Source organism: Actinoplanes sp. NPDC051861 (assembly GCF_040681145.1).
In the GTDB taxonomy this organism is placed as follows: domain Bacteria; phylum Actinomycetota; class Actinomycetes; order Mycobacteriales; family Micromonosporaceae; genus Actinoplanes.
Genome location: NZ_JBFAYE010000035.1, coordinates 1 through 56,357 on the forward strand (window position 1 = coordinate 1; position 56,357 = coordinate 56,357).

Consider the following 56,357-nt stretch of genomic DNA (forward strand, 5'->3'; position numbering starts at 1 on the left):
GAACCCGCCAGCATCCGCCACCAGACACCAGCCATGATCCGCCTGCACGCCTTCCCACAACCCGCAAGATCAACTTAAGCTACGCGGCATTGGGCGCGATCCCAGCGACCTCATCGAGGTGGGCCAGCCGGATGTTGGAGAGTCCGAGATGACGGATCAGGCCCTCCGAACGCATTTCGGCGAGTGCTCCAAAACGGTCAGCAATCGCGGCCGCGTCGCCGCTGACTCGCAGATTGACCAGGTCCAGCGCGTCCACGCCGAGTCGACGCAGATTCTCCTCGACCTGAAAGCGCAGCTCAGCCGGTGTCGTCGCGCCGCCCCAGCCGCCATCCGGGCGACGACCGGGTCCGACCTTGGTTCCGATCAAAAGCTTTTGGGGGTACGGGTAAAGCGCCTCCCTGATCAACTCAGGCGCATACCGCACCGGGCCCGGTTCGCCGTCGAGGATGCCGCCCGGTGAGAAGTAGAAGGCCGCAGTGTCGATGTGGTCGACTCCCAGCTCCACGGCACGGCGCAGAACCCGGACCGCCGTCGTCGTGTCGGACCGCACGGTGAGCCGCATCGAGCCGAAGCCCATGCGGTTGACGGTCTTGTCGCCGAGCTGCCAGGTTCCCGCCGCTGAGGATCGCACCCGGCAAGAGTAGGCACCACAGGACAGGTCTCTCGGCCCTCCCCGGCCCGCCCGCACCGAGGAAGAGTGGTTGCCGGAGGTTCCGATGCGGGTCACCGTCACCGATCTGATCAACCTGGCCGCCGAGAGTCCGGAGACGCCGATCCACGTCGCCGCCGTGGCCGTTCTGGAGGGTCGGCCGGATTTGGCCGAGGCACGGGCCCGGGTTGCCGCCCGGGTCGCCGAGGCACCACGACTACGCCAGGTCCTCCGATTCCCCGGCCCGGCCCGGGGGCGACTGTTCAGGACGGACCACCCCGGCCCGGCCTGGAGGCGGCTGTTCGGAACGAACCACCCCGGCCCGGCCCGGGGGCGGCTGTTCAGGACAGACCACCCCGGCCCGATCTGGAGGCGGCCGTTCTGGACCGACCACCCCGGGTTCCGGGCCGAGCGGCACGTCGAGATCGCCGAGGTACCGGCGCCCGGCGACGAGGGTGCGCTGCTGCGCCTCACCGAGCGGCTGATCGAGCCGATGCTGGACCGGTCACAGCCGCTGTGGCGTCTCTGGCTGGTGCCACTGCCGGAGGGCCGAAGTGCGCTGATCTTCCTGCTGCATCACGTCGTCGCGGACGGGCAGGCGGCGCTCGGGCTGGTCAGCCGGCTGCTCGGCGACGACATCGCGCCGGCACGGGTGCCTTCCTCGATGCGGGGCGGTCAGGGTTCGCGCTTGCCCGGCGTACGCATGCTGCTCTTCGGACCAAAAACCTCGCTGAACGTGCCGGTGAGCGCAACCCGCCGCCTGGCCCTGATCCGGCTGGATCTCGCGGCTGTGAAGGCCGTGGCGCACCTGCATGGCGCCACCGTGAACGACGTCGTCCTGGCCCTGGTCACCGGCGGCCTCCGCGCCCTGGTCCGCTCGCGCGGCGAACCTCTCGAAAGCCTGCGGCTGACCGCCTCGGTCGCCGTCTCCCTGCGTCCTCCCGGCTCGAACCCGGTGATCGGCAACCGGGTCGGCGCCGTGCTCGTCCGCCTGCCCGTGACCGAAACCCGCCCCTCAGCTCGGCTGGCCCAGGTCGCGCAGACCACCGCGCGGGCCAAACGGGAACAGTCCGCCACCGCCGCCACCGGCATCCTGACGCTGATGGCGCGGCTCGGCACGGCTCGCTGGTGCGCCCGCCACCAGCGCGTCACCACCGTCGTCGAGAGTGACCTGATCGGACCGCCCGAGCCGATCCGGCTCCTGGGCGTACCCGTCCGCGCCCTCATCCCGGTCGGCAACCTCGCCGGAAACGTCGGGCTGTCGTTCGTGGCGCTCTCCTATGCGGGACGGCTCACCGTGACCGTCCACGCCGACGCGGCCGGCTTCCCCGACCTGCCGGTCCTGCTCGACGGCATGCGGCGGGAGGCTGCGGCCTTGGACCTGCCGGTTACCGTGGTCCCGTGATCGACTTCGCGAACGGCTCCGTCTTCAAGCTCAACCCGTGCGACCCGAACGAGGTGGTTCCGCAGGTGGCGCCGTTCCTGGTCCAGGGCGAGCGCGTGATCTTCGCCTTCAAGACGGTCCGCGATTTCGTCGTCTTCACCGACAAGCGCCTGATCGCCGCGAACGTGCAGGGGCTGACCGGGTCGAAGACGGATTTCACGACGCTGCCATACAACCGGATCCAGGCGTTCTCGGTGGAGACCGCGGGAAGCTTCGACCGCGATTCCGAGCTGGATCTGTGGTTCAGCGGGCTGGGTAACGTGCGGCTCGAGTTCAAGCGGAACGTCGATATTCGCCAGTTGAGCCAGCTGATCGCGACTTACGTGCTCTGACCCCTCCTTCCCTCAGTCGACAGACCCGGGTGCGGCGATCCACCGAGTCGGCTGGCCGGTGACTCTTGCCACCTGCGTGAAGTCTCGGTCGAAATGCAGAATCGTCATCCTGTGCTGCTCGGCGGTGGCGGCGATCAGCAGGTCGACCGGGCCGGCGGACCGGTGCGCGCCCAGGTCCGTCAGACTCCGCTGCACCTCGGCGGCGCGCTCGAAGCCCTGGTCGGGGACGAGGACCCAGCAGTAACTCGCCCGCAGCGTGCGTTCCCACTCGTCTCTTTCTTCCCTGGAGCGTGCGCACCGGAAGATCTCGAGTTCGGTGAGGGGACAGATGCCGAGCACTCCGTGATAGACCGGCTCGGCCCAGGCTTTGCGGAGCTCGGGGTTCCGCACCAACCGGATGAACGCGCTCGTGTCGACGAGATATCTCACCGGCTTCATGCCCGATTGCTCCGTTTGTTCGCGAGGTCGTCGAAGTCGCCCCTGGCACCCATCTCGCCGAGTCGCTCCCAGGCATCGAGCCGCGCCCGCGCCGCGACGATCTCACGGAGAGCCGCGTTGACGGTCTCCTCCGTGCCACTCGTTCCCAGGATCGCGCTCGCCGCCGTCAGCGCCTCGTCGTCGATGTCTATGCGCTTCTCTGCCACAACCGCCTCCATGAACCTCACCCCCAGCGTATGTCAATGCACTCTCGTCAACTTGCTCAGCGCCTAGACTAGGCGTGCGCCTTGATCGACTCAAGGGCAGCTCACTGCCAAAATGGGAACCATGCTGGTTGCCTTCTCTGTGACTCCCATCGGAAGCGGTGACTCCGTCGGTGACGCCGTCGCCGAGGCTGTCCGCGTGGTTCGCGCCTCCGGGCTGCCGAACCGGACCGATGCCATGTTCACCACGATCGAGGGTGAGTGGGACGAGGTGATGGCCGTCGTCAAGCAGGCTGTCGACGCGGTCGCCGCCGCGGCTCCGCGGGTCAGCCTCTCGCTGAAGGCGGACGTCCGGCCGGGTGTCACCGGTGCGCTGACCGCCAAGGTGGAGCACATCGAGAGGGTGCTGGGTCAGTCGTGAGGCGCCTCGTCATGTGGGACATCGACTACACCCTGCTGCGCGGGGGCGGGGTCGCGGCACGGGCCTGGAAGGCGGCGTTCACCGAGGTGACCGGCGTGGCGTGGCAGGACACGCCGATCTTCGGCGGGCGTACGGACCTGGACATCTGCGCGGAGGTGTTCTCGGCGCACGGGGTGACCGACTGCACGCCGGAGCGGTTCTTCACGCGGTACGTGGAGAAGATCCACGAGATCAAGCACGAGTTCGCCGAGCAGGGGTCGCTGATGCCGGGCGTCAAGGAGGTCCTGACCCGGCTCGGCGACGACCCGGCCGTGGTGCAGACCCTGGTCACCGGCAACGTCCCGGAGGTCGCCGCGGTGAAGGTGGCGGCGTTCGGGCTGGACGGGTCGTTCGACGCCGAGGTGGGCGGTTACGGCACCGACGACAGCGTGCGCGCCACCCTGGTGCGGCGGAGCCTGGAGCGGGCGCGGGCCAAGTACGGCGAGGAGTTCCGCCCGGTCGTCGTCGGCGACACCGTGAACGACGTGACGGCGGCGCTGGCGAACGGTGCCGTCGCGGTCGGTGTGGCAACGGGCACGACCGCGGCGGCGGAACTGATCGCGGCCGGCGCACACACCGTCCTGCCGGACCTGGCCGACGCCGACAACGCGATCCGGGCCCTCAAAGCCTGAACGCCGGCGGCAACCCCGATCCCCCTCAAAGCCTGAACGCCGGCGGCAACCCCGATCCCCCTCAGAGCCTGAGCTCCGGCGGCAACCCGGTCCACCTCAACCCCGGCTCCAGGTGCGACAGGTCGTTGACCAACAGCACCCTCGGCCACGACCCCGCCGGATACCGGATCACGGTCAGCCCCGTGTTCGCGTGGTTGACCACCCGGAACCGCTCCGGCGGCGCCGCGAGCGCGTCCCGGACGAACCACCCGACCTGGAAGTTGTGGGTGATGACCAGGTCATGGGTCTCGTCCGCCACCGGCGCGGTGAACCGGGCGATCATCGCCGCGTCGGCGGCCGGGTCCTCGGTGGGGATCCGGTCGTCGAGTTCGGCGGCGACCCGCACCGGCACCCCGGGCAGGTGTGCGGCCACCACCTCGGCGGTCCGCTCCGCCCGGGGCCGCGGGCTGTGGCTGATCGAGGCGAACGTCAGCCCGGCCAGCCGCGCGCCGAGCAGATCCGCCTGGCGGCGGCCGGTCACGCTCAGCCCGGACTGATCGGGCGTGGCCTCGCCGTGCCGCACGATCCACAGATGCCGTGTGCTCATCGCCCCACGATGGCAAAGCCCGCGGGGCCGCACACCACACGCGTCAGGTCGGCGACACCGGGTTGGGCAGCGCGCCACCGAAGCGGCGGTCCCGCTGGGCGTAGAGCTCACACGCATACCACAGGTGGCGGCGGTCGAAGTCGGGCCAGAGGGTGTCCAGGTAGACCATCTCCGCGTACGCCGACTGCCACAGCAGGAAGTTGGACGTCCGCTGCTCGCCGGAGGGCCGCAGGAACATGTCCACCTCGGGGATCTCCGGGTGGTACAGATATTTCGCGATCGTCTTCTCGTTGACCTTGTCGGCCTTGAGCCGGCCGGCCGCCACGTCACGGGCGATCGCCGCCGTCGCGTCCGCGATCTCGGCCTGACCGCCGTAATTCACGCAGAACTGCAGGGTGAGCGTCTTGTTGTTCCGGCTCATCTCCTCGGCGGTCTGCAACTCGGAGATGACGCTCTTCCACAGGCGACCGGCCCGGCCGGACCAGACCACCCGCACGCCCAGGTCGACCAGCTGGTCACGGCGGCGGCGGATCACGTCGCGGTTGAAGCCCATGAGGAAGCGCACCTCCTCGGGCGAGCGCTTCCAGTTCTCGGTGGAGAACGCGTACGCCGAAAGGTAGGGAATTCCCAGCTCGATGGCGCCCTCGATGGTGTCGAACAGGGAATACTCCCCCTGCTCGTGCCCCTTGGTCCGGGACAGCCCCCGCTGCTTGGCCCAGCGGCCGTTGCCGTCCATCACGATCGCCACATGGCGCGGGATCGCGGCGGCTGGCAGCTGGGGCGGCCGGGCCCCGGAGATGTGCGGGGTGGGCGGGCGCGGCGTCAAGGGTTCAACTCCCGTCGATCGACAAGCGGCAACGAGCGCAGTGCGCGCTCCATGTGCCATTGCAGGTGCGCGGCGACCAGCCCGCTGCACTCCCGGCGCACCGGGGGTTCGGTGGCGTCGGCGAACGTCCAGTCGCCGACGGTCAGAGCGTTCATCAGGCCGAGGGTCACCGGGCTCGGGTGTGCCGCGCCGGGCGGACGGCAGTCCGGGCAGACCGCGCCGCCGGCCGGCACGGCGAACGCCGCATGCTGCCCCGGAGTGCCGCACACCGCGCACTCCATGATCGCCGGCGCCCAGCCGGCAAAGGCCATGGCCCGCAACAGGTACGCGTCGAGCACCAGACTGCCCGCGTGCTCACCCGCGGCCAGCGCCTTGAGCGCGCCCAGGGTGAGCTGGAACAGCCGCAAGGCGGGCTCGCGCTCCACGGGCGTGAGCCGCTCCGCGGTCTCGCAGATCGCGCTGGCGGCGGTGTATCTCGGGTAGTCGGTGAGGAAGCTCTTGCCGAACAGCGTGACCGCCTCGACCTGGCTCACCGAGTGCAGTGAACTGCCCACCCCCTCCGGTGAGCCGGCGAGTTGCAGGTCGATGTGGCCGAACGGCTCGAGCCGCGCACCGAAGCGCGAGGAGGTGCGGCGCACGCCCCGGGCGACGGCCCGCAACCGGCCGTGCCTCCGGGTCAGCAGCGTGACGATCCGGTCGCTCTCGCCGAGTTTCTGCACGCGCAAGACCACCGCGTCGTCGCGGTAGAGCTGGCGTCGGTATCCGGCGGGCACACCGTCATTCTGCCCGGTGCCTACGACATACCCTGACCCGGATCTCAGGGTCGGCTCGGGGACGAGACCCATGGTGCCCCGGAGCCCGCGGAAATAGCGTCAGCATCATGAACCGACGTGTTGCCGTGGCCCTCGCCGCCGCCTCGCTGCTCGCCCTGGCCGGCTGCGACGGAGTGGTGGGCGCCAAGATGACCTTCGACGACACCGAGAAGGCCAAGGTCACCGACATCGTGCTGACCGGCGGCAGCGCCGACGTGATGGTGACCACGGGCACCGCCACGGAGACCCGGATCAAGCGGGAGGTTCGCGGGTCGACCGACCCCGGCCCGTCGTACGAGCTGTCCGGCGCGATCCTGACGCTGCCCACCGACTGCGGGCGCGACTGTCACGTGACGTACCAGATCGAGGCGCCCGCCGGTGTGGCCGTCCGCGGCGATCTGAGCTCGGGTGACGTCATGCTGGAGCGGGTGGGCCCGGTCGACCTGAAGCTGACGTCCGGCGACATCGGCGTGCACGGCGCCACCGGCCCGGTGAAGATCAGGGCCACCTCGGGGGATCTCGTGGTGAACGGCGCTCCCGAGGTGAGCCTGGAGTGCACCTCGGGCGACCTCACCGCGCAGGAGATCGCCGGTCCGATCACGGCCCGGGCGTCGTCCGGCGACATGCTGCTCGGCACGAGCGTCCCGGCGTCGGTGACGGCCACGGTGAGCAGCGGCAACCTGGATGTGAGCGTGCCGAGGGGCAGCTATCAGGTCCGCACGGACACCAGCAGCGGCGACGAGTCGGTTGATCCGGAGATCAACGACGTCCCGAACGCGGAGCACAAGCTCGACCTGCGCACCCGCAGCGGCGACCTGAACCTCATGGCGGGCCTGGACGCCCGCCCGGCGCCGGAGGCCCCTGAGGGCCCGTCAGCACCGGCAGCGCCGAGGAGCCCCCGCTAGGAGCCGCTAGCGGCCGCCGAAGAAACGGCCGCCGGATGACCGGGTGCCGGATGACCGGGTGCCGGAGAAACGGGTGCCGGCACCGGGACCCGACGACCCGGCCACACCTCCGGCCGCCGACCAGCAGCCCAGTCCTCCACCCACCCCACCAGGGCGACCACCACAGCCAGCAACCCGAACACCACCACGACCCGCCAGCCGATACCCACGCCGGTCCGCACCGGCAGCCCGTACCCCTCCCCGATCTGCGTCACGGCCACGATCAACGGGACATGCCACAGATAGATCGTGAGCGCCCGCGCGTTCAGAACGGTCAGAATCCGGCTCTCCCGCACCATCGGGGAGATCCGGAGCGCGACCATGATGAACGCCGCCGACCACAGCGCGTTCCCCAATGGGATGTCGTTGAGGTCGTACCCGCGCGGGCCCGGATGGGTCAGCACCCACGCCAGAGCCGGCAGGGCGAGCCCGACAGCGATGGCAAGAATCGTGCGCCGTCCCATCCGCTGCAGGTGGCCGTCGTGATGAGCGAACCCGAGCAGCCAGGCCCCACCGTAAAGCGCGAGGTCGTGCGCCACAGCCGGCACCGTGAAGGACCCCAGCTCCAGGACGGCCAGGATCAGGTAAGGCACCAGAACCGATACAAGAGGAAATTTCCGAAAAATCGGTAAAAGAATGGGCGACAGCAGGACGAACCACAGGAAGTCTCGCAAATACCAGGCGTGACTCAGGGACTGCATCCACCACCCGGTCGCCTCCGGATCGACCAGCGGGAAGCCCCAGAACAGCAGACGCCAGGCCCACGGCGTACCGGCGATCAGCATCGCCGGCACCGCGATCAGCCCGACGACCCAGAGCGACGGCAACAGGCGGCGCAGGCGGCGCTCCACCGCCCACACCCCGAACCGGTCCAGCGACGCCGCCATGAGCGACCCGGCCAGCGCGAACATCACCGACATGGCGGGGAAGACGACGGTCAAGGCCGTCCACCCGGTCAGGTGATAGATCACCACGCGGACGGTCGCCACGGCACGCAGGAGGTCGAGGTACCGGTTTCGCATGGCCATTGGTGTTACCCAAGTACGGCCGAAAAGCGCAAACTCCGGTGAACTATCCCATAGTCAGGCTATGTCCATGTTTAAATCTAAAAACCCAGCTTACGCAGCTGCTTCGGGTCCCGCTGCCACTCTTTGGCGACGCGAACATGAAGATCTAGGTACACCCTCGTACCCAAAAGCTCCTCGATCTCACCTCGCGCCTTCGACCCGACGTCCCTGAGCCGCGTGCCTCGCGTTCCGATCACGATCGACTTCTGACTGTCACGCTCGACGTAGAGGTCGGCGTAGATCTTGGTGAGATTCCCCTCGACCATCATCTCCTCGACGAGCACCGCGATCGAGTGTGGTAGCTCGTCGCGCACGCCCTCGAGCGCCGCCTCCCGGATCAGCTCGGCGATCAGCACCTGCTCCGGTTCGTCGGTGAGGACGTCGTCCGGATACAGCTGGGGCGACTCCGGCAGATACTTCACCATCACGTCGGTCAGCACCTCGACCTGGTGCCCGGAGACCGCACTGACCGGGACGATCTCCGCGAAGTCATACAGCTGCGACACGGCCATCAGCCGTTCCGTCAGCGTCGCCGGATCCACCAGGTCCACCTTGGTCACCACGGCGATCACGGTGGCCTTCAGCGCGCTGATCTCCGCCGAGATGAAACGGTCGCCACGCCCGATCGGCTCGTCTGCCGGGAAGCACACGCCGATCACGTCGACCTCGCTCCACACCTCCCGGACCAGGTCGTTCAGCCGCTCACCGAGCAGCGTCCGCGGCCGATGCAGCCCCGGCGTGTCGACAAGCACCAGCTGCGAGTCCGTCCGGTGCAGAATGCCCCGAATCACGTGCCGCGTAGTCTGCGGCTTGTTCGAGGTGATCGCGATCTTCTGCCCGACAATCGCATTCGTCAGCGTCGATTTGCCCGCGTTGGGCCTTCCGACGAAGCAGGCAAATCCAGCCCGATAAACCCCATCGTCCGGCTTGGCGATCCGTGCGGCCTTGTGCCGGTGAGATCCAGGTGCAACCCCTTCAGATGTACGGGCAAACGACCGCTCCCCCGAAGAGTCCCCTCGTCCCCGAGAGCCGGCGGACACCCCTTCCGGCGCCCGCTGCCGCCCCACACCGTCACCACTCCGCGCGCCCGGCCCGCCACTCGCCCCGCCCGGCCCGCCACGTCCCGCGCCCGACCTGCCGCCTCCGGTGCCCGACCTGCCGCCGCCCGCGCCCGACCTGCCACTCCCCGCGCCCGATCTGCCACTCCCCGCGCCCGATCTGCCACTCCCCGCGCCCGACCTGCCGCTCCCCGCGCCCGACCTGCCGCTCCCCGAGCCCGACCTGCCGCTCCCCGAGCCCGACCTGCCACTTCCCGCGCCCGACCCGCCGCCGAACGTCGCGCCGAATCCGCCCTTCTTCCCGCCTGCCTGGCCGCTGCCCTTCGCACCCGACCCGGCACCGCGCGCACCCGACCCGCTCTTCGCGCCCGACCCGCCGCCCTTCGCACTCGAATCGCCGCTCCTCGCGCCCGGCTGGCGGCGGCCGCGCTGGTCAGCTCCCTGGTCGGCCGCGCGGCGGGCGGCCCGGCGCTCCTGGCGGCGCAGTTCGTTGCGTTCTCCCGCGGTGAGGCGGCGTTCGTCGTTCGGTTCCGGGGCCATCACTGGGTGACCGTGCCGAGCAGCGCGCCGTCCGGGCCCGCCACGTGGATCGGGGCGTCCGTGGCCAGGTCACGCACCGCGGCGCGCCCGCCGCCGTCGAGCACCGGCGACTCGGTGACCACCGCTGCCGCCTCGATGCTGGTGGCGCCGGAGGACACCGCCTGTGCCACCGCCAGCTGCAGCGCGGTCACGGCGAGGCTGGGCAGCGTCACCGTGGCCGCCGCGTAGGTGCGTCCGTCCTGATCACGGACCGCGGCGCCCTCGACCGCGCCCACACGGGCCCGTGAACTGCGCGCCAGGGTGACCAGTTTGGTGTCCTCGGCGCTCAGCGCGGTGCCGTCCGTGCCCGGCACGGTAGCGGCGTCGAAGGTCTGCTCAGGCATCTGCGGGTTGTCTTTCCTCGGTCTCGGCAACGTTCTCATCGGACTTCTCAGCGGGCGGCTCCGGGCGTATCCGGCGCACCAGCACCGAGTCGATCCGGTTCCGCCGGCCGGTGGCGCCCTCGGCGGTCAGGTGCAGGCCACCGACCTCCGCCTTGGCGCCGGGGATCGGCACCCGGCCGAGCGTCTGCCCGAGCAGGCCGCCGACCGTCTCCACCTCGTCGGCGGGCAGCTCCACGCCGAACACGTCGCCCAGGTCCTCGATCGGAAGCCGGGCGGCGACGCGTACCGAGCCGTCCTCCAGGTGCTCGATCGGCGGGCGTTCCACGTCGTACTCGTCGGTGATCTCGCCGACGATCTCCTCGAGGATGTCCTCGATCGTCACCAGACCGGCCGTACCGCCGTACTCGTCGACCACGATCACCAGGTGGTTGCGGGCGGCCTGCATCTCCGACAGCAGGTCGTCGACCGGCTTGGACTCCGGCACGAACGTCGCCGGGCGCATCGCGTCGGCCACCGCCTGCGCGGTCGCCTCCGGATCGCCGTTCTGGGTCCGCCGGATCACGTCTTTCAGATAGAGCACACCGAGCACGTCGTCGACGCTCTCCCCGATCACCGGGATCCGCGAGAAGCCCGACCGCAGGAAGAGGAAGAGCGCCTGCTGCAGTGTCTTCGGCGCCTCGATCCACACCATCTCGGTACGCGGCACCATCACCTCACGGGCGATCGTGTCACCCAGCGCGAACACCGAGTGGATCATCTCGCGCTCGCCGTGCTCGACAACGCCCCGCTGCTCGGCCAGGTCGACCAGCTCCCGCAGCTCCACCTGACTGCCGAACGGCCCCTCCGGGAACCCCTTGCCCGGCGTCACCGCGTTACCGATCAGGATCAGCAGCTTGGCGAGCGGGTTGAGCACCTTGCCGAGCCATCGCACGAGCGGCGCGGTCGCGCGGCCCACCGCGTAGGCGTGCTGGCGCCCCACGGTCCGCGGCGCGACGCCCACCACGACGAAACTGATCAGCGTCATGGCACCGGCCGCGACGAGCGCGGCCTGCCAGCCCACGCCCCAGGTGTCGACCGCCACCATGGTGACCATGGTGGTCGCGGTCAGCTCACAGAGCAGCCGGAGCAGCAGCAGGAGGTTGACGTGACGCACCACGTCGGAGGCGACCGCGGCCAGCGCCCCGGCACCCCGCTGACCCTCCCGGGCCAGCTCCGCCGCCCGAGCCGGCGACACCGTGGCCAGCGCCGCGTCGGTCATCGAGGCGAGCCCGGCCAGCAGCACCAGCAACACCGCCACAACGATCAGCTGCGCGTCGGGCAGACCAGCCGCAGCCGGCGCAGCCGCGATCAGCTGCACGTCGGGCAGATTGGCCGCGATCAGCCCACCGTCGGGCAGACCGGCCGTGGCCGGCGCGGCCGCTAGATGTGCGGGGTCCATGGTTAGCCGGCCTTGCGGCCGGCGCGCCAGCTCTGCAGAAGTTTGTTCTGCAGGGCGAACATCTCGCGCTCCTCGTCCGGCTCGGCGTGGTCGTAGCCGAGCAGGTGCAGCGCGCCGTGGACGGTGAGCAGGTGCAGCTCGTCGGCCGGTGCGTGGCCGGCGGCGGCGGCCTGTTTCGCCGCCACCTCCGGCGCCAGCACGATGTCGCCCAGCAGGGCCGGCTCGCCGGTGCCCGACTCGCCGGGCCCGTGGTCGACGCTGCCCTCGTCCATCGGGAAGGCCAGCACGTCGGTGGGACCGTCGCCGCCCATCCACCGATGGTTCAGCTCGGCCATGTAGTCGATGTCGACGAGCAGGATCGACAGCTCAGCGAGCGGGTTGACCCCCATCTCGTCCAGCGCGTGCCGGGCAACCGCGAGGATCGCGTCGGTGTCGACCTCGACTCCCGACTCGTTGGCGATCTCGATGGACATAGTGGTGCGATTACCCCTTGCGACTAGCGCCGGCGCCCCGACGACCGGCCACCACTGGCGGCCCGGCCCGGCACGGCGTGAACGGATTGTGCTGCCTGTTGTTCCTGCGCGACGTCATATCTCGCGTAGGCGTCGACGATCTCGGCGACCAGCCGGTGCCGCACCACGTCGGAGCTGGAGAGCTCCGCGAAGTGCACGTCCTCGACGTCGTGCAGGATCTCCCGCACGACCTTGAGGCCGCTGCTCGTGCCGCCGGGCAGGTCGACCTGGGTGACGTCACCGGTCACCACGATCTTCGCCCCGAACCCGAGCCGGGTCAGGAACATCTTCATCTGCTCGGGCGTCGTGTTCTGCGCCTCGTCCAGGATGATGAACGCGTCGTTGAGGGTCCGGCCACGCATGTACGCCAGCGGCGCGACCTCGATCGTGCCCGCGGCCATCAGCCTGGGGATGGACTCCGGGTCGAGCATGTCGTGCAGGGCGTCGTAGAGCGGCCGCAGATAAGGATCGATCTTCTCGGTCAGCGTGCCGGGCAGGAAGCCGAGCCGCTCACCCGCCTCGACCGCCGGCCGGGTCAGGATGATCCGGCTGATCTGCTTGGCCTGCAGCGCCTGCACGGCCTTGGCCATCGCCAGATACGTCTTACCGGTTCCGGCGGGGCCGATCCCGAAGACGATCGTGTTCTGGTCGATGGCGTCGACGTAGCGCTTCTGCCCCAGCGTCTTGGGCCGGATGGTGCGCCCGCGCCGGGACAGGATGTTGAGGGTGAGCACCTCGGCGGGGCGCTCGGTGGTGTTGGCCTCGAGCATCGCGAGGGTGCGGCGGACCGCGTCGACGGTGAGCGTCTCACCCTTCTCGATGAGCTCGATCAGCTCGGAGAACAGTCGCTCGGCGGTGGCGTTGTCGGCCGGGTCACCGGTGATGGTGATCTCGTTGCCGCGCACATGCACGTCACTGTCGAGAGACCGCTCGATGAGACGGAGGATCTCGTCCTTGGCGCCGAGCAGGTTCACCATGATCTTCGGGTCACTCACCGAGATCTTGGTCTGCGCCCGCACCGGGCTGGACGAACCCGTGCTGGAAGTGTTCGGCGTACCGGTCATAGGGCGGCCCTGAGGGCCTCCGCCACCTGCTCTCATTCTCTGCGTCGTCCCGGTCGGGCCGGCGTGCTCAAGGATCGTGCCATCCTATCCGCTCACCCGTCTGCCCGCCGATGCCATTATCGCCAGGCCGTTCCACAGATCACCCGCCCGGAGCCCACCCGAACGCCACCGGAACGCCACCGCCGGCGGCAAGGACCGAGGACGGAACCCGCGGGCCGCCAGGAACGGGGCGGGGCAGAGCGACCCGCCGCCAGGAACGGGGCGGGCCAGGGCGACCCGCCGCCAGGAACGGGGCAGGGCCGCCGACAGGCCAGGGCGAGGCGGGGCCGCCGACAGGCCAGGGCGAGGCGGGGCCGCCGGCGGCCAGGAGCGGGGAGCCAAGGCCGCGAGAAGGGGAGCCGGGCGATGGCGGAGCGGCCGGGCGCGGGACCACCCGCCGTGTCCCGGCGGGCGCGCTGCGGCCGTGGGTTGGCAGGTGGTCGCGGGTCTCCCCGATCGAGAGCACGACTCGCGTACCCTAAATCGGCTCTCGCCCCGCTGAGGCCGGGCCTCCGTCGAAGCCCTCCTGAAGCCGGGTGAAGCGGTAGGTCGCCCAGTGCATGCGGACCACCGCGCCGCTCTCGTCCCGGGTGAGGCGCAGCAGCTCGCCGGCCTCCCGCCCGGAGACCGTGCGCAGGACGTCCGGCCGGTCCGGCAGCTCCTCGAAGATCGCCGGAGGGCGATCCGCGGGCGCCTCGGTCACCCGGGCCTGCAGTCTGTTGTCATGCCAGGCGAAGACGAACTCGGAACCCTCGCTCCACCAGCGGCCGAGCGCCGAGCGGTAGCGCGGCGGCGCGGGCGGGGACGGGCGCCACGGTGTGATGTCGGCGGGGTCGAGGTCGGTGGCGAGGCGGAGGAGCTCGTGGACGAGTTCGTTGGTCTGGCCGGCGGTGCCGGAGGAGCCGAGTACCGCGCAGCCCAGCGCGCCCGGGTTGCCCTCGCCGCCGCGGCGGCCGTAGACGCCGGCCAGGAAGCCGGGCATCGCGCCGTCGTGGCCGACGTGGACGATGCGTTTGCCGTCGGGTACGAGGATCAGGCCGAGACCGAAACCGGTCGCCCAGAGGGACTCGTCGGTGGTGGTGAGCGGCCAGCGCATCTCGTCGACGGTGGCCGGGGTGAGCACCTGCCCGCGCGGGTCCACGACGGCCGGGTCCGCCAGGAATGCCGCCCATTTCGCCATATCGGTGGCGGTGCTCCAGATCTGCGCGGCCGGTCCGACACCGCCCAGGTCGACAGGTGGCTCCGGGCGGGCGGCGTCGGAGTACGCGTCGACGAGATAGCCGATCACGGCTTCCGGAGGCGTCTCGACGGTGGTGGCACTCAGGCCGAGCGGGGACAGGACGCGCGCGGTGAGAACGTCGGCCCAGGTGGTGCCGCGGAGCTTCGCGACGAGCTGGCCGAGGACGGCGAGGCCCAGGTTCGAGTAGTGGAAACGGCGCGCGTTGGGCAGCACCCGCTCGGCGCGGTCCAGTTCGGCGAGCATCCGGGCGGCGTCCGGGGTGATCAGCGTGTCCCAGACGTCACCGTGCGGCTCGCGCTGGTATCCGGCGGTGTGCGAGAGGAGCCGGCGGATCGTGGCGTCGCCGTGCGCGGGGACGTCGAGGTACGCCGAGACCGGCTCGTCCAGGTCGAGCAGCCCCTCGTCGCGGGCCTGCAGGACGAGCACCGCGGTGAACGTCTTGGTGACCGAGCCGATCCGGAACCGGCTGCCAGGATCGAGGGGATGGCCAGGATTGCCGGAGTCGCCGACGGTGAAGGCCCAGGGCTCGCGGTCCGCCCGGTGCAGGGCCACCGAGAGGGCCGGGATGCGGCCGTCCGCCTGGGCCTTGCGGGCGGCGCGCTCATACCGTGCTACCGGTGCGCTCACCGGCCGGCCAGCATCGGGCCGAGCGGCGCGCCACCGACGACGTGCGCGTGGACGTGGAAGACCTCCTGGCCGCCGTGCGGGCCGGTGTTGAAGATCACGCGAAAGCCGTCCTTCAATCCCTCGAGCTCGGCGACGGTCGCGGCGGCGGCCAGCACGTCGGCGGCGGCGGACGGGTCGCCGGCCAGCGCGACCACGTCAGCGTGGTGCGCGACCGGTATGACCAGCACGTGGGTGGGCGCCTTCGGGTCGATGTCGCGGAAGGCCAGGGTCGTCTCGGTCCGGTGCACGACGGCCGCCGGGATCTCACCGGCCACGATGCGGCAGAAGAGGCAGGAGTTTTCCACCTGTCGGATCTTATGTGTTGCAGATTGAATGGTCGGCGGATCCTTGGACCCGATTGTGGGAGCGCTCTCATGACTGATTTAGATCACCTTCTCCAGAAATTGACCGTGGAGGAGAAGGTGTCGCTGCTGACCGGACAGGACTTCTGGTCACTGCCGGCCATCCCCCGGATCGGCCTGCGGTCGCTGGTCATGTCGGACGGCCCGGTCGGCGTACGCGGCACCGGCTACACCCCCGAAGACCCGTCCGTGGCGCTGCCCAGCCCCACCGCGCTTGCCGCGACCTGGGACACGGCACTCGCCGAGCGCGCGGGACGGCTGCTCGGCCAGGAGTCCCGGCGCAAGGGTGTGCACCTGCTGCTCGGCCCGACGGTGAACCTGCACCGGACACCGCTCGGCGGCCGGCACTTCGAGTGCTACTCGGAGGACCCGCTGCTGACCGGGGAGATCGCGGCGGGCTTCGTGACGGGTGTGCAGGCGCACGGCGTGGGCACGACCGTGAAGCATCTGGTCGGGAACGACTTCGAGACCGAGCGGATGACCGTGGACGTGCAGATCCCGGAGCGGGCGCTGCGAGAGGTGTACCTCGCGCCGTTCGAGCGGGTGGTCGCGGCCGGTGGCTGGGGCGTGATGAGCGCGTACAACGGGGTCAACGGCGAGACGATGTCCGCCAACGGCCGGCTCCAGGACGAGATCCTGAAGCGGGAGTGGGGCTTCGACGGGATCGTGGTGTCGGACTGGCGTGCGGCGCGGGACACGGTGGCGGCGGCGGTGGGTGGGCTCGACATCGCCATGCCGGCCATGGACAACCCGTGGGGGCCGAAGCTGGTCGAGGCGGTCCGGTCCGGCGCCGTCGCGGAAGAGCTGATCGATGAAAAGGTACGGCGAGTGCTACGGCTGGCCGCTCGGGTCGGGATTCTGGACGGCGCAGAACCGACAAACACCCTAAATGACGAAAAAGGTGAGGATGTCGCTCATGAGGTTGCGGTCCGCTCGTTCGTCCTGGCCCGCAACTCGGTCCTCCCGCTCGACGCCGGCGCGCTGACCCGGGTGGCGGTGATCGGGGCCCTCGCGACCGATGCCCGCGTCCTCGGGGGCGGCAGCGCGCAGGTCACCCCGCAGCACGTGATCTCACCGCTCGACGGGATCCGCCACGCCCTGCTCGGTGTCGACGTGCCCTACGCCGTCGGCGCCGACCCGCGCCCGTTCCTCCCGCCCGCGCAGGGCCCGGACTGGGCGCCGTTCACGTTCACCCTGGAGAGCCACGAGTTCGGCGTCGAGACGGGCACCGTCCGGTGGATCGGCGACCTGCCCGGCGGCCTGGACGTCGCCCACGTCACCAGCCTCGAACTGCACACCGAACTCACCCCGGCGACCGGCGGCGACCACGTCCTCGCGATCTCCGGCTTCGGCGCGTTCGAACTCACCGTCGGCGGCGAGAAGCTCTACCAGGGCTCGCTGCACCCGCCCGGCACCGGCCGCGCCGACCTCCTCCTGCACCCGCGCGAACAGCGCTTCACGGTGGCGCTGCCGGCCGGCGTACCGGTACCCGTCGTGTTGCGCCAGACCTTCGACCCCGGCATGGCGCACTCGGTCTCCACCACGCTCGGTCACCGCCCGCCCGGTCCCGACGAGGACGGCCTGATCGCCGAAGCGGTCGAGCTCGCCGCCCGCTCTGACGTCGCGGTGATCGTCGTCGGCACCACCGAGCAGGTCGAGTCGGAAGGTTTCGACCGCTCGTCGCTGGCACTTCCGGGCCGCCAGGACGAGTTGGTCTCCCGGGTGGCGGCGGCGAACCCCCGGACGATCGTCGTGGTCAACGCCGGCTCGCCGGTACTGCTGCCGTGGGCCGAGGAGGCCGCGGCGGTCCTGCTCACGTGGTTCCCGGGGCAGGAGGCGGGCCGTGCGCTGGCCGACGTGCTGACGGGCGTGGCCGAGCCGGGCGGGCGGTTGCCCACCACCTGGCCGAGGCGCGAGGAGGACTGCCCGGTCCTCGACGTGCATCCCTCCGGCGGCACCCTCGCCTACGACGAGGAGATCTTCATCGGCTATCGCGGATGGTTGCGGTCCGGGGCAAGCCCACTCTTCGCGTTCGGTCACGGTTTGGGTTACACCACTTTTTCGTACGGTGAACTCGCTGTGACTCCTGCTGAGGCGGTCGTCACGCTCACGAACACGGGCGAGCGCACGGGGCGTGAGGTCGTACAGATCTACCTGTCCTCCACCGACCCGTCCCCCGCCGAACGCCCGTCACGATGGCTCGCCGGCTTCACCACCGTCACCGCCGCACCGGGCGAGACCGTCACCGTGCGGATCCCGCTGCCGGAGCGCTCCTTCCAGGTCTGGCACGACGGCTGGCAGACAGTCCCCGGCACCTACACCGTGACCGCCGCCCACGCCCTCGACGACCCACGCCTGACCACTCCCCTAGCCTTCCCGTAATCCCCCCATCCCGCCACAATCCGCGTCTCCAGCCCCGCCGCCAACCGCGTCTCCGGCCACGCCGCCAACCGCGTCTCCGGCCCCGCCGCAACCCGCACCTCCCGTCCCGCCGCAAACCGCGAGATCTTGGAGAGTTGTGGCTCGAATACGGGCGCAACCCTCCAAGATCTCGCCGGGCCACCAACGGGAGCCGGTCACCAGAGGGAGCGCCGGCTCACCACCGGGAGCCGGTCACCAGCGGGAGCGCCAGCTCACCAGCGGGAGAGGTGTGCGGACAGGACTGACAGGGCGGCTACGCCCGCTGTCGACGTGCGCAGGACGGTGCTGCCCAGGCGGACGGGGACGGCGCCGGCGTCGCGGAAGAGTTCGAGTTCGGTGTCGGAGATGCCGCCCTCGGGGCCGACCACCAGGACGATCTCGCCGGAGTCGGGGAGGGGCACGGCGGCCAGCCGCTCAGTGGCCTCCTCGTGCAGCACGAACGCGGCCGCGGCGGCCGACAGACGGGCGGTGACCTGCTTCGTCGACGTGTCCGGGTCGCCCCTCACCACGGGCAGCCAGCAGCGGCGAGCCTGTTTGGCGGCCTCGCGGGCGGTGGCCGCCCACCTGTCGCGAGCCTTGAACCCGCGTTCCGCACGCCACTGCGCCACCGACCGCGACGCCGCCCACGGCACGATCTCGTCGACGCCCACCTCGGTCATCGCCTGAACAGCCAGCTCGCCCCGGTCGCCCTTGGCGATGCCCTGCACCACGACCAGCCGCGGGTCAGGCGCGGGCTCCTCGGCGATGCTCAGAACCATCAAATCCACACGCCCGCGCTGGACCGCCGTCACCTCGCCCCGGGCGGTAGCGCCACGCCCGTCGGCCAGGATCAGCGTCTCCCCCACCCGCAGCCGCTGCACGTCGGCGGCGTGATGCCCCTCGGGCCCGTCCAGCGTGAACGACGATCCGACGGGCAGGCTCTCAACCAGAAACAGCGGCGCCGACATCCCCGAGACGCTACAGGCCGACTCAGAGCATGGGGATCCAGCGCCCACACACCAACCGAAGGAGCCCCCGCCGCCGCAGAGCATGGGGATACCGCACCACACGCCGACCGAGGGAGCGCAACCACTCACGCACGTCGCCGGGTGGTGGTGAGCGCTCTGGACGCGTAGCGGCCAGCTCGCCGCCGCCCGGCCCTCGGCGTGAGCGACGTCCTGTACCCCCCACCCCGCTACGACATCAAGCTCTTGATCTTGATCCCGCAAAGCGGGGCCGGCCGAAGCGGGGCCGGCCGAAGCGGGGCCGGCCGAAGCGGGGCCGGCCGAAGCGGCGGTCGAGGAGACGCTGCGGTGGGACCCGCTCAGTGGCCGTTGAAAGCGTCTCGCATCCGGCTGAAGAAGCCGCCCTGCTTGCTCAGCTCCGCCACGTCCTCGCCGCGGGTCTTGGCGAAATCGCGCAGCATGCGTTCCTGATCGGCGGTGAGTTTCGTGGGTGTCTTGACGTCGAGGTGGACGAAGAGTTCGCCGCGGCCCTGGCCCCGCAGGTGCGGGACGCCCTTGCCGCGGATGCGCAGCGTGCTGGCGGGCTGCGTGCCGGGCTTGACCTCGATGTTCTCCTCGCCGTCGAGGGTCTTGATGGTCATCCGGGTGCCGAGGGCCGCCGCCGTCATCGGGAGGGTGACCCGGCAGTGGAGGTCGTCGCCCTTGCGGGAGTAGACGTCGTGGGGCCGTTCGTGGATCTCGACGTAGAGGTCGCCAGCGGTGCCGCCGCCGGGACCGACCTCGCCCTGCTGTGCCAGGCGGATGCGCATGCCGTCCTCGACGCCCGCCGGAATCTTCACGGTCAGTGAGCGGCGGGTGCGGATGCGGCCGTCGCCGGCGCAGGTGGGGCAGGGGTTCGGGATGACCGTGCCGTGGCCCTGGCAGTTCTGGCAGGGGCGCGACGAGACGACCTGGCCGAGGAAGGTGCGCTGGACCGACTGGACCTCGCCGCGGCCGGCGCAGACCTCGCAGGTGGCCAGGTGGGTGCCGGGCGCGGTGCCGGCCCCGGAGCACTGGGTGCACAGGACCGCGGTGTCGACGGTGATCGGCGCCTCGACGCCGAAGGCGGTCTCGACCAGGTCGAGCTCGAGACGCAGGATGGCGTCGGCGCCGGGACGGGTGCGCGGGCGCGGGCCGCGCGAGCCGCCGCCGGCCGCGGTGCCGAAGAACGCGTCCATGATGTCCTGGAAGCCGACGAACGGGCCGGCGCCACCGGGACCGGGCGCGCCTCCACCCGGCGCGAGGGGGTCACCGCCCAGGTCGACGATCTGCCGCTTCTGGTCGTCGGAGAGGACCTCGTACGCCGCGTTGATCTCTTTGAACTTCTCGTGCGCCTCCGGATCGGGGTTGACGTCCGGGTGGTACTGCCGAGCCAGTTTGCGGTAGGCGCGCTTGATCTCGTCGTCGGTGGCTTCTCGGGTCACGCCGAGAATTCCGTAGTAGTCCTTGGCCACGGGGTTTGGAGTCCTCAATGTCTGCGCGAATCCGTCAATTCTGTGCCAACAGGTCGCCAACGTACCGCGCGACTGCGCGAACAGTAGCGATGGTGCCCGGGTAGTCCATGCGGGTGGGGCCCAGGACACCGAGCCCACCAACGATCGTCGCACCCGGCCCGTAACCGCTGCTGACCACGGACACCGGCAGGTTGTCGATCTGGTTCTCGTCGCCGATCCGGACCCGGGTGGTGCTCGGCTCCAGGTCGCCGATGAGTTTGAGCAGGATGACCTCTTCCTCGAGGGCTTCGAGGACGGGGCGTAGCGTGCCCTGGAAGTCCAGCACACCGCCGCGTGTCAAGTTGGCCGTACCGGCCAGAGCGAGACGTTCCTCGCTGCGTTCGACGAGGGTTTCGAGCAGCACCGAGGCCAGGCAGGCCATGTCACCGCGGCGCTCCGGCGCGCACTCCTCGACCAGATTCTGCACCAGCGGTGGCGCGTCGACGAGCTTCTGACCTGCGAGTTTCTCGTTGCAGCGGCGGCGCAGCTCCCACACGTCGTCAGGCTGGACCGGCGCGGGCATCTCCACGAGGCGCTGCTCGACCCGGCCGGTGTCGGTGATCATCACGAGCGTCAGGCGGGTCGTGGAGATCGGCACGAGTTCCAGATGGCGAACAGCGGAGCGGGAAAGACTCGGATATTGCACGACGGCGACCTGGCGGGTCAGCTGGGCGAGGAGCCGGACCGTGCGATGCACCACATCGTCGAGGTCGACCACGCCGATCATGAAGCGCTCGATGGCGCGGCGCTCGGCCGGGCTGAGCGGCTTGATCCGGGTGAGCCGGTCGACGAAGAGCCGGTAGCCGGCGTCGGTGGGCACCCGGCCGGCGCTGGTGTGCGGCTGCCGGATGTAGCCCTCCTCCTCGAGGACCGCCATGTCGTTGCGCACCGTGGCCGGGGAGACGCCGAGCTGGTGACGCTCGACGAGAGATTTGCTGCCGACCGGCTCGCGCGTCTCGACGTAGTCCTCGACGATCGCCCGGAGCACCTCGAGCTTGCGGTCATCCAGACTCATATGACCCCTCCCCCTGCTGGCACTCCCGCTAATAGAGTGCCAGTCTACGTCGCGCTGCGGTGCAACGCGATGATCGAAAGTACGGTTATCCCGTCACATCCCGGATCACCGCGTCGGCCAGCAGCCGCCCGCGAAGGGTCAGCACCAGTCGCCCTTGCGCATAGGCGACCGGATCCAGCAGCCCGCCGTCCCGCGCGCGGGCCGCACCGGCAGCATCGACCCTGGTCAGCGGGATGCCGTCGCGGAGCCGGACCCGCAGCATCACGTCCTCCAGGTGCCGGTCCTCGGCGGTCAGCAGCTCACGACCGTGCCCGGGGGATTCACCGGCGTTGAGGCGTTTCGCGTACGCGGTCGGATGTTTGACGTTCCACCAGCGCACCCCGCCGACGTGCGAGTGCGCGCCCGGCCCGAGACCCCACCAGTCCGCACCCGTCCAGTAAAGCTCGTTATGCCTACATTTTCCGCCTTTTTTCGCCCAATTGGATACTTCGTACCACTCGAAGCCCGCGCTCGTCAGCGCTTCCTCGGCGGCCAGATAGCGGTCGGCGGCTACGTCGTCGGAGGGATAGGGCAACTCACCCCGGCGCATCCGGGTCGCCATCCGGGTCCCGTCCTCGACGATCAGCGCGTAGGCGCTCACATGGTCGACGCCGGCCGCGATCACCGCGTCGAGTGACCGGGCGAAATCATCGGCGGTCTCGCCCGGCGTCCCGTAGATCAGGTCGAGATTGACGTGCTCGAATCCGGCCTCGCGGGCTTCGAGTGCCGCCTGCGGAGCTCGACCGGCCGTGTGTTTGCGGTCCAGCACTCTGAGCACGTTCTCCGAGGCACTCTGCATGCCGAGCGAGATCCGCGTGAAGCCGGCGGCCTTCAGACCCCGCAAATACGACAAATCCACAGATTCCGGGTTTGCTTCGGTTGTCACCTCAGCGCCCGGCGCCAACCCCCAAACGCGATCGATCCCCTCCACGATCCGCCCGAGATCACCAGGCGACAGCAGGGTCGGGGTCCCGCCTCCGACGAACACGGTGTCCACCCGCGAGGGCTGGACGACCGTCGCCGCCAGTGCCAGCTCGGCCAGGACCGTCTCCGCGTACTCCTCCCGGCTCGCCCCACCGCCCAGCTCACTGGCCGTATACGTGTTGAAGTCGCAGTAACCGCACCGACTGGCACAGAACGGAACGTGAATATATACCCCGAAATCTCCTATATCGGATGTAGCGGATGGGGGGAGGGACCCGTCGATCGGGACGGGTTCACCATCGGGGAGTGCGCCGGCCATCCACCAAGCCTAGTTAGGGTCTCGGCATGGATCTGGTCCGTACCGTCACCGCCGCCGGGGTGACCACCATGACACTGGACAGCCCGTCGAATCGCAACGCGCTCTCCACCACCCTCCTGCGGCAACTCCTCGAGTCCCTGGCCGCGTCGAGCGCCGACTCCGGCTCCCGTGTGGTCGTTCTCACGCACACCGGCTCGGTGTTCAGCTCCGGCGTCGATCTCAAGGAGACCGCCGCCGCCGGTCCCGGCGACAAGCTTCCGGCCGAAATGCTCGCCGACGTCCTGGCCGTGCTCTGGGAGTTCCCCAAGCCGGTGGTCGCGCGGATCGCCGGTCCCGCGCGGGCGGGCGGTCTCGGCCTGATCGGGGCGGCCGACATCGCGGTCTGCACACGGGCGGCGACGTTCGCGTTCACCGAGGTCCGGCTCGGCGTCATACCCGCGGTGATCAGTTCGACCGTGCTGCCGCGCCTGGCGCCGCGTGCCGCCGCGGAGCTCTACCTGACCGGGGACGTCTTCGACGGGACGCGGGCGGCCGAGATCGGCCTGGTCACCGCGGCGGTCGAGGAGGGAGACCTGGATGCGGCGGTGGCGGGTTACTGCGCGTCACTCACGCGCGGCGGGCCACTCGCGCTTTCCGGCACAAAACAACTTCTCAGGCGTACGCGAAACGAGTCCATCCGCACCGAGTTGTCGGATCTGGCGCAACGCTCCGCCGGATACTTCAAGTCGGCCGAGGGCAGGGAGGGCGTCGCCGCCGCGCGGGAGAAGCGCGATCCGTCCTGGGTGCCCAGTCACGACTGAGCGCGAGCGCTCGTTGATTAGGCTTGGCGTCCGGACGAAGGAGGTTGGGTGCGAGTCAAGCCGCTGGTGGGCATCATCACGCTGCTCACCCTCGTCGGCGTGATCGGCGTCGTGGTGCTGGTCAACAACGTGACGGGCAAGCTCACGCTGCCCCGGATCGGCCCCGAGTGCACGGTCGTCGCGGACGGTGAGGTGACGCTCGACGCCGTGCAGATGGCGAACGCCGCCACGATCACAGCGGTCGGCGTGCGGCGCGGGATGCCGGAGCAGGCCGTGGTCGTCGCGCTCGCCACCGCGTTCCAGGAGTCCAAGCTGGAGAACCTCGACGACGGCGACCGCGACTCGGTCGGGCTGTTCCAGCAGCGGCCGAGCCAGGGCTGGGGCACCTTCGACGAGATCAAGGACCCGAGATACGCGGCCGGCAAGTTCTACGCCGCCCTCAAGAAGGTCAAGGGCTGGCAGGAGATGCGGGTCACCGACGCCGCACAGAAGGTGCAGCGCTCGGCGTACCCGGAGGCCTACGAGAAGTGGGCCGACGAGTCGAAGGTCCTCGCCGCCGCGCTGACCGGCCGGGCCACCGGCGCCGTCGAGTGCACGGTCCGCGGCGAGCCGGTCGTCCGTGGCGCTGCCGCGGCGACCGCCCTGCTGGACAGCCTCAAGCTCGACTGGGGCAAGAAACTTCCGAGCACCGCGGCGGCGGCCCGCGCGGCCGGCCTCACCGTCGACGTGACGAACGTGAACATCGGCTGGCGGTACGCGCACTGGCTGGTCTCGCACGCGTCGGCCACCGGCCTCGAACGGGTACGTTTCGGCGATCTGGAGTGGCACGCGCCGGAGGGAAAGTGGCGTCCCGTCACGGACGGCACCGGCGTGAACACGGCCCAGGTGGTCGCGGAGGTCTTCAGTTAGTTTTCCACCGCAACTATCGGTGACCGCCTGTCAGGTTTCGGAGCGGGACAGGCGGGTTGCGCTGCGTATATATCGACATGGACACTGCGCTACCGCCCTGGTACTAAGTAGAGCGTGCTGATGGCAATCGAGTGGATCCTGCTGGGGGTGGGAAGCGTCCACGCCATCATCATCGGCATCCATCGATACCACCCCGCTCGGAAGGCACCCTGGGTGCTGCTCGCCGGTGCCATCGCCGCGCTGGCCGTCGGCGACATCTTCTACGAGTACGACCGCATGGGCTACGCCGACGCCTGCTATCTGGCCATGTTCGGCCTCGTCGTGCTGAGCCTGCTCCAGTTCACCCGCGGCGGCGCGCTGCTCGTCGACCGGGCCCGGCTGATCGACATGCTGGCGATCGCGTGCACCACGCTGCTGGTGATCTGGGTCTTCGTGATCGGCACGGGTGGCCAGCTCGGCGCGGTCAACGCCGCCGACGTGATCGGCGGGCTCCTGCTGATCGGCGTCGCGGGCCGCCTGGTCGCCGCCGACCGCCGCAACGTCTCGGCGTGGCTGCTGCTCACCGGCGCGGTCGGTGTGCTGGCCGGCGACATCGCGTTCCCGCTGTGGCCCAACCGCGTCACCGAGTCGGCGTACGCGGTGCTCTACGTCGCCTGGGGACTGGCCGCCCTGCACCCGTCGATGGCCCGGCTCACCGAGCCGCGCACGCCGAAACCCAGCGCGTGGCGGTTCCGGTGGAACGTGATGCTCGGCGCGGCCGCGGTGACCCCGCCTGCGGTGCTGCTGATCGAGGCGCTCAACGGGACGATCCGCGACGGGGTGGTGATCGCGGTCATCACGGCGATCACCATGCTGCTGATCATCACCCGGCTCGCGGACGCGATCCACGCGCACAGCCAGGCACTCGAACGCGAGCACGGCCTGCGCAAGGCCAACACCGCTCTGGTGGCGGCCGCCGACCCGCCCGCCGTGGACGCCGCGGTGCGCGCCGCGGTCGAGCGGCTGCTCCCGCCGAACGCGATCAGCCGGGTGGTCCTGGCCACTGATGACGGCCAGCTGGAGCCGGAGGGCCTTCCGCCGGGACCGGCGGGCTCGGAGTCGCGCAGCTGGTGGGCGCCGGAGAGCAGCGGCGACGAGCGGACACTGATCTGCCCGCTGCGGCTGGAGCCCCTCGCGGTGGCCCGGCCCAGCGGCGGTGCGCTGATCCTCACCGGCCGCCGGGACGCCCTGGTCGCCGGCCGGGACGCCCTGGAGGTGCTGGCCGGCGAGGCCGCCCTCGCCCTGGACCGGATCACCCTGGTCGAGGCGATCGGCCGCCGTGACAGCGACCACTACCTGCGCACGGTCATCCCGAACACCGCCGAGGCCATGGCGGTCATCGACTCCGACCAGCGCATCCGTTACGCCAGCCCGGCGCTGCGGCGCCTGCTGGGCGGGGGCGAGCTGCCGCCGCTCACGGCACTCGACGATCTGGTCCATCCGGACGACCGAGCGAGGGTACGCAGGACGCTCGGCGCCCAGGGTGACGGCATCGTGCACTGCGGGCTGCAACGGCCGGACCTGTCCCAGGTGCTCGTCGAGTTGACGTACCGGGATCTGCGTGACGACCGTCTCGTGCAGGGACTGGTCGTGACGCTGCGGGACATCACCGACCGCCGGGACCCCTATGAGCGGGCGCCGCTGCAGGAATCCACCGGCGACCTGCCGGCACAGGTCAATCGGCGCAGCGCACGACACAAATTCCGGTACTGAGAATGACCCGACGACAAACGCCGGACCCTTTGCGGAGTCCGGCGTTCGTCGTCTGTGTTTTGGTTTTGCGTTCCCGGTCGGTGATTACCGGGTCAGGCGGCGGCGACCGCCGACACCGGCCACCAGGGCCACACCGATCGCGGCGAGAACGACCTGGAAGAAGAACTCGATCCAGTCGAAACCGGCGGTGTCAGCGACGCCCGCGGCACGGGCGATCACGGTGCCCAGCAGGGCGGCGACAACACCGACGACCATGGTCAGCCAGATCGGGATGTTCTGCCGGCCAGGTACCACCAGCCGGCCGAGCGCGCCGATGACCAGACCGACGATCAGGGCGACGATGATTCCGGTGAGGGTGAATTCCATCTTTTCCTCCTCGGGGGGTGAAGCATTGTGGTTGCGTCCGTCGAGCCCCTGAGTTCCCGACGTCCCCGAACCTCAAACCGCCCTGTTTTTTGTCCCGGAACCGCTACCGCACCCCTACTTCTTGCCGCCCTTGGGATCGGCCGCCTCGGTCGTGGACAGCGCTGCGATGAAGGCCTCCTGGGGCACCTCGACGCGGCCGACCATCTTCATCCGCTTCTTGCCTTCCTTCTGCTTCTCGAGCAGCTTGCGCTTACGGCTGATGTCACCGCCGTAGCACTTGGCGAGCACGTCCTTGCGGATCGCGCGGATCGTCTCGCGGGCGATGATCCGGCTGCCGATGGCCGCCTGGATCGGCACCTCGAACTGCTGCCGCGGGATGAGTTTCTGCAGCTTGGCGGCGATCGTAGTGCCGTACCCGTACGCCTTGTCCTTGTGCACGATCGCGCTGAACGCGTCGACTGGCTCGCCGTGCAGCAGGATGTCCACCTTCACCAGGTCGGCCACCTGCTCGCCGGAGGGCTCGTAGTCGAGCGACGCGTACCCCTTGGTCTTGCTCTTCAACTGGTCGAAGAAGTCGAAGATGATCTCGGCGAGCGGCAGCGTGTACCGCAGTTCCACCCGTTCGGCTGACAGGTACTCCATGCCGAGCAGGCTGCCGCGGCGGCTCTGGCACAGCTCCATGACGGCGCCCACGTACTCGTTGGGCACCAGCACGGTGGCCCGCACGACCGGCTCGTGGATCTCGGCGATCTTGCCGTTGGGGAACTCGCTCGGGTTGGTCACCGTGGACTCCTTCGCGTCCTCGGTGATCACCTGGTAGACCACGTTCGGCGCGGTGGAGATCAGGTCGAGGTTGAACTCACGCTCGAGCCGCTCACCGATGATCTCCAGGTGCAGCAGGCCGAGGTAGCCGACCCGGAACCCGAAACCGAGCGCCGCCGACGTCTCCGGCTCGTAGGTGAGCGCCGCGTCGTTGAGCTTCAACTTGTCGAGCGCGTCACGCAGCGCCGGGTAGTCCGAGCCGTCGATCGGGTATAGGCCGGAGTAGACCATCGGCTTCGGGTCCTTGTAGCCCCCGAGAGCCTCCTTGGCCGGCCGGTTGTTGCCGGTGACGGTGTCGCCGACCTTCGACTGGCGGACGTCCTTCACACCGGTGATCAGGTAACCGACCTCACCGACGCCGAGCGCCCCCGCCTTCTCCATCTCGGGCGAGACGACACCGATCTCCAACAGCTCGTGCACCGCGCCGGTGGACATCATCTTGATCCGGTCGCGCGCCTCGATCCGCCCGTCGATCACCCGGACGTACGTGACGACACCGCGATACACGTCATAGACCGAGTCGAAGATCATGGCCCGTGCCGGCGCGTCGGCGTCACCCACCGGCGCCACGAACTGCCGGACGATCTCGTCCAGCAGGTGATCGACACCGACACCGGTCTTGCCGGAGACCCGGAGCACGTCGCTCGGCTCACACCCGATCAGCTTCGCGAGCTCCTCGGCGTACTTCTCCGGCTGCGCCGCGGGCAGGTCGATCTTGTTGAGCACCGGGATGATGTGGAGGTCGTTCTCCATCGCCAGGTACAGGTTGGCGAGAGTCTGCGCCTCGATACCCTGCGCGGCGTCGACCAGCAGGACCGCGCCCTCACAGGCGGCCAGGCTCCGCGACACCTCGTAGGTGAAGTCGACGTGCCCCGGGGTGTCGATCATGTTGAGGACGACTGATTCGCCCTGCCTGTCGCCCTCCCGAACCGTCCACGGCATGCGCACGGCCTGCGACTTGATCGTGATGCCGCGCTCGCGTTCGATGTCCATCCGGTCGAGGTACTGCGCGCGCATCTGGCGCGGGTCGACCACCCCGGTGATCTGCAACATCCGGTCGGCCAGCGTCGACTTGCCGTGGTCGATGTGCGCGATGATGCAGAAGTTGCGGATACGGCTGGGATCGGTCGATCCGATCACATTCACGCCGGGGTCGAGCGGTCCAGGCACGGTCTTCCGTTCTTCTCAAGGCTGGTCTTCGCAGGCGATCTCACCGAGCCGACCCAGGCCGACCCCGCCGACAACCAAGTCGGCGCCTCCTATCGTCCCACGTCCACCGACCCACCTCCGCTCACACCCGCTCCCCACCCCGCACCGCCCCGCTCACACCCACTCCCCACCCCGCACCGCCCCGCTCACACCCACTCCCCACCCCGCACCGCCCCGCGAGCCGGTGTCAGACGAGTTCCAGCGGCTCACCCTCGCCCGGCGGAAACTCGATGCTCACCGGATCCCCCGGCCGCACCACACCACCTCGCAGCACCACCGCCATCACGCCCGCCTTGCGCACGACGTTGCCCTCGCCGTCATGCCCGACCATCTCCTTGAGCAGCCCCGCCCGAAACCCGTTGATCTGCGCACACGGATTCCGCAACCCGGTCACCACAACCGCCGCCCGCGCGTCCCCGTCCACCTCATCGCCCGCCGCCGCCCGAGCCGTCGCCGCCGCCTCATCGCGCGCCGCCGCCGCCTCAACCGCCGCAGCCGCCCGAGCCGTCGCCTCGTCCAACGTCGCCGCCCGAGCCGCCGCCAGCACACCCGCGACCGCCCCCGGCGCACTCCCCGAAGCCCCCGCTCCACGCGAACCGCCCCCGAGCCCGCCGTCCGCCGGCGCCCCGTCCGCCGGCGCCCCGTCTGCCCGCGTCCGCCCGAACCGCAGGATCGTCCCCCGCGGCAGCCCCAGCAGATCGATCCCGCGGGTGGTGACGTTCTCCCCCAACCCGCCCGGCGGAACCGCATACCCCTTCCCCGCCACCTCCTCGAACAGCTCCGCCTGGATCAGGTGCACCTGCCGCAGGTTCGGCTGTCCCGGATCCAGCTTCACCCGGTGACGGTGCCGCACATGCACCCCCGCATGCACGTCCCCGCTCACCCCGAGACCCGCCACCAGCACGATCTCGTCCCGGTTCGGCTTGGTGAACGTGTACTCGTCGTTACAACTGACCGCGGCAACCGTCCCCTGCTCAGCACTCATGCCGCCGAGTCTGTCCCCCCACCGCACCCGCCCACGACGCCATTTCCCGCAATGCGGCCAGCCCGCGACACGACCAGCCCGCGACACGACCAGCCCGCGACACGACCAGCCCGCAATACGGCCAGCCCCTAGTCCGGCGGCTCCAGGAACAGCGCGGACAGCCTCGGCAGCCGACGGCGCATCTCGTCCTCGTTGTCGAAGTCCCAGAGATCGGCCACCTCCGGCCGGCTCCGCGGACGGTCCGGTCTCTCCGGCAGCGGCTCGCCGGTGGCTTTCTCATGGGCCCGGTCGGCGATGGTCAGCACCTCCTCCGCCTCGAAGATCGCGTCGGCCTCGGCGGCCGCTTTGATCGCTGCCACGTTCGCCAGCACGTCGGGTGAGCGCACCGCGCTGGCGACCGCGTTGCGGCCGTGCGCGATGAGCCAGCCGCGGAAGTTGTCGAAGCCCTCCTCCGAGCAGCCACCGTGAATCAGGTAGGCCGCCGCCCACAGATCCTCGGTGCCGGACGCGGCGAGCACCTTGTCGAGGTGGCTCGCCCAGGCGACGATCTCCTCGGGATCGCGCGCGGCCAGATCGGCGACGGCCCGCTCGGCGACCTCGGCGGGCGAGGCGGGCCGATCCGCGGTGGCACGGTCGATGACCGCCCAGAAATCGTCGGTTCTCATGGATGCGATCCTCCCAGTGGGGTACGACATTTCCGCCGGCGACAGGATGGGGACATGCGGCCGATCTCGTTGCCCGACGTACCGTATGACGCGACAGCCGTACGCCCGAATTGGTCTGATCTGCCGAAAAGCGTGCGAAATGCGATAAGCCTGCGCCTCGGTGGGCCGATCATCGCCGCGCGCAGCGCAGGCGGCGGCTTCACCCGCGCCTTCGCCGCGAAGATCACCAGCCAGGCGGGGGTCGAGGTTTTCGTCAAGGCCGCGCCACTGCGAGATCCAACATCACATTGGTACGCGAGGGAGGCTGCGATCACCGCCGCCCTCCCGCCCGGAGTGACCGCCGCCCGGCCACGCTGGACGATGACGGAGGCCGGGTGGTTCGTCCTGTGCCTGGAAGCCGTCGACGGCCGGATCCCCACCCTGCCCTGGTCCGCCGACGACCTGAACGCCACGCTGACCAGCTGGTCCGCAGCCGCCGCAGCCCTGGCCGAGCCCTCACCCGCCCTGCTCGCCGTCGGCCTGCCGGCGCTCCCGGAGATCCTGCGCACCGAGATGTCATGGTGGTCACAGATCGCCGCCGGCCGCGAGCCGATGCCGTTCACCGCGCACGACACGGTCGCCTCCTCCCACCTGGCCGAACTCGCCGCACTCGAACAGGCCCTCCCCACCCTCGCCGCCGGCACCTCGATGTCACACGGCGACCTGCGGCTCGACAACGTACTGATCGACGCCGACGGCCACGCCTGGCTGTGCGACTGGACCTGGCCCTGCCTCGGAGCACCCTGGTTCGACACGGTCACGTTGCTGGTCAGCGCGTACGCCAGCGGCCTGGACACCGACACCCCCCTCCGCGACCGCGACGCGCCGGACGCCGGGGTCGACGGTGCACTGGCCGCTCTGTCCGGGTACTGGCTGGTGCGCGCGGCGGACGGCCCCAGCAGCGCCTCCCCGCACAGCCGTCAGCATCAGCGGTTCAGCGGCACGCAGGCACTGGCCTGGCTCGCCGAACGCCGTGGCTGGGCTCGGTGAGCCGCCTCGCTCCCTCCGCCGCCCGTCCCTCTTCCGCCGCCCGTCCCTCTTCCGCCGCCCGTTCCCCTTCCGCAGCTTGGCCCTTCCGCAGCTTGGCCCTTCGGCAGCTTGGCCCTTCGGCAGCTTGGCCCTTCCGCCGCTTGATCCCGGAGTCGTTTTGGCGGCTCGCAGCCGTGCTGGTAGTCTGGCTCATCGCGTGTGGTGACACGTTACTGTCGGCTGCACCGGCTCCCAGCCGGGACAGCGCCACCGCTTGAGACCATTTTCCGAACCTAGTCAGGACAAGGCTGTCGCGTGGCGAACATCAAGTCCCAGATCAAGCGCAACCGGCAGAACGAGAAGGCCCGTCTGCGCAACAAGTCGGTCAAGTCTTCGCTGAAGACCGTGATCCGCAAGCTGCACGAGGCGAGCGACTCGGGTAACACCGAGACGGCCACCGCTCTGCTGCGTGACGCCTCGCGTCAGCTCGACAAGGCTGTCAGCAAGGGCGTCATCCACAAGAACCAGGCGGCCAACCGCAAGTCGGCCATCGCCAAGAAGATCGCCTCGCTGTCGGCCTGATCTGCCACCAAGGCTGATCCACTCGTCCGACTCAGGACCGAACCGCACGGACGCGGCCGGCCCCGAAAGGCGAGCAGGCTCAACGAAACCGGGCACCGCCGGAACCCAGGGTTCCGGCGCGGTGCCCGGTTTCGTTTGCGTACCCGACGACCGCTGTGACACCCGCCTTCCGAACCCGCCATCCCGGAGAGTGCCGCGGCACCGTCCTGAGGCCACCGCGCCGCCCCGGAAGAGCCGCCGCACGGTCCCGGAGAGCAGCCGCATCCCGGAGAGCCGCCGCACAGCCCCAAGCGCGCCATCATCCCGGAGAGCCGCCGCACGACCCCAAGCACGCCACCATCCCGGAGAGCAGCCGCATCCCGGAGAGCCGCCGCACAGCCCCAAGCGCGCCACCATCCCGGAGAGCCGCCGCACGGCCCCGAGGGCGCCACCATCCCGGAGCGCCGTTGCACCTCCACTCGGTGCCACCCCAACACCTGGACCGATGTACCTACCACCTCGGCCGCGTGAGTCTCACCCGAAGGCAGCGACAGCCGACCTCGGCGCTCACTCGTAGCGGCGCGCGGCTGCCTGACGTGCGATCTGCTGACGAACATCAAGCGGGTCCGCCCACGAACGCCGACCCGCACCACCACTCACCTGCGGCCGGCCCTCGGCGTCCTCAGCCCCAGTTCCCGCCCGGCCGTAGGACGCCCCAGCATAGGACGCCCCAGCACCACCCGCAGACGACTCAGCATGCGGAGCAGCACCATGCCGACCGTAGCCATAGGGATCAGCCGAGAACCGCGACGAAGACGCCACCGACTCGCCCGCCACCTGACCGCCGGGCAAGTCGACGCTGAACCGATCCCCACGCACCGGCTCGCCCACCCCGAACTCAGCCCCGGCCCGCCCCGCGCCAGCAGACTCCGCCGCACGGAAATCAGCCCCGGCCCGCCCCGCGCCAGCAGACTCCGCCGCGCGGAAGTCCCTGGCCCGCGCGGAGTCAGGCGCGACAACGCCCGACCCGGACCACGCCGAGCCAGCCGCCCGGAAGGCGGTCCCAGATCGCGCCGAGTCGGCCGTCGAAAAACCGGATCGCGCCGAGTCGGCCCCTGAGAAGCCTGACCCGGATCGCGCCGAGTCGGCCCCTGAGAAGCCTGACCCGGGTCGCGCGGAGTCGACTGTCGGGAAGCCTGACCTTGATCGAGGCGCCTGGGCTGCGGGGGAGCTCGAACCGTGACGCACCGAGGCCGCGGAATCCGACGCGCGGAAGCCACCCACCGCCGAATGCTCGGAGGGCGCGAACGCCGCCGCATGCGCAGAGGGCGCGAAGCCCCCAGCGGGCATTGCCGGGCGCAGCACGGAGGCGCGGGCCATAGCCGGGCGGGTGGTGAGCGGGGCCTGGGTGAACGTGCCCGCGACCAGGTCGTTGAACTTCACCATCAGGGCAACGGTCACCGGCAGGACCAGGACGCCCCACCAGCTGACCAGTTCAGCGAGGGCGAGCAGGACTCCGAGGACGATCGCGCCCTCGAGGAAGACGAAGCAGAGCAGGCCGCTGGGTGCGAGGTGGCGCAGCCGGAGAACACGGGCGTAGAGCGGCGCCGGCGCCACCTCGGCGCGGCGGGAGCGGACGGTGCGGGTCAACGGGCACCGCCGGACCGGCGGGCGGCTGCCACCGCGAAGACTGCCTGCTCCAGTGCAAATCCCCGGTCCTCGGCGCCGCCCTTGACGGCGGCGTTGCAGTCGGCCGCCGCGCGCATCGCGTCGATGAGGCCCTCCGGGGTCCAGCCGCGGCTGCGCTCCTGGGCACGCTGAATCTTCCAGGCAGGCATGCCGAGGGTGGAGGCCAACTGGTACGGATTACCGCGCCCCGCAGACGCCACCCGAGCGACTGTCCGCACCCCGTCGGCCAGCGCGTCCGCGATCGGCACCGGGTCGACGCCGACGTGCAGTGCCCAGCGCAGCGCCTCCAGCGCTCCCGGCACGTCGCCGACGATCGCGGCGTCGGCAACCGTGAAGCCGCTGACCTCGGCGCGACCCTTGTAGTAGCGGGCCACGACCGCCTCGCTGATCTTGCCGTCGGTGTCCGCGAGCAGTTGCGAACAGGCCGCGGCGATCTCCCGCAGATCGTTCCCGACCGACGCGAGCAGGGCGGACGCGGCCGCCTCGTCGCAGCGCGCCCCCTGACGCCGGAACTCGTCCCGCACGAACGCGATGCGCTCCCGATCGTTCTTCAGCTTCGCCGCGGGCTCGACGACCGCACCGGCAGCGCGCAGGCCGTCGGCGAACGCCTTGCCCTTGGCCCCACCCAGATGGGTGACGACGAGCGTCACGTCGGGGTCGGGGTTCTTGGCATAGGCCAACAGCGCGGTGACGAGATCCTTGCGCGCGTCCTGACCGCTTCGGATCACCAGAACCCGCCGCCCGCCGAACAGCGACGGACTCAGCATCTCGGCGACCTCGCCGGCACTCAGCGCGCCCCCCTCGTATTCCCGCACGTCAGCGCCGGGGTCGGCCGCACGAGCAGCCTCCACCGCCGCCGCGACGGCACGGGCGGCGAGCAGCTCCTCGTCGCCTTGAACGAGCAACAACGAGACGGGTGACGCGGAATTCACGTCCGACATCGTCGCACGCTGCACCGACAAGTCCGCACGCCTCACTCCTTAGCGCATGGACGCCGATCACCGAACGCGAAACTCGACATATCGGCCGCTCGGCATACCCCCGCCCACATAAAGTCGTCTGCTCAGGCCAAACTCCACCCCTGCGCAACAAATCCGGTTAACGACCATTTGTAACCGTTTCACCCAGAGTGCCGCCTTCCCGAATCCCTCACCCGCGCGTGTCGCCGCCAACGCCAGCCGAAACCGCTCAAACAAAGAACCAAGACGCGCACCGCCGCCCGCGGCGGGCAAGGGCCGGGCGAGCGGGCAAAGGCCGGGCGAGCGGGCAAAGGCCGGGCGAGCGAGCGAGCGAGGGCCAGGCGAGCGGGCAAAGGCCGGGCGGGCAAGGGGCCGGGCGGGCGAGCGGGCAAGGGCCAGGCGAGCGGGCAAGGGCCAGGCGAGCGGGCAAGGGCCAGGCGAGCGGGCAAGGGCCAGGCGAGCGGGCAAGGGCCGGGCGAGCGGGCAGGCAAGGGCCGGGCGGGCGAGCGGGCGGGCAAGGGCCGGGCGGGCGAGCGGGCGGGCAAGGGCCGGGCGGGCGAGCGGGCGGGCAAGGGCCGGGCGGGCGAGCGGGCGGGCAAGGACCGGGCGGGCGGGCAGTCACAAGCCGCAAACCCGCTAAGCCGGCGGATTACCCCGAGCCGCTACCGCCAGCCCACCCTCCCCCACAGCGACTGCCGCCACATCCCCCCACTCATCCGTACGCATGATCCGCGCCCCACCCCTCCCCAACCGCTCCATCACCCCCGGATTCGGATGCCCGTAGTCATTCCCCCGCCCCACCGAAACCAGCGCCACCGCCGGCCGAACCGCCTCCAACATCGCCTCCGACTGCAGCGAACTCCCGTGATGCGCCACCTTCAACACATCGGCCCGCAGCGCCGCCCCACCCCACCGAGCCACCAGATCCTCCTGCTCCTCCGTCTCCGCATCCCCCAGCAACAGCACCGTCCGCGCCCCCACCCGCGCCCGCAGGATGAGCGAGTTGTTGTTCGGATCCGAGTTCGTACCCCGCATCGGCGCGACCGGCCCCAGCACCTCCAACCGCAGCCCTCCGACCGAATATGACCACCCAGGGCCGACCGCCCGCACCGCCGTCCCGGCACGAGCCGCCGCACCCTCCACCGCCGACACACCTCCCAGCGGCTCCGGCCAGTCCGGCGTGATCACCGCGTCCACCCGCCGTCCACGGAACACCCCGCTCGCCCCCGCTACGTGGTCAGAGTGGAAGTGGCTCACCACGAAGAGCACGACCCGCCGTACCCCCAGTCCCCGAAGACACCGATCAACCGCGTCCGGCTCGGGCCCCGCGTCCACCACCACCGCACGCCCCTCCCCCGCGGGCAGCACGACCGCGTCCCCCTGCCCCACCGCGCAGGCCACGACCAGCCAGCCCGGCGGCGGCCACCCCGGCGCCAGGACACGAACCGGCAGCGAACCCAGCACCGCCCCGAGCGCCACCACAGCCGCCAGACGGCGTACCACGACCCGCCGCGCCGCCACCAGGAACATCACCGTGAGCACGGCCAGCAGCAGCCCACCCACCGCGCCGGCCGGCCACGGCAGCGCGCCCGCCGGCACCCTCGCCCCGGCATGCGCCACCAGCACGAGCCACTGCGCCGGCCAGTGCCCCAGCCAGGCGAGGAACTCCGCACCGGCCGGCCAGATCGGCGACAGCACCGCCGCGCCCACGCCGAGGAGCGTCGCCGGGGCGATCGCCGGCACCGCGAGCAGGTTGGCCGGCACCGACACCAGGCTGACCGTTCCGGAGATGGCCGCGACCACCGGCCCGCACGCCACCTGCGCGGCCGCCGGAACCGCCAGCGCCTCCGCCGCACCGACCGGCCAGCCGCGCCGCCGCAGCCCGTCACGCCAGGCGGGCGCGAGCAGCAGCAGACCCGCGGTGGCCAGCACGGAGAGCGCGAAGCCGGGATCGCCCGCGAGCTCCGGGTCCGCGATCAGCAGCACCGAGGCCCCGGCCGCCAGCGCGGGCACCGCGGCACGAGGACGCCCGGCCGCGAGACCCAGCAGCCCGATCGCACCCATCGCCGCCGCCCGGATCACGCTCGGCGACGGCCGCGCCAGGATCACGAACCCCACCAGAGCAACCCCGCACAAACTTGCGCAGATCAGTGGTCCAGCTCTTGTCAGGCGTACGCAAAAAAGCACCACCCCAACCACAATCGCCACATTCGTCCCCGAGACGGCCGTCAGATGCGTCATCCCGGTAGTCCGAAAGTCCTCCTCCAACGCCGCGTCCAACCGGCTCGTGTCACCGACCACGAGTCCCGGAAGCAGCCCACCCGGCTCATCCGGCAACGACGAGCACGCGCGCTGAAGTCCACTCCGAAGCGTCCCCGCCGCCCGCTGAGCCCACGACGACCGCCCCACCAGAACCGGCGCCTTCCGAGCCGAGATCACCACAGCCCGCAGGTCCCCCGGCCGCGCCGGCTGCAGCCGCCCCCGCGCCACGACCCGCTGCCCCGGCAACAGCCCCCGCCACCCCGGGTCCGCCCCGAGAACCAGCGCCCGAGCCGACAACCGCACCGCTGCCGCGTCCTCGGGCCACACCGCCCGAAGCTCCACACCAACCAGATAGGTGGGCGGCTCCGCCGACCCCGTCAGCAACCGCGGATCGTCCCGGACCACCACCTCGACCCGAACCGGTTCCCCCGCCTCCACCAGCGCGACCAGCGCCCCCGCCTCCCGAACCGACACCCGCGCCGCCGTGGCGACAGCCCCACACCCCGCACCCAGTGCCGCCGCCACCGCGACCCACCGGAGCAGCCCCGACAGCCGGCGAACTCCCGAGGCGACGACGATCGCCACGACCAGCGCTGCGGCACCGACGCCCACCCCGGCCGCCGCGGACAGGTGCAGAGCTCCGAGCGCCGACAGCCACGTGCCCACCGTGAAGCCGGCCAGCCGCAGGTCCGGCACGCGGCGGGACATCAGACCGTCACCAGGTCCTTGAGCTGTTCGAACCGCGCCTCCCCGATCCCGTCGACCCTGCGCAGGTCGGCGACGGCCCGGAACCCGCCCTGAGCCTCACGGGCGTCGAGGATGCGCTGCGCCAGCACCGGCCCCACGCCGGGAAGCGAGTCAAGCTCCGCCAGGGACGCCGTGTTCAGGTTGACCAGCCCGCCCGGCGCCACCCCCGACGGGCCCGGGGCGGGCGGGGCAGGCGGGGCGGAGACGCCGACCATGATGAGTTCGCCGTCGGTCACTTTGCGGGCCAGGTTCAGCGACGCGACGTCCACACCCGGCTCGGGGCCGCCCGCCGCCTTCAGTGCGTCCGCCACCCGGGCGCCGGGTGCCAGCCTGACCAGTCCCGGCCGGCGCACCTTCCCGCCCACCGCGACCACCACCTCGGCCGCACCGGAGCTGCCCGAGGGCCCACCGCGACCGGCCGGCACACCGGACTCCGCGATCACCGTGCCGCCGAACGACGGAGCCACCGGCTCCACCCGCGGCCGAGCCCGCCAGGCCAGCACCGCCGCGATCACCACGACGACCACCGCCACGACAGCCAGCGCCCGCACACCAGGTCGCCCAGGATCGAGCGCACCCAACCAGGCCCGCCGCCCACCCCCGCCAAAGGCACCCACCCCGGCCGAAGAAGAATCCCGCGAAGCGGAGGAGGAAGTGGGGTCCCGCAGAGCCGAACCAGCCTCACCGTCCGACGACCCGGCCAAGCCGCCCCCGAACCCGCCACCACCCCCAGACACCCCACCGTCCACGAAAGGGTGACCATCCCCCGCAAGGTCCTCCTCAGACCACCCCGGAAGAATGTCGTCCCAGCTAAGCGCCCCGCGCTCACCCCCAGACCCACCCCCGAGCACCGCCCGGAGCCGCGCCCCGACCGCCTCACCGCTATCCTTCGCCTCTCGCACGCCCCCGAACGTAGGAACTCCCCGGCCCCCACTGCCCCACCCCCTGTGGACAGCCCGCCATTGTGGACAACGAGGATCCGCCCTTGACAACCATCGACAGGCTCCGCGCCGCAGGCTGCGTGTTCGCCGAGGAGGAGGCCGCGGTCCTGCACGAGGCCGCGCCCGACGACGCCACCCTCGAAGCGCTGCTCCAGAGGCGGATCAACGGCGAGCCCCTGGAGCAGGTCGTCGGATACGCCGACTTCTGTGGCGTACGCGTCCGCCTCCGCCCCGGCGTCTTCGTCCCCCGCGCCCGCAGCGCACTCCTCGTCAGGGTCGCCACCGAATCCTGCCCGGACAACGGCGTAGTGATCGACCTCTGCTGCGGCTCCGGCGCTCTGGGTCTGGCCTTGAAGAACCGCCGCCCCGGCATCGACCTGCACGCCACCGACCTGGACCCCGCCGCCGCCGAGTGCGCCCGGGACAATCTGGGACGAAACGTCTACCTGGGTGACCTCTACGAGCCCCTGCCCGAAAGGCTGAGAAGCAGAACCGACGTCATCCTCGCCAACGTCCCCTACGTAGCCACCAACCACATCCCGTTCCTCCCCGCCGAGGCCAGGGACCACGAACCCCGCACCGCCCTGGACGGCGGCGACGACGGCCTGACCGTGTTCCGCGCCGTCGCCGAGCAGGCCACCACCTGGCTCGTCCGAGGCGGGCTCCTGCTCACCGAGATCACCGAGGCGCAGGCCGGAACCGCGCTGGAGATCGCGCACAGCAACGGATTGACGGCCACCATCGCCACCGACGATGATCTCGACGCTCGCGTGATAGCCGCCCGGAGACCCCGGAGACCCTGAGGGATACAGCGATGCGGAGATTCGCCCGCGCTCGGCTGGCCGGCCGGGTCATCCGGCGGCTCCGTCGTGCCGGGATCAGGGATGCCCGCTATCACGCCCGGCCGTTCGAGATCCGCTTCACCGCGCCCGGCGACACCGAGCACACGATCATCCAGCTGGAGCCGCTGCTGGCCGGGCGCTACCGTCGCCGTCAGCTGGACGCGTTCGTCGCCGGCCTGCTGCGGACTTCCGGCCTTCCGGCCGACTGGGACCGGGCCGCACCTCTGCTGCGGCCCGTGCTGCGAGGCTTCGCGCCGGGCGCTCCGCTGCGGCGCCGGGCTTTGCCGTTTCTGTCCGAGTTCGTCGTGGTCGATCAGCCGGACACCATGACGTACGTGACTCCCGCACAGTCCGAGACCTGGCACGTGTCCCCCGCCGAGATCCACGCCACCGCCCGTGGCAACCTCTCCGGCGCCGTGCTCCACGGCACCGCGACCGGCCCCACGGTGATCCGCTTCGTGGACGACGGCGACTCCTACTGGACCTCGCACCTGCTGCTGGAGGGCTGGCTGGCCCGGCTCTCCGATCAGGTCGGCGGCACCCCGGTGGCGTTCGCGCCGGAGCGGGGCACGCTGCTGGTCGCCGCCGACGGCAGTGAACACCTGCCGGGTCTGTTCGCCCAGGCCGAGGAGTTCTACCTGCGCTCCGTGCGGGGTCTGACCCCGATGGCGTACGTCAGTGACGCCAACGGCTGCACGGTCCCCTACACCGCACCGCCGGGGCATCCCCTGCATCACCTGGTCCGGCGCGCCGAACGTGTCCTCGCCATGCACGAGTACGCCAGACAGGCCGCCGACTCCCCCGTCGAGATGGCCCCGCTGACGATCGCCGAGGGCGGGCGCACCCGGACCGTGGTGAAGGGCGGCGCGCTGCTGCCCGAGGCCGACGAGGTGGCGGTCGGCGACCGGGTGCTGCCCTGGGCGGAGATCGCGGGCACCCTGAGCCGGGTGGAAGATCTGTTTCCACCCCGCTGGCGCGCGTCAGCCTGACCGGCGGTGCACCACGACCCCGGCCAGTCCCGGCCCGGTGTGCGCGGCGACCACCGCACCCACCTCGGTGAGATAGCAGTCCCGCAGCCGGTCCCCGAGCCGTGTGCTGATCGCGTCCACCAGCGCCGAGGCCCGGTCCGGGGTGCCCAGGTGGTGCACGGCCACATCGGCCTCACCGTCGCCGGCCGCCTCCACCGCGAGGTCCACGAGCCGGACCAGTGCCCGGCCCGCGGTGCGCACCCTGTCCTTGACGACGACCTCGCCGTCCAGGACGTGCAGGATCGGCTTCACCGACAGCGCCGTGCCGACCAGCGCGGACGCCGCGCCGATCCGGCCGCCACGACGCAGGAACTCCAGCGTGTCGACGTAGAAGAACGTGGTCACGCGCTCCGAGCAGGCGACCGCTGTCCGGCGTACGGAATCGAGGTCTTCGCCTTTGGCCGCCGACGCGGCCGCAGCCAGCGCCGGAAAGCCCAGCCCCATCGCTGCCGTGCCGCTGTCCACGACCTGGACCTGCGGCCCGATCTCCGCCGCGGCGAGCTGGGCCGCCTCGAACGTGCCGGAGAGTTTCGCGGAGAGGTGCACGGAGACGACGCCGTCGGCCCCCGCGTCGAGCAGCCGGCGGAACTCGGCGGCGAACTGCGACGGCGCGGGCCGCGACGTACTCACGGCGACACGGCGCGTGCCGAGGGCCCGGGCGACCTCGGCCGGCGAGATCTCCAGGCCCTCGAGCCCGTCCCAGCCGTTGATGACGACGGTGAGCGGCACGATGGTCAATTCGTACGTGCCGCCCAGCTCGGCCGGCAGGTACGCGGTGGAGTCGGTCACGACCGCGATGGTCATGCAGGCAAGGTACTTGATGAACGCCCGGGTCAGCCGGCTCCCACGGAGGAGACCACGAACGGCGAGCCCTGCATGCAGGTCGTCATCATGCCGCTCTCGGTCTTGCCGGTGGCCGTGATCTCGCTGCCGACCTTGACGGACTTCTCCATCGCGTCGTCCTTGAAGATCAGCAGATAGTCGCCGCTGCCGTCCTTGAGCAGCAGGCAGCCGGGCTCGACGCCCTGCCGGACGGTGCCGGTGATCGTGGTGGGCCCGGCCGGCGCGGACGCGGTCGGTAGCTCGGCGGTGGGCCCGGGGGATGCGGATTCGGGGGCCGGCGCGGGGGCTCCGGCGTCGATGTCATTGCTGTTCGCGCAGCCCGCGACGAGGGCGAGCAGGAGCGCGGCGGGGACAACGCTTCGACGGGTCAACATGGTCCTTGGACGCTACCCGATCACATCGGGTTCCCGGAAAACGAGTACCCCGATGTTGTACGACTCGAGCTGCCAGCCGCGCACCGGATCGTCGGCGAGCGAGACCCAGTGGCAGTTCTGCAGCGCGCGCAGCGTGCGCATCTGCTCCTGGCGCCAGCCGAGCAGGTGCCCGATGCCCTGCCGGGCCGCGGCGCCGTGCGTGGCCACCACGACCGTGCCGCCGGGTGCCAGCCGGGCCGCGTCCTGGATCGCCTCGCAGACCCGCTTGCCCAGGTCGTCGAGGGTCTCCACGCCGCCGCCCACGGCGTCCTCGCCGGCTTTCCACCGCGCGTACTCCTCGGGGCGCTGCTCCGCCACCTCGGCGGTGGTCAGGCCCTGCCAGGCGCCGAAGTAACGCTCCCGCAGCCGCTCGTCGGTGCTGACCGGCAGCCCGGTCAGCGTGGCGAGCGCGGCGGCGGTGTCGGCGGCCCGGCGCAGGTCGCTGGAGACGATCGCGTCCGGGCGCATCGCGGCGAGCAGCGCGGCCGCCTCGGCGGCCTGCCGCCGGCCGACGTCGTTGAGCGCGACGTCGGTCTGCCCCTGCACCCGGTGACCGGCGTTCCAGTCGGTGTTGCCGTGCCGCCAGACGAGAACCCGCGTCACGGAGCGTCGGCGGAAGCTTCGACCATGTCCCGGTCAACAAACGGGATGGTCGGGCAGTCCTTCCAGAGCCGGTCCAGGGCGTAGAACTCGCGCTCCTCGGTGTGCTGGACGTGCACCACGATGTCGACGTAGTCCAGCAGCACCCACCGGCCCTGCCGCTCGCCCTCACGGCGCACGGGCTTCGCCTTCTCCGGCAGGTTGACGAGCGCTTCCTCGATGGCGTCCACGACCGCGACCACCTGACGCTCGTTCGACGCCGAGGCGATGACGAACGCGTCGGTGATGTAGAGCTGGTCGGCGACGTCGATGACGGAGATGTCCTGCGCCTTCTTGTCGGCGGCGGCCTGAGCGGCCGTCAGCGCGAGTTCCAGAGCGCGTTCGGTGACGGGCAAAAGAGGAGTCCCCTCGGTCGGGTTTCAGGACTTCAAGCGTCTCACACCGGAGCGGCAATACCCGAGTCCCGATAGAGGCCTCGCTTGTTGATGTACTGCACGACACCGTCCGGTACGAGGTACCAGACCGGCAGGCCCTCCGCCACCCGTTTGCGGCAGTCGCTCGACGAGATCGCCATGGCCGGCACCTCGACCAGCGTGACGCTGTCCGCCGGCAGGTGCGCGTTGGTGAGCTCGAACCCGGGCCGGGTGACGCCGATGAAGTGCGCCAGCTGGAGCATGGTCATCGCGTCCTTCCACGAGAGGATCCGGGAGAGCGCGTCGGCGCCGGTGATGAAGTAGAGCTCCGCGGACTGACCGTAGACGGCTCGCATGTCCCGCAGGGTGTCGACGGTGTACGTGGGCCCGTCCCGGTCGATGTCGGCCCGGCTGACGTGGAAGCGCGGGTTTGACGCGGTGGCCACCACGGTCATCAGGTAGCGGTCCTCGGCGGGCGAGACGCGGCCCTTCTCGTACGGCTGGCCGGTGGGGACGAACATCACCTCGTCGAGGTCGAAGCGCGACTGCACCTCGCTCGCCGCGACCAGGTGACCGTGATGGATCGGGTCGAACGTCCCACCCATGATCCCAATGCGCCGTGCGGACATTCGAGAGATATTAGTCAGGAATCCAGGCGGGATCGCACTGCCACCAGCAGGTCGTTCGCGGTGAACGGCTTCTCCAGCAGCGCCACACCCGGCTCGAGGGTGCCCTGTGAGGCCAGGACCGGCTGGGCGTAACCGGACATGAACAGCACCCGGGTGCCCGGCCGCACCACCACCAGGCGGTCGGCCAGCTCCTTGCCGAGCATCCCCGGCATCACCACGTCGCTGAGCAGCAGGTCGATCTCCCCGTCGTGCCGGGCGGCCAGGTCGAGCGCCTGCGCACCGCCCTCCGCCGTGATCACCCGGTAGCCGGCGCCGGTGAGGATCCGCCCGGCCACGTCCCGCAGCGCGTCCTCGTCCTCGACGACCAGCAGCGTCTCGCCGTGCCCGCCGGTCGCGACCACGCCGGACGGCACGTCCTGCGGCAGCACCGCGGCGCCGGCCGGCAGCAGCACGGTGACCGTCGTGCCCAGCCCGACCTCGCTGGTGATGCTCACCTCACCGCCGGCCTGGGTGGCGATGCCGTAGACGGTGGCCAGGCCCAGGCCGGTGCCCTCGCCGCTGCCCTTGGTGGTGAAGAACGGCTCGAAGGCGCGTTCCACGACGTCGGCGGCCATCCCGTGGCCGGAGTCGCAGATCCGCAGCCGGACCCGGTCCTCCAGCGATCCGGTGTCGATCACCATGCTGCCGCCGGACGGCATCGCGTCACGCGCGTTGAGCGCCAGGTTGACCAGCAGCTGCTCGATCTGGCCGGGGTCGCAGGTGACCATCGGCAGCCCCGGGTCGGGCCGGAAGATCAGCGAGATGCGGTCGCCGAGCGTGCGGCGCAGCAGGTCCCGCAGCTCGGCGATCAGCTCGTTCAGGTCGACCGGCTGGGGGCGGACCACCTCGCGCCGGGCGAACGCGAGCAGCTGGTGGGTCAGATCGGTGCCGCGTTTGCCGGCCCGGACCACCTGCTGGGCGTCGGCGGCGATCATCGCCAGGTCCGGCGCCTCGGCCTGTGCCTCCTCGATCACGAAGCTCGCGTAGTTGAGGATCACACCCAGCATGTTGTTGAAGTCGTGCGCGATGCCACCGGCGAGCTGGCCGAGGCTCTCCAGCCGCTGGCTGCGGTGCGCGTGGGCCTCGGCGCGCAGCCGCTCCTTCTCCTCCTCGGCGCGCAGCCGCTCGGTGATGTCGCGGACGACCGCGACGGCGTACCTGCCCTGCGGGGTCTCGATGAGGGTGGTGGAGGACTCGCAGGGGAACTCGCTGCCGTCGCGGCGGCGCGCGGTGGTGGTGACGGTGCCGATCGAGCCGACCGGGCTCTCGGTGAACAGCCGGCGGCGCTCGTCGCGGATGGCCCGGCCGGCGTCGGTCAGCAGGACGTCCACAAGCTGCCCGACCAGTTCGGAGCGCGGCCAGCCGTACATGTGCTCGGCACGGTCGTTGACCAGCACGATCCGCTCACCGTCGATGACCAGGATCGCGTCCGGCGCGGCCCGCAGCAGACCGCTGGACAACTCCTCGGACCACTCCACGCATTCACCCCCGTGACCTTCAGGTTACGAGGTCACGGGGGAGGAAACGGGCGGATTCGATCAACTCCGGGCGCTCAGCGCGCGCCGCATGTCGTCGTCGGCGTCCTGCACCACGCGGCGCAGGATCGAGGGCAGATCCGGGCGGGCCAGCAGCTCGGCGGCGAGCCGCCGGGTGCGTTCGGAGACGGCCACGTCGGGGTACGCCGCAATCGCCGTCCGCTCCGAGCTCATGCCGCTGCGCACGCGCATCATCTCCGGCATCTCGGCGAAGTACCGCTCGACGTACGCGTCCAGCAGCCCGATCTGCTCCGGCTGCCAGAAGCCCAGCGCGGTGAGCTCGGCCAGCCGGTTCGACAGCGACGCGTCGCCGACCACCGCGTCCCAGGCCGTCTCCTTGGCCGAGGCGTCGGGCAGCGCGGCGCGGCACCGGGCCGCCCACTGCTCGCCGCTGGCACTGCGGTCGCGGTCCAGCTCGGCGTCGATCGCGTCGTGGCCGGCCGCGCCGAGGATCGACAGACGGTACAGGATCAGCCAGCGCAGGTCGGCGTCGACGGGCAGGCCCTCCGGCACGGACTCGCCGGCCAGCCAGCCGCGCAGGCGGGCGGCGTCGACGGTGGCGCCGATCAGCCCGCGGGCCGCGGCGAGCTGCCGGGAACTGCCCGCGGGCGACGCGGCGAGCAGCCGGTCGGCGGCCTGGGCGACGAGTTCCAGGGCGGCCGGGCGGGTGTCGGCGGTGGCGTACCGGTCGACCAGCGTGCGGGTGGCGCGCAGGACGTCCTCGGCGAGCACCACCTCGGTCTCCATCGGCAGCGCGGCGAGCACCAGCGTGACGAGCTCGGCGACCGGGCGCTCGCCGTCGACCACGGCGTCCAGGGTCGCAGCCCAGATCACCGCGCGGGCCAGCGAGTCGTCGAGCAGCGGGAGCAGCATCGGCACCGCGGCGGCGGAGTCCGGGTCGAGGCGGACCTTCGCGTACGTCAGGTCGCCGTCGTTGAGCAGCAGCAGGTCGGCGACGGGCTCACCGGTCAGCTCGGTGATCACGGTGCGGCCGGAGGAATCCAGTTCCGCCTCGAGGTGCTTACGGCGTACCACCGAGCCGGCCGGCCCCCGGTCGAACAGCCCGATGCCGATCCGATGCGGGCGCAGTGTCGGAAAAGCCTCCGGAGCGCTCTGCACCACGGCGACCTCGCCATAGAGATCGCCGCTCAACAGGACTTCGGCCCGCAACGTGTTCACCTGTGCACGCCGCAGCCACACCTCGGCCCACGCGGACAGGTCCCGCCCGCTCGCCTCGGAGAGCGCCGCCAGCAGGTCGGCGAGGGTCGCGTTGCCGTACGCGTGCGCCGCGAAGTGCGCGTTGAGACCGGCCAGGAACGCGTCGTCACCGAGCCAGGCCACGAGCTGTTTGAGAACGGCGGCGCCCTTGGCGTACGAGATGCCGTCGAAGTTGAGCAGCGCCTCGTCGGTGTCGGACACCTGTGACGGCGCCACCGGGTGGGTGGACGGCCGCTGGTCGGCGCGCAGCCCCCACGCCTTGCGGTGCATCGCGAACGTGGTCCAGGTGCCCCGGTAATTGGTGGCCTCGGCCGCCACGCGGGTGCCCAGGTACTCCGCGAACGACTCGTTGAGCCACAGGTCGTCCCACCACTTCATGGTCACCAGGTCGCCGAACCACATGTGCGCCATCTCGTGCGCGATCACGTTGGCCCGGTGCTCCCGCTCGCTCTCGGTCACCGCCGAGCGCGGGATCATCTCGTCGCGGAAGACGACAAGACCGGGGTACTCCATCGCGCCGAAGTTGAACTCGGGTGCGAACGCCTGCTGGTAGTGGCCGAAGGGGTACCGGATCTCGAACATCTCGTGGAACCGGTCCAGGCACTGCCGGGTGATCTCGAAGATCTCCGGAGCCTCGGCCTCCAGGTGCTCGGCGAGCGCGGACCGGGCGTAGAGGGCGAGCGGCACACCGTCGTGCTCGGCGGTCAGCACGTGGTAGCGCCCGGCGATCAGCGAGGCCAGGTAGGTGGAGATCCGCTCGGTCGGCGCGAACTCCCAGCGGCCGCCGTCCCGCGACGCGCACGTGCCGTTCGCCGCCACCAGCCACTCCGGCGGCGCGGTCACGCTGACCCGGAACGACGCCTTCAGGTCGGGCTGGTCGAAGCTGGGCAGCACCTTGCCGGCGTTGTTGATGAACAGGTGCTGGTAGAGGTAGACGTTGCCGTCCGCCGGGTCGATGTAGCGGTGCAGGCCCTCGCCGTTGTTCGAATACCGCATGGTGGCGTCCACCACCAGCTCGTTGCGCTCGGCCAGGCCGGTCAGCAGCAGCCGTTCCCCGGTCGCCGCGGAGGACGGCACCGGCTCGCCGTTCAGCGTCATCGCGTGGATCTCGGCCGGTTCGAACTCGCAGAACGTGCCCGCGCCGGCCCGCGCCCGGAACCGCACCACCGTCCGGGAGCGGAACGTCTCGCCGGCACCGGTGACGTCCAGGTCGACGTGATACTCCTCGACGTCGATGATGGACGCTCGCTCGGCGGCCTCGGCACGGGTCAGGGTCGGCATGACGACCATCATGCCGGTCGCGACCTGGCCGCGTGCACGGGCGTCCTGTTAACCTGGCGATATGCGCGCGATCAACCTGAACTGGTGGCTGCCCTGACCGGGCGGCTTTCCCACTCGCGCGATTCCTCTTCCGCGGCCGCCCACCCGGGCGGCCGTGTTGCGTTGTCATGCGATCTCCCGGGCGGCTTTTCCCGTACCCCCAAAAGGAGATCGACATGGCACTCACCCGCCGCCTGACCGGATTCCAGGCCACCGGAAAGCTTCATCTGGGAAATCTGCTGGGCGCTTTGCGCCCGCTGATCGCGGCGCAGAAGGCTGAGGGGTCGGTTGCGCTGATCGCTGACCTGCACGCTATGACCGTGGATCACAACCCCACAGATGTACGCGAGAACGCGCTCGAACTCGCGACTGTGCTTCTCGCCGCCGGTGTCGACGCCGAGCGCACCCCGATCGTGCTCCAGTCCCACGTCCGCGAGCACACCGAGCTGCACTACCTGCTGGAATGCGTGACCGGCTTCGGCGAGGCGGCCCGGATGATCCAGTTCAAGGAGAAGTCCGCGAACGGCGGCCCGGTGCGTCTCAGCCTGCTCACCTACCCGGTCCTGATGAGCGCCGACATCCTGCTCTACGACGTCGAGCAGGTGCCCGTCGGCGACGACCAGCGCCAGCACCTCGAGCTGACCAGGACGATCGCCCACCGGTTCAACAGCCGGTACGGCGAGACGTTCACGGTGCCGGACGGTGTCCGCCCGGAGGCCGCCGCCCGCGTCATGGACCTGGCCGACCCCACCGTCAAGATGAGCAAGACCGTGGGCACCGGCCGGATCGGCCTGCTCGATCCGCCCGAGATGATCAGGCGCGTGGTCGCCCGCGCGGTCACCGACGAGTTCGCGCTGGTCCGCCGCGATCCTAGGCAGCCCGGCGTCACGAACCTGCTGGACATCCTCACCGCCTGCACCGGCTCGGTCTCGTCGGCCACCTCCTACCGGGTGCTCAAGCAGGAGGTCACCGACGCGATAGAGGCTCTGCTGGCGCCGATCCGGGCCCGGCACGCCGAGCTGACGGCCGATCCGGGGTATGTGCGGAAGGTTCTCGCGGCGGGCGCGGACCGGGTGCGGCCGACAGCCGCGGCCACGGTGGCACGCGCGCGCCGCGCGATCGGCCTACTGGACTAACGCGGGGAGCCGCTTCTCGAAGCGGAGGCTGTGCGGACCGCCGGGCGCCGGGATCTGCCGGTAACCGGAGGACTGGTAGAGGGCGATCGCCGCGGTCATCTCGGTGCCGATCTCCAACCGGATCACCGGGCGCCCCGCGGCGAGCGCCTCCTCCTCGATCGCCACGATCATCTGCCGGGCCAGGCCGCGGCCGCGGAACGCCGGGCGCACGTACATGCGCTTCAGCTCGGCGACGCCGCCGGACAGGGCCTGCCAGGCGCCGCAGGCCACGGCCCGGCCGTTCACGCAGCCGACCAGATACGCCACGTCATCGTGCGGCTCGAATATCCGGTCCCCGGTCCCGGCGCCGGCCTCGGCCAGTTCCCGCTGCTGGGCGGTGACGAGGGCGGCCAGTTCAGGGTCCAGGGAGGAGCGGGATTCGATCAGCACAGAGGTGACTCTAGGTGATGACCGTTTCCAGAGGGTTGCGCCGATCTGGCCGCCGCCCTATTCGTCGGTGTCCTCGTCGTCGTCCTCGTCGGTAACCAGGACCGGCATGTGCGAGTTCGCCACCGTGGACACCGTGCCGTCCCCGGCCATGTGCAGCACCTCGTCCTCGTTGCGGATCCGGCGGGCCTTGCGGGCCGCGAGCCGCTGCGCCGCGGAGGGCCTGGTGTCGAGTTCCTCCAGGCGGGAGTCGGTGCCGCGTGGGCCGGAGACGTACTCGCCGGCGTTGGGCTGCCAGTCGAACTCGCGCTCGCCGATCCGGACCGGGTCGCCGGGCTGGGCGCCCTTCTTGGCCAGCTCCGCCTCCACGCCGAGCCGCTCCAGCCGGTCGGCCAGGAACCCGACGGCCTCGTCGTTGTCGAAGTTCGTCTGGCGGATCCAGCGTTCCACCTGGGGGCCGCGCACCACGTACACACCGTCGGCGTCCTGCTCGACGGTGAAGCCGGCGTCGTCGACCGCACGGGGGCGGATCACGATGCGGGTCGCCTCCTCGACCGGCTTGGACGCCCGGTACTCGGCGACCAGCTTGGCAAGGGCGAAGGTGAACTCCCGGAGACCCTCACGGGTGACCGCGCTGAGCTCGAACACCCGGTAGCCACGGGCCTCCAGGTCGGGCCGGACCATCTCGGCGAGGTCACGCCCGTCCGGGATGTCGATCTTGTTGAGCACCACGAGACGGGGACGGTCCTCCAGGCCCCCGTACGCCGCCAGCTCGGCCTCGATGGCGTCCAGGTCGGCGAGCGGGTCGCGCTCGATCTCCGGCGCCGCCGCGTCCAGCACGTGCACCAGTACCTCGGTGCGCTCGATGTGCCGCAGGAACTGCATGCCCAGGCCCTTGCCGGTGGCCGCGCCCGGGATCAGGCCGGGCACGTCGGCGATGGTGAACGTCTCGTCACCGGCCTGCACCACGCCCAGGTTCGGCACCAGCGTGGTGAACGGGTAGTCGGCGATCTTCGGCTTGGCGGCCGACATCACCGAGATGAGCGACGACTTGCCGGCCGACGGGAAGCCGACCAGGCCGACGTCGGCCACGCTCTTGAGCTCGAGCACCACGTCCATCCGGTCACCCGGCTCGCCCAGCTCGGCGAAGCCCGGGACCTTGCGGCGGGTGTTCGCCAGCGACGCGTTGCCACGGCCGCCACGGCCGCCGCGCGCCACCTCGAACTCGGTGCCGGCACCGATCAGGTCGGCCAGCACCTCGCCGTCCTCGGTCTGCACGACCGTGCCGTCGGGCACCTTGAGGACCAGGTCCTTGCCGTTCGCACCGTCGCGGTTGGAGCCGGCGCCACCGCCGCCGTTGCTCGCCTTGACGTGCGGGTGGAAGTGGAAGTCCAGCAGGGTGTGCTGCTGCGGGTCCACCACGAGCGTGATGCTCCCGCCGTGCCCGCCGTTGCCACCGTCCGGGCCACCGAGCGGCTTGAACTTCTCCCGGTGCACGGAGACACAACCGTGCCCGCCGTCACCCGCCTGCAGGTGCAGCACTACCCGGTCGACGAACGTGGTCACGTCAGCACTCCTAAATTCCTGCGTGTGGATTTCGGGTGCGCAGCGAGGCCGAACTCCCCACACAACCGGGCTCAAGCAGTTCCGTGTGTATTTCGGGTGCGGAGCGGGGCCGCAATCCACACATGAGAACTGAGAGAACGACAGCGGGCCGCGGACCCGAGGGTCCACGGCCCGCTGTAGAGAAAAACTACTCCGCGACCGGCACGATGCTGACGGTCTTGCGGCCACGCAGCGTGCCGAACTGCACGTTGCCGGCGGCCAGGGCGAAGAGCGTGTCGTCGCCACCGCGGCCGACCAGGTCGCCGGGGTGGAACTTCGTGCCGCGCTGGCGGATCAGGATCTCGCCGGCGTTGACCAGCTGGCCGCCGAACCGCTTGACGCCCAGCCGCTGGGCAGCGGACTCACGGCCGTTACGCGAGCTGGATGCACCCTTTTTGTGAGCCATGCCTGAGCCTACTTCCCGCTCTTGATGCCGGTCACCTTGACGCGGGTCAGCGGCTGGCGGTGCCCCTGGCGCTTGTGGTATCCGGTCTTGTTCTTGAACTTGTGGATCCGGATCTTCGGACCCTTGGTGTGCTCGGCGATCTCGCCGGACACCGTAACGTTGGCAAGCTTGGCCGCATCGGTCACCAGGTTGTCACCGTCGACGAGGAGCACCGCGGCGAGGGTCAGGGCGTCGCCGGGCGCACCCGCGAGCTTCTCGACCTCGATCACGTCGCCCTCGGCAACCTTGTACTGCTTGCCGCCGGTCTTGACGATCGCGTACATCGACGCGGACTCCCTGAGACTTACGCAGCCGGAAGACTGCTGGCGGATACTGCTTGGGGTTCCCGGCGGCTGTTGGCGCGCTCGGAACAGGCGCCGAAAAAGCGCCGTCGGCAAGCCTACTTCATAGGCGGGGCCAGACCCAAACCGGGCTAGCTCTTCCCGCAGGCCTTGTCCAGCGTAGCTTGCAGTTTCGCGAGCTTCTTGTCGTCGATCTTCGACAGGTCGCCCTTCAGAGCGGTCACCTGCGCGCCCATCGTGGCCAGCGCCTTCTTCACCTCGGGGTCGGCGGCCAGCTTCGACATGTCGAGCAGGGCGAAGGAGAAGTTCTCCACGTCACGGGAGGCCTTCTGCTTGGCCTCGGTCTCGGCCTGACCGCCCTGGGACGCCGCCTCGATGAGCAGGCGGTAGTCCTCGGTGAACGTCTTGCCGAACGAGGTGCTGGTCCGCGAGGCCTGCTCGCAGATGGCGTCGGTGTCCTTGGACAGCGCCGCGTCACCCGCCGCGGCATCCGGGCCGGCCGGGGTGTCCGCGGCGGGCGTGGTTCCCGCCTCGGCCGGTGCCGCTGTGGCGGACGACACGACGTCGGCCGCGGCCGGGGTCGCCTCCGGCTCGTCACTTGAGCAACCGGCAAGGAGCAGGGCGGACAGGCCCGCCGCGACGAAAAGGGTGTGGCGCATGGGGGTTCCGTCTCCTCGGGGGAAGGATGCGATCCCGCCGAGGGTAACGGATCACGCGACCCGGCAGTTAACTTTCTTTACAGCTAACTGCCGGGCCGCGTGCTCACCAGCTCAGGGCCGGGTACGACGGCGTGTGCCACCACGGCGCGACCGGCGACGGGTACCCGTCCCGGCGCCCACCGGCTCGTCGTCGTCCTCGTCCTCCTCGGCCGCGTCCGGGTCGTCGGAACCGGCCAGGCGCATCGGCTCGGCCGGCTCGTACTCCACGCCGTTCGCCTCCGACGACTCGTAACGGGACAGGTCGTACCCGCTGATGTCGTACTCGTCGTCCCCGTCCGAGGTGGTCAGCGCCGCCTTGCCGGACGCGCGCACGATCCCGGAACCGGTGACCGGCTCCACCGCCTCGGTGACCGGCGGCGCCTCGGCGACCTCGGCGACCGGACCGGCCTCCTCGACCACCGCGGGCGTCTCCGCCACCACGACCGGCGTCTCCGCCATCACGACCGGCGTCTCCGCCTCCACGACCGGCTCGGCGCCACCACGGCGCCGGCGGGACTTGCTCGGCGTCTGCTGCTGCGGTGCCGGCGCCTCGGTACGCGCAGCCGCCGCCACCGCCTTCACCTGGCTCCCCGCACCGTTGCCGCTGCTGCCGCCGCCACGCTTCTCCGGCACCGGCTCCGGGTGGATCAGCACGCCACGGCCCTTGCAGTGGTCACAGGTCTCGCTGAACGCCTCCAGCAGACCCGCACCGATCCGCTTACGGGTCATCTGCACGAGGCCCAGCGAGGTGATCTCGGTGACCTGGTGCTTGGTCCGGTCCCGGCCCAGGCACTCGGTCAGCCTGCGCAGCACCAGCTCGCGGTTGCTCTCCAGCACCATGTCGATGAAGTCGATCACCACGATGCCGCCGAGGTCGCGCAGCCGCAGCTGGCGCACGATCTCCTCGGCCGCCTCCAGGTTGTTGCGGGTGACCGTCTCCTCCAGGTTGCCCCCGGCACCGGTGTACTTACCGGTGTTGACGTCCACCACGGTCATCGCCTCGGTCCGGTCGATCACCAGGTGACCGCCGGAGGGCAGGAAGACCTTGCGGTCCAGGCCCTTGAGGATCTGCTCGTCGATGCGCCACTCGGCGAAGGCGTCCGCCGTGCCGGTGTGCCGCCGCAGCCGCTCGACCAGGTCCGGCGAGACCGAGTCGAGGTAGTTCTCGACCTCGGCGTACGCCTGCTCGCCCTGCACGACCAGCTCGCGGAAGTCCTCGTTGAACAGGTCCCGGACGACCCGGATGACCAGGTCGGGCTCCTCGGACAGGGCGCGGGGCGCGTTGCCCTCGGCGGCCCTGGCCTGGATGTCCTCCCACTGCGCCTGCAGCCGCTTGACGTCACGGGCCAGCTCGTCCTCGCTGGCACCCTCGGCCGCGGTCCGGACGATCACGCCGGCGCCGTCCGGCACCAGCTTCTTCAGGATGTCGCGCAGCCGCTTGCGCTCGTTGTCCGGCAGCTTGCGGCTGATGCCGGAGGCGTTGCCGTTCGGCACGTAGACCAGGTGCCGGCCGGAGAGCGCGATGTGGCTGGTGAGCCGGGCGCCCTTGTGCCCGATCGGGTCCTTGGTGACCTGCACCAGCACCGAGTCGCCGGAGCGCAGCGCCTGCTCGATCGAGCGGGCCCGGCCCTCCAGACCGGTGGCGTCCCAGTTCACCTCACCGGCGTACAGCACAGCGTTGCGGCCGCGACCGACGTCGACGAAGGCGGCCTCCATGCTCGGCAGCACGTTCTGCACCTTGCCGAGGTAGACGTTGCCGACCATGGTGCCGGACGTGGCCCGGGCCACGTAGTGCTCGACCAGGATGCCGTCCTCGAGGACCGCGATCTGGGTCCGGTCCGACTTCTGCCGGACCACCATCACCCGGTCGACCGCCTCGCGGCGGGCCAGGAACTCCGACTCGCTCAGGATCGGCGGTCGGGTCCGGCGCTGCTCACGGCCGTCCCGGCGGCGCTGGCGCTTGGCCTCCAGGCGCGTCGAGCCGGAGACACCCTGCACCTCGTCGCTGCGGCGGGGCTCGCGCACCCGCACCACGGTGTGCACGCCGTCCTCGATACCGCCGGCCTCGGAGTCACCGCTGGAACCCTTGCGGCGGCGGCGCCGGCGACGACGCGTGACACCGTCACCGTCACCGTCGGCCTCGCCGTCACCCTCCTCGTCCTCGTCGCCGGCCGAGGCCTCGGCCGCGTCCTCATCGGAGTCGGCGTCGGAGTCCTCGGACTCGCCGTCCTCGGACTCGTCGGACGGGCCCTTGCCACGGCCACGGCCACGACGGCCACGACGGCGCCGGCGACGGGCACCGGCCTCGTCGTCCTCGTCACTGTCGTCGTCGATGCCGTCCTCGACGTCGTCGGCGGTCTCGTCGGGCTCCTCGAGCACCGGCTGGGTCTCGGTGGCCTCGACCTCGGCCGGCTCCTCGGCGGCGCCACGGCGACGGCGGCGGCTGCGGCGGGTGACCTCGGTGGGTTCCTCGGCGACGGGCGCCTCGGCCTCGGCGGGCACCTCGGCGACCGCGGTCTCGGCGACCACCGGTTCCGCGACGGGGCGGCGGCGCCGGCTCACCGGGGCGGGCTCGGTCTGAGCCTCCGGCGGCATGAAGAGTACGGCGGGGGGCAGCGCGGCACGGCGGGTCCGGGCGGGACCGGCAGGCTGCTCCTCCACGAAGTCGTCGTCGAGCGGGAGGATGCCGACAACCGGGACACCGGCGGCGCGGGCCGCGGAGGCGGCCTCGACAGCGGCGTCCTCGATGAGCGCGGCCTCGTCCTCGTCGTCCTCGGCCGGCTCGCCCACGGCGCCGGCCTGCGGTGCGGCGATCGTCACCGGGGCGGCGGGGGCGTCGACAGCGGTGGCCACGGTCTCCGGCTCGGCGGCGACCGGCTCGGGCTCCACCTTCTTGCGACGGGCCCGGGTGGCCTTCTTCACCGGCGCGGGCGGGGCGGCCTCTCCCTGAGTCTCCTCGCCCGGAGCAGGCTCGCTCTGCTCGACCGACGCGGCCGGCGCGGCGGCCTTGCGGCGGCTGCGGGTGGCCTTCTTCACCGGCGCGGGCGGGGCGGACTCCCCCTCCGGGATCGCCGCGTCGACGGCGGCGGCCGCCTCGATCGCGGCTCCGGGCTCAGCACCCTGCGAACCGGCCTCCGGCGAACCGGCCTCCGGCGGGGGCGCTGCCACCTTGCGACGCGTCGTCCGCGTCCGGCGTGCCGGGGTAGTGCTTGCGGCGGTATCACCGGGCGGAGGAACTGCTCCGTCCCGTTCACCGCCCTGATCTCCCAGGTTCACTGGGGGCTCGTTATCGAGCATGGGGCGCTCTCCAGTTCTCGCGACCCCGGGCGCGGGTAAGCGCTGCCACGCAGGATCGCTGCAAGTGTTCCGGTCCCGGCCGTTTCCGGCCGGGCTTCCGAAGTCTGCCAACGAACACCGACCGGTACCCCGATCAGCGTCCTCCGATGCCGACGTCCCCGCGATCCGCGTCCAACGGATCGACGATCTCCCCCTGCGCGGTGAGTGTGCCCTGGGCCAGCCGGGTCACCCTGGGGGGCACCGGCGGCTCCAGGCCGGCCACCACGCGCAGGCCGGAAAGGACGTCATCGGGCCGTACGGCGGGCGTTACCTGCCGTACGACAAGGTCGATTATCGCACACGGTACTCCAATGGCCCCGGAAGGTAGGACCGGCTCGCCGGTCACCGTGAGGCTGTTCACCGCCGCGCGCGCGTCGAAGGTGCGCTTGCCCTGCTTGGTCATGCGCTCCACCAGGACTTCCTGAGCCGCCAGGAAGGCACCGACGGCGTCCTTGGCGATCGCCGGCTCGACCTCGGGAAGTTCCAGCCGCCAGTGCGAGGCGTCGATCCGGTCGGCCAGGCCGCCGCCGCCCTCTGTGGCGATCACCGCTTCGAGAATGTCCAGGCCAGGTGAGAGTGCCGCGTCCAGCGCGACCCGCAACTGCTCCGGGTCGACGGTCGCCTGCAGGCCGATCTCCAGGTACTCCGCCTCGCTGCCGACGCCGGTGGGAGCCGCGCTCGCGTACGAAATCTTGGGGTGTGGGGTGAAGCCCTGCGAGAACGCGATCGGCACGGCGGCGCGCCGCAACGCCCGCTCGAAAGCGCGAGCGAAGTCACGGTGTGAGGTGAAACGCAGGGGGCCGCGTTTCGCGTACCGCAGGCGGATGCGCTGCACGATCGGCGCCTGACCGCCAACGGGTTGGTTCTTCGGGGGAATTGTCGTTACTCCTAAGCAGGGACCCTTTGAAGAGGGCCTTCAGTCGAGTCTTGGGCGGCGGGCGGGGCGGTTGGACGGGTCACGGGGG

Annotated in this window: 55 protein-coding genes and 1 pseudogene (1 of these 56 running past the window's edge); 15 read left to right on the plus strand and 41 right to left on the minus strand. The window is 70.8% G+C overall.

The window, feature by feature from the left end; translation table 11 throughout:
• Positions 1–79: 79 nt before the first annotated feature.
• Positions 80–577: an aldo/keto reductase gene (locus AB0M02_RS45275; protein WP_364238719.1), complete on the minus strand. Its 498-nt coding sequence runs from the start codon at positions 575–577 to the stop codon at positions 80–82.
• A gap of 124 nt (positions 578–701) precedes the next feature.
• Between AB0M02_RS45275 and AB0M02_RS45280 the strand changes: the two genes are divergently transcribed.
• A complete protein-coding gene (locus AB0M02_RS45280; protein WP_364238720.1) occupies positions 702–2,054 on the plus strand; it encodes a wax ester/triacylglycerol synthase domain-containing protein in 1,353 nt (450 codons plus the stop codon).
• The gene (locus AB0M02_RS45285) at positions 2,051–2,425 is read left to right on the plus strand and encodes a PH domain-containing protein (RefSeq protein WP_364238721.1); all 375 of its coding nucleotides are present in this window, start codon (positions 2,051–2,053) and stop codon (positions 2,423–2,425) included. Before AB0M02_RS45280 ends, AB0M02_RS45285 begins: the two co-directional genes overlap by 4 nt.
• 12 nt (positions 2,426–2,437) lie before the next feature.
• Here AB0M02_RS45285 and AB0M02_RS45290 read toward each other — a convergent pair whose 3' ends face one another.
• Together AB0M02_RS45290 and AB0M02_RS45295 are read right to left on the minus strand one after the other, a co-directional pair.
• Positions 2,438–2,863: a PIN domain nuclease gene (locus tag AB0M02_RS45290; RefSeq protein ID WP_364238722.1), complete on the minus strand. Its 426-nt coding sequence runs from the start codon at positions 2,861–2,863 to the stop codon at positions 2,438–2,440.
• Positions 2,860–3,081 carry a type II toxin-antitoxin system VapB family antitoxin gene (locus tag AB0M02_RS45295; protein ID WP_364238723.1) on the minus strand — a complete coding sequence of 74 codons (222 nt, stop codon included), beginning with the start codon at positions 3,079–3,081 and terminating at the stop codon, positions 2,860–2,862. The genes AB0M02_RS45290 and AB0M02_RS45295 overlap by 4 nt, the downstream gene beginning before the upstream one ends.
• A gap of 109 nt (positions 3,082–3,190) precedes the next feature.
• Here AB0M02_RS45295 and AB0M02_RS45300 point away from each other — a divergent pair, with 109 nt between their 5' ends.
• Both AB0M02_RS45300 and AB0M02_RS45305 read left to right on the plus strand, forming a co-directional pair.
• On the plus strand, positions 3,191–3,487 hold the full coding sequence (locus AB0M02_RS45300; RefSeq protein WP_364238724.1) for an MTH1187 family thiamine-binding protein: 297 nt from the start codon (positions 3,191–3,193) through the stop codon (positions 3,485–3,487).
• A complete protein-coding gene (locus AB0M02_RS45305; protein WP_364238725.1) occupies positions 3,484–4,158 on the plus strand; it encodes an HAD family hydrolase in 675 nt (224 codons plus the stop codon). Before AB0M02_RS45300 ends, AB0M02_RS45305 begins: the two co-directional genes overlap by 4 nt.
• 61 nt (positions 4,159–4,219) lie before the next feature.
• On the opposite strand, the gene AB0M02_RS45310 is transcribed toward AB0M02_RS45305, so the two are convergent.
• Genes AB0M02_RS45310 through recO form a run of 3 tightly spaced genes read right to left on the minus strand, consistent with a single transcriptional unit; the run spans position 4,220 to position 6,343 of the window.
• Entirely contained in the window at positions 4,220–4,744 is a 525-nt protein-coding gene (locus tag AB0M02_RS45310; protein ID WP_364238726.1) for a histidine phosphatase family protein, read from the minus strand.
• Positions 4,745–4,787: 43 nt separating this feature from the next.
• Positions 4,788–5,630: an isoprenyl transferase gene (locus AB0M02_RS45315; protein WP_364238727.1), complete on the minus strand. Its 843-nt coding sequence runs from the start codon at positions 5,628–5,630 to the stop codon at positions 4,788–4,790.
• Positions 5,567–6,343 (minus strand): DNA repair protein RecO, encoded by a 777-nt coding sequence (gene recO / locus AB0M02_RS45320; RefSeq protein WP_364238728.1) that lies wholly within the window; start codon positions 6,341–6,343, stop codon positions 5,567–5,569. The genes AB0M02_RS45315 and recO overlap by 64 nt, the downstream gene beginning before the upstream one ends.
• Positions 6,344–6,450: 107 nt before the next feature.
• On the opposite strand from recO, the gene AB0M02_RS45325 reads away from it, so the two are divergent.
• Entirely contained in the window at positions 6,451–7,287 is an 837-nt protein-coding gene (locus tag AB0M02_RS45325) for a DUF4097 family beta strand repeat-containing protein (protein ID WP_364238729.1), read from the plus strand.
• Here AB0M02_RS45325 and AB0M02_RS45330 read toward each other — a convergent pair.
• Positions 7,284–8,354 carry an acyltransferase gene (locus AB0M02_RS45330; RefSeq protein ID WP_364238730.1) on the minus strand — a complete coding sequence of 357 codons (1,071 nt, stop codon included), beginning with the start codon at positions 8,352–8,354 and terminating at the stop codon, positions 7,284–7,286. The genes AB0M02_RS45325 and AB0M02_RS45330 overlap by 4 nt on opposite strands.
• A gap of 77 nt (positions 8,355–8,431) precedes the next feature.
• Positions 8,432–9,328: a GTPase Era gene (gene era / locus AB0M02_RS45335; RefSeq protein ID WP_364238787.1), complete on the minus strand. Its 897-nt coding sequence runs from the start codon at positions 9,326–9,328 to the stop codon at positions 8,432–8,434.
• A 211-nt stretch (positions 9,329–9,539) separates the two neighbouring features.
• Between era and AB0M02_RS45340 the strand changes: the two genes are divergently transcribed.
• Positions 9,540–10,001: a hypothetical protein gene (locus AB0M02_RS45340; RefSeq protein ID WP_364238731.1), complete on the plus strand. Its 462-nt coding sequence runs from the start codon at positions 9,540–9,542 to the stop codon at positions 9,999–10,001.
• Here AB0M02_RS45340 and AB0M02_RS45345 read toward each other — a convergent pair.
• From AB0M02_RS45345 to AB0M02_RS45370, 6 genes are all read right to left on the minus strand, one after another.
• A complete protein-coding gene (locus tag AB0M02_RS45345; RefSeq protein ID WP_364238732.1) occupies positions 9,991–10,374 on the minus strand; it encodes a cytidine deaminase in 384 nt (127 codons plus the stop codon). The genes AB0M02_RS45340 and AB0M02_RS45345 overlap by 11 nt on opposite strands.
• Positions 10,367–11,812: a hemolysin family protein gene (locus AB0M02_RS45350; RefSeq protein WP_364238733.1), complete on the minus strand. Its 1,446-nt coding sequence runs from the start codon at positions 11,810–11,812 to the stop codon at positions 10,367–10,369. The genes AB0M02_RS45345 and AB0M02_RS45350 overlap by 8 nt, the downstream gene beginning before the upstream one ends.
• 2 nt (positions 11,813–11,814) lie before the next feature.
• A complete protein-coding gene (gene ybeY, locus AB0M02_RS45355; protein WP_364238734.1) occupies positions 11,815–12,285 on the minus strand; it encodes an rRNA maturation RNase YbeY in 471 nt (156 codons plus the stop codon).
• A gap of 23 nt (positions 12,286–12,308) precedes the next feature.
• On the minus strand, positions 12,309–13,388 hold the full coding sequence (locus AB0M02_RS45360) for a PhoH family protein (RefSeq protein ID WP_364238735.1): 1,080 nt from the start codon (positions 13,386–13,388) through the stop codon (positions 12,309–12,311).
• A gap of 517 nt (positions 13,389–13,905) precedes the next feature.
• Positions 13,906–15,294 (minus strand): serine hydrolase domain-containing protein, encoded by a 1,389-nt coding sequence (locus tag AB0M02_RS45365; protein ID WP_364238736.1) that lies wholly within the window; start codon positions 15,292–15,294, stop codon positions 13,906–13,908.
• The gene (locus AB0M02_RS45370) at positions 15,291–15,638 is read right to left on the minus strand and encodes an HIT domain-containing protein (RefSeq protein ID WP_364238737.1); all 348 of its coding nucleotides are present in this window, start codon (positions 15,636–15,638) and stop codon (positions 15,291–15,293) included. The genes AB0M02_RS45365 and AB0M02_RS45370 overlap by 4 nt, the downstream gene beginning before the upstream one ends.
• A 69-nt stretch (positions 15,639–15,707) precedes the next feature.
• On the opposite strand from AB0M02_RS45370, the gene AB0M02_RS45375 reads away from it, so the two are divergent.
• Positions 15,708–18,077 (plus strand): glycoside hydrolase family 3 C-terminal domain-containing protein, encoded by a 2,370-nt coding sequence (locus AB0M02_RS45375; protein WP_364238738.1) that lies wholly within the window; start codon positions 15,708–15,710, stop codon positions 18,075–18,077.
• A gap of 251 nt (positions 18,078–18,328) precedes the next feature.
• Here AB0M02_RS45375 and AB0M02_RS45380 read toward each other — a convergent pair whose 3' ends face one another.
• The 4 genes from AB0M02_RS45380 to hemW all read right to left on the minus strand — a co-directional run bounded on the left by AB0M02_RS45380 (position 18,329) and on the right by hemW (position 22,889).
• Positions 18,329–19,063, minus strand: a complete 735-nt coding sequence (locus AB0M02_RS45380; RefSeq protein ID WP_364238739.1) for a 16S rRNA (uracil(1498)-N(3))-methyltransferase — start codon at positions 19,061–19,063, stop codon at positions 18,329–18,331.
• A 356-nt stretch (positions 19,064–19,419) separates the two neighbouring features.
• Positions 19,420–20,553, minus strand: a complete 1,134-nt coding sequence (dnaJ, locus tag AB0M02_RS45385) for a molecular chaperone DnaJ (RefSeq protein ID WP_364238740.1) — start codon at positions 20,551–20,553, stop codon at positions 19,420–19,422.
• Positions 20,554–20,587: 34 nt separating this feature from the next.
• A complete protein-coding gene (hrcA, locus tag AB0M02_RS45390; protein WP_364238741.1) occupies positions 20,588–21,607 on the minus strand; it encodes a heat-inducible transcriptional repressor HrcA in 1,020 nt (339 codons plus the stop codon).
• An 85-nt stretch (positions 21,608–21,692) separates the two neighbouring features.
• Positions 21,693–22,889 carry a radical SAM family heme chaperone HemW gene (gene hemW / locus AB0M02_RS45395; RefSeq protein ID WP_364238742.1) on the minus strand — a complete coding sequence of 399 codons (1,197 nt, stop codon included), beginning with the start codon at positions 22,887–22,889 and terminating at the stop codon, positions 21,693–21,695.
• 26 nt (positions 22,890–22,915) lie between these two features.
• Here hemW and AB0M02_RS45400 point away from each other — a divergent pair, with 26 nt between their 5' ends.
• The 3 genes from AB0M02_RS45400 (at position 22,916) to AB0M02_RS45410 (ending at position 26,350) form a co-directional block, all read left to right on the plus strand.
• On the plus strand, positions 22,916–23,689 hold the full coding sequence (locus AB0M02_RS45400; protein WP_364238743.1) for an enoyl-CoA hydratase-related protein: 774 nt from the start codon (positions 22,916–22,918) through the stop codon (positions 23,687–23,689).
• A 48-nt stretch (positions 23,690–23,737) separates the two neighbouring features.
• Positions 23,738–24,598: a hypothetical protein gene (locus tag AB0M02_RS45405; protein ID WP_364238744.1), complete on the plus strand. Its 861-nt coding sequence runs from the start codon at positions 23,738–23,740 to the stop codon at positions 24,596–24,598.
• 120 nt (positions 24,599–24,718) lie between these two features.
• Complete coding sequence (locus AB0M02_RS45410) at positions 24,719–26,350, plus strand: PAS domain S-box protein (RefSeq protein ID WP_364238745.1); 1,632 nt, start codon at positions 24,719–24,721, stop codon at positions 26,348–26,350.
• An 84-nt stretch (positions 26,351–26,434) separates the two neighbouring features.
• On the opposite strand, the gene AB0M02_RS45415 is transcribed toward AB0M02_RS45410, so the two are convergent.
• The 4 genes from AB0M02_RS45415 to AB0M02_RS45430 all read right to left on the minus strand — a co-directional run bounded on the left by AB0M02_RS45415 (position 26,435) and on the right by AB0M02_RS45430 (position 30,397).
• Positions 26,435–26,716 carry a GlsB/YeaQ/YmgE family stress response membrane protein gene (locus tag AB0M02_RS45415; protein WP_364238746.1) on the minus strand — a complete coding sequence of 94 codons (282 nt, stop codon included), beginning with the start codon at positions 26,714–26,716 and terminating at the stop codon, positions 26,435–26,437.
• A gap of 114 nt (positions 26,717–26,830) precedes the next feature.
• On the minus strand, positions 26,831–28,708 hold the full coding sequence (gene lepA / locus AB0M02_RS45420; RefSeq protein WP_364238747.1) for a translation elongation factor 4: 1,878 nt from the start codon (positions 28,706–28,708) through the stop codon (positions 26,831–26,833).
• A 226-nt stretch (positions 28,709–28,934) separates the two neighbouring features.
• Positions 28,935–29,732, minus strand: coding sequence for an MOSC domain-containing protein (locus tag AB0M02_RS45425; RefSeq protein ID WP_364238748.1), 798 nt, complete (start codon positions 29,730–29,732; stop codon positions 28,935–28,937).
• A 128-nt stretch (positions 29,733–29,860) separates the two neighbouring features.
• Entirely contained in the window at positions 29,861–30,397 is a 537-nt protein-coding gene (locus AB0M02_RS45430; protein WP_364238749.1) for a DUF4240 domain-containing protein, read from the minus strand.
• Positions 30,398–30,451: 54 nt separating this feature from the next.
• Here AB0M02_RS45430 and AB0M02_RS45435 point away from each other — a divergent pair, with 54 nt between their 5' ends.
• On the plus strand, positions 30,452–31,426 hold the full coding sequence (locus tag AB0M02_RS45435) for a phosphotransferase (protein ID WP_364238750.1): 975 nt from the start codon (positions 30,452–30,454) through the stop codon (positions 31,424–31,426).
• A gap of 294 nt (positions 31,427–31,720) precedes the next feature.
• Entirely contained in the window at positions 31,721–31,987 is a 267-nt protein-coding gene (rpsT, locus tag AB0M02_RS45440; RefSeq protein ID WP_364238751.1) for a 30S ribosomal protein S20, read from the plus strand.
• Between the two features lie 1,398 nt (positions 31,988–33,385).
• Here rpsT and AB0M02_RS45445 read toward each other — a convergent pair.
• The 4 genes and pseudogenes from AB0M02_RS45445 to AB0M02_RS45460 form a co-directional block, all read right to left on the minus strand.
• Positions 33,386–33,616: pseudogene (locus AB0M02_RS45445) on the minus strand (hypothetical protein); the annotation flags it as partial.
• Entirely contained in the window at positions 33,613–34,596 is a 984-nt protein-coding gene (gene holA, locus AB0M02_RS45450) for a DNA polymerase III subunit delta (RefSeq protein ID WP_364238752.1), read from the minus strand. The gene holA and the pseudogene AB0M02_RS45445, both read right to left, overlap by 4 nt.
• Positions 34,597–35,250: 654 nt before the next feature.
• A complete protein-coding gene (locus AB0M02_RS45455; RefSeq protein WP_364238753.1) occupies positions 35,251–37,584 on the minus strand; it encodes a ComEC/Rec2 family competence protein in 2,334 nt (777 codons plus the stop codon).
• Positions 37,584–38,240: a ComEA family DNA-binding protein gene (locus AB0M02_RS45460; protein WP_364238754.1), complete on the minus strand. Its 657-nt coding sequence runs from the start codon at positions 38,238–38,240 to the stop codon at positions 37,584–37,586. The genes AB0M02_RS45455 and AB0M02_RS45460 overlap by 1 nt, the downstream gene beginning before the upstream one ends.
• Positions 38,241–38,608: 368 nt before the next feature.
• On the opposite strand from AB0M02_RS45460, the gene AB0M02_RS45465 reads away from it, so the two are divergent.
• Together AB0M02_RS45465 and AB0M02_RS45470 are read left to right on the plus strand one after the other, a co-directional pair.
• Positions 38,609–39,367, plus strand: a complete 759-nt coding sequence (locus tag AB0M02_RS45465) for a putative protein N(5)-glutamine methyltransferase (protein WP_364238755.1) — start codon at positions 38,609–38,611, stop codon at positions 39,365–39,367.
• Positions 39,368–39,378: 11 nt separating this feature from the next.
• Positions 39,379–40,395 carry a hypothetical protein gene (locus AB0M02_RS45470; protein ID WP_364238756.1) on the plus strand — a complete coding sequence of 339 codons (1,017 nt, stop codon included), beginning with the start codon at positions 39,379–39,381 and terminating at the stop codon, positions 40,393–40,395.
• On the opposite strand, the gene AB0M02_RS45475 is transcribed toward AB0M02_RS45470, so the two are convergent.
• Genes AB0M02_RS45475 through pepN form a run of 7 tightly spaced genes read right to left on the minus strand, consistent with a single transcriptional unit; the run spans position 40,387 to position 47,405 of the window.
• The gene (locus tag AB0M02_RS45475) at positions 40,387–41,238 is read right to left on the minus strand and encodes a DegV family protein (protein WP_364238757.1); all 852 of its coding nucleotides are present in this window, start codon (positions 41,236–41,238) and stop codon (positions 40,387–40,389) included. The genes AB0M02_RS45470 and AB0M02_RS45475 overlap by 9 nt on opposite strands.
• Positions 41,239–41,267: 29 nt before the next feature.
• A complete protein-coding gene (locus AB0M02_RS45480; RefSeq protein ID WP_364238758.1) occupies positions 41,268–41,651 on the minus strand; it encodes a hypothetical protein in 384 nt (127 codons plus the stop codon).
• Between the two features lie 12 nt (positions 41,652–41,663).
• Positions 41,664–42,293: a histidine phosphatase family protein gene (locus AB0M02_RS45485; RefSeq protein ID WP_364238759.1), complete on the minus strand. Its 630-nt coding sequence runs from the start codon at positions 42,291–42,293 to the stop codon at positions 41,664–41,666.
• A complete protein-coding gene (gene rsfS, locus AB0M02_RS45490; RefSeq protein ID WP_364238760.1) occupies positions 42,290–42,685 on the minus strand; it encodes a ribosome silencing factor in 396 nt (131 codons plus the stop codon). Before rsfS ends, AB0M02_RS45485 begins: the two co-directional genes overlap by 4 nt.
• 41 nt (positions 42,686–42,726) lie before the next feature.
• Positions 42,727–43,332: a nicotinate-nucleotide adenylyltransferase gene (gene nadD / locus AB0M02_RS45495; protein ID WP_364238761.1), complete on the minus strand. Its 606-nt coding sequence runs from the start codon at positions 43,330–43,332 to the stop codon at positions 42,727–42,729.
• A 14-nt stretch (positions 43,333–43,346) separates the two neighbouring features.
• Positions 43,347–44,849 carry an ATP-binding protein gene (locus AB0M02_RS45500; RefSeq protein ID WP_364238762.1) on the minus strand — a complete coding sequence of 501 codons (1,503 nt, stop codon included), beginning with the start codon at positions 44,847–44,849 and terminating at the stop codon, positions 43,347–43,349.
• A gap of 60 nt (positions 44,850–44,909) precedes the next feature.
• Positions 44,910–47,405: an aminopeptidase N gene (pepN, locus tag AB0M02_RS45505; protein WP_364238763.1), complete on the minus strand. Its 2,496-nt coding sequence runs from the start codon at positions 47,403–47,405 to the stop codon at positions 44,910–44,912.
• Between the two features lie 215 nt (positions 47,406–47,620).
• Between pepN and trpS the strand changes: the two genes are divergently transcribed.
• The gene (gene trpS / locus AB0M02_RS45510; RefSeq protein ID WP_364238764.1) at positions 47,621–48,580 is read left to right on the plus strand and encodes a tryptophan--tRNA ligase; all 960 of its coding nucleotides are present in this window, start codon (positions 47,621–47,623) and stop codon (positions 48,578–48,580) included.
• Here the strand turns inward: trpS and AB0M02_RS45515 are convergent.
• From AB0M02_RS45515 to AB0M02_RS45550, 8 genes are all read right to left on the minus strand, one after another.
• Positions 48,569–49,009 carry a GNAT family N-acetyltransferase gene (locus AB0M02_RS45515; protein ID WP_364238765.1) on the minus strand — a complete coding sequence of 147 codons (441 nt, stop codon included), beginning with the start codon at positions 49,007–49,009 and terminating at the stop codon, positions 48,569–48,571. The two genes, trpS and AB0M02_RS45515, sit on opposite strands and share 12 nt — an antisense overlap.
• A gap of 57 nt (positions 49,010–49,066) precedes the next feature.
• A complete protein-coding gene (obgE, locus tag AB0M02_RS45520) occupies positions 49,067–50,572 on the minus strand; it encodes a GTPase ObgE (protein WP_364238766.1) in 1,506 nt (501 codons plus the stop codon).
• Between the two features lie 187 nt (positions 50,573–50,759).
• Positions 50,760–51,017, minus strand: a complete 258-nt coding sequence (gene rpmA, locus AB0M02_RS45525) for a 50S ribosomal protein L27 (protein WP_204295123.1) — start codon at positions 51,015–51,017, stop codon at positions 50,760–50,762.
• Positions 51,018–51,025: 8 nt separating this feature from the next.
• Positions 51,026–51,340, minus strand: coding sequence for a 50S ribosomal protein L21 (gene rplU, locus AB0M02_RS45530; protein ID WP_328466382.1), 315 nt, complete (start codon positions 51,338–51,340; stop codon positions 51,026–51,028).
• 149 nt (positions 51,341–51,489) lie between these two features.
• Entirely contained in the window at positions 51,490–52,017 is a 528-nt protein-coding gene (locus tag AB0M02_RS45535) for a hypothetical protein (RefSeq protein WP_364238767.1), read from the minus strand.
• A 111-nt stretch (positions 52,018–52,128) separates the two neighbouring features.
• Positions 52,129–55,353, minus strand: a complete 3,225-nt coding sequence (locus AB0M02_RS45540) for an Rne/Rng family ribonuclease (RefSeq protein ID WP_364238768.1) — start codon at positions 55,351–55,353, stop codon at positions 52,129–52,131.
• Between the two features lie 133 nt (positions 55,354–55,486).
• Positions 55,487–56,227: a TIGR03936 family radical SAM-associated protein gene (locus AB0M02_RS45545; protein WP_364238769.1), complete on the minus strand. Its 741-nt coding sequence runs from the start codon at positions 56,225–56,227 to the stop codon at positions 55,487–55,489.
• Positions 56,228–56,280: 53 nt separating this feature from the next.
• On the minus strand, positions 56,281–56,357 hold the final stretch of the coding sequence (locus AB0M02_RS45550; RefSeq protein WP_364238770.1) for a TIGR03960 family B12-binding radical SAM protein. It continues 1,912 nt past the right edge of the window; 77 of the gene's 1,989 nt are visible here — the last part of the coding sequence; the start codon falls outside the window, past its right edge; the stop codon is at positions 56,281–56,283.

Coding starts and splice junctions, on each gene's coding strand:
- AB0M02_RS45540 (WP_364238768.1), bottom strand. CDS start 55,353: ATGCTCGATAACGAGCCCCCAGTGAACCTGGGAGATCAGGGCGGTGAA.
- rpmA (WP_204295123.1), bottom strand. CDS start 51,017: ATGGCTCACAAAAAGGGTGCATCCAGCTCGCGTAACGGCCGTGAGTCC.
- AB0M02_RS45315 (WP_364238727.1), bottom strand. CDS start 5,630: ATGGCACATGGAGCGCGCACTGCGCTCGTTGCCGCTTGTCGATCGACG.
- AB0M02_RS45360 (WP_364238735.1), bottom strand. CDS start 13,388: ATGACCGGTACGCCGAACACTTCCAGCACGGGTTCGTCCAGCCCGGTG.
- AB0M02_RS45410 (WP_364238745.1), top strand. CDS start 24,719: ATGGCAATCGAGTGGATCCTGCTGGGGGTGGGAAGCGTCCACGCCATC.
- AB0M02_RS45435 (WP_364238750.1), top strand. CDS start 30,452: ATGCGGCCGATCTCGTTGCCCGACGTACCGTATGACGCGACAGCCGTA.
- AB0M02_RS45380 (WP_364238739.1), bottom strand. CDS start 19,063: ATGTCGGCGCCGCTGTTTCTGGTTGAGAGCCTGCCCGTCGGATCGTCG.
- AB0M02_RS45535 (WP_364238767.1), bottom strand. CDS start 52,017: ATGCGCCACACCCTTTTCGTCGCGGCGGGCCTGTCCGCCCTGCTCCTT.
- AB0M02_RS45310 (WP_364238726.1), bottom strand. CDS start 4,744: ATGAGCACACGGCATCTGTGGATCGTGCGGCACGGCGAGGCCACGCCC.
- AB0M02_RS45330 (WP_364238730.1), bottom strand. CDS start 8,354: ATGGCCATGCGAAACCGGTACCTCGACCTCCTGCGTGCCGTGGCGACC.
- trpS (WP_364238764.1), top strand. CDS start 47,621: ATGGCACTCACCCGCCGCCTGACCGGATTCCAGGCCACCGGAAAGCTT.
- AB0M02_RS45430 (WP_364238749.1), bottom strand. CDS start 30,397: ATGAGAACCGACGATTTCTGGGCGGTCATCGACCGTGCCACCGCGGAT.
- AB0M02_RS45475 (WP_364238757.1), bottom strand. CDS start 41,238: ATGACCATCGCGGTCGTGACCGACTCCACCGCGTACCTGCCGGCCGAG.
- AB0M02_RS45455 (WP_364238753.1), bottom strand. CDS start 37,584: ATGTCCCGCCGCGTGCCGGACCTGCGGCTGGCCGGCTTCACGGTGGGC.
- AB0M02_RS45400 (WP_364238743.1), top strand. CDS start 22,916: ATGGATCTGGTCCGTACCGTCACCGCCGCCGGGGTGACCACCATGACA.
- AB0M02_RS45300 (WP_364238724.1), top strand. CDS start 3,191: ATGCTGGTTGCCTTCTCTGTGACTCCCATCGGAAGCGGTGACTCCGTC.
- ybeY (WP_364238734.1), bottom strand. CDS start 12,285: ATGTCCATCGAGATCGCCAACGAGTCGGGAGTCGAGGTCGACACCGAC.
- pepN (WP_364238763.1), bottom strand. CDS start 47,405: ATGCCGACCCTGACCCGTGCCGAGGCCGCCGAGCGAGCGTCCATCATC.
- holA (WP_364238752.1), bottom strand. CDS start 34,596: ATGTCGGACGTGAATTCCGCGTCACCCGTCTCGTTGTTGCTCGTTCAA.
- AB0M02_RS45325 (WP_364238729.1), top strand. CDS start 6,451: ATGAACCGACGTGTTGCCGTGGCCCTCGCCGCCGCCTCGCTGCTCGCC.
- hemW (WP_364238742.1), bottom strand. CDS start 22,889: ATGGCCGGCGCACTCCCCGATGGTGAACCCGTCCCGATCGACGGGTCC.
- AB0M02_RS45425 (WP_364238748.1), bottom strand. CDS start 29,732: ATGAGTGCTGAGCAGGGGACGGTTGCCGCGGTCAGTTGTAACGACGAG.
- AB0M02_RS45295 (WP_364238723.1), bottom strand. CDS start 3,081: ATGGAGGCGGTTGTGGCAGAGAAGCGCATAGACATCGACGACGAGGCG.
- nadD (WP_364238761.1), bottom strand. CDS start 43,332: ATGTCCGCACGGCGCATTGGGATCATGGGTGGGACGTTCGACCCGATC.
- rplU (WP_328466382.1), bottom strand. CDS start 51,340: ATGTACGCGATCGTCAAGACCGGCGGCAAGCAGTACAAGGTTGCCGAG.
- AB0M02_RS45275 (WP_364238719.1), bottom strand. CDS start 577: ATGGGCTTCGGCTCGATGCGGCTCACCGTGCGGTCCGACACGACGACG.
- AB0M02_RS45350 (WP_364238733.1), bottom strand. CDS start 11,812: ATGGACCCCGCACATCTAGCGGCCGCGCCGGCCACGGCCGGTCTGCCC.
- hrcA (WP_364238741.1), bottom strand. CDS start 21,607: ATGAGTCTGGATGACCGCAAGCTCGAGGTGCTCCGGGCGATCGTCGAG.
- AB0M02_RS45480 (WP_364238758.1), bottom strand. CDS start 41,651: ATGTTGACCCGTCGAAGCGTTGTCCCCGCCGCGCTCCTGCTCGCCCTC.
- AB0M02_RS45375 (WP_364238738.1), top strand. CDS start 15,708: ATGACTGATTTAGATCACCTTCTCCAGAAATTGACCGTGGAGGAGAAG.
- AB0M02_RS45290 (WP_364238722.1), bottom strand. CDS start 2,863: ATGAAGCCGGTGAGATATCTCGTCGACACGAGCGCGTTCATCCGGTTG.
- AB0M02_RS45415 (WP_364238746.1), bottom strand. CDS start 26,716: ATGGAATTCACCCTCACCGGAATCATCGTCGCCCTGATCGTCGGTCTG.
- AB0M02_RS45470 (WP_364238756.1), top strand. CDS start 39,379: ATGCGGAGATTCGCCCGCGCTCGGCTGGCCGGCCGGGTCATCCGGCGG.
- AB0M02_RS45345 (WP_364238732.1), bottom strand. CDS start 10,374: ATGCCTGAGCAGACCTTCGACGCCGCTACCGTGCCGGGCACGGACGGC.